The organism is Streptomyces sp. NPDC005794 (genome assembly GCF_042871445.1).
GTDB lineage: Bacteria > Actinomycetota > Actinomycetes > Streptomycetales > Streptomycetaceae > Streptomyces.
The window spans coordinates 168725-225519 of sequence record NZ_JBIAIN010000013.1; the positions used below are offsets into that span (position 1 = coordinate 168725).

Below are 56795 nucleotides of genomic sequence, written 5' to 3' on the forward strand. Positions count from 1 at the left end.
GACGGGGTGCCGGGCTTTGACGGGGCGCAGCCGGGTGGTGGTCTCGGCGGGCGTCTCGGCGTACGCGTAGTACGCGCCGGGCGGGGCGGGGGTGGCTCCGGGGCGCGGGGTGAGGTCCACCGCGCCGACCGGTCTGCGCCGGGTGGCGGCGGGCGGTGGGGGCGGGCCGGGGTGGACGGGCGGCGCGGGCGGTACGGGGCGCAGCCGGGTCGTCATCTCCACCGGCGGCACAGGCGGCGCGGGTTGCGGATACGGGGCCGGTGGCGCGGTTTCTGCGCGCGGGGCCGGTGGTACGGGGGCGCTGCCGGGTGCGGGCGGCGGGTTCGTCGGGCGGGGCGGCACTGGAGCGCGCTGCGCCTCGGTACTCATCCGTCCCCCCGGTCCACGTCCCCTGCGGCCCACGGACCACCGCTGCGCACGGGCCCGTCGGTCGATCGTGTGACCGTCACTCTACGGGGTGTACGACGCCCCGTGGGAACGGGACGGAGGCTGCGGGACGATCTGCACGGAACGTCCCCCTACCCAGTGGTACGCCCGTCTGGCAAGCTGCGGCCATGACTGTCCGCGCCGCTGACCGGACCCGTTACGACCGGGCCACCGCCCATCTCGACGCCCCGGTGGCCGTCGTCGATCTGGAGGCCTTCGACGCCAACGCCGACGACCTGGTCCGCCGGGCGGGCGGGAAGCCGATCCGGGTGGCGAGCAAATCGGTGCGCTGCCGTGCCCTGCTGGAGCGGGTGCTCGCGCGCCCGGGCTTCGCCGGGATCATGTCGTTCACCCTCGCGGAGTCGCTGTGGCTGGCCCGCGCCGGATTCGACGACGTACTGCTCGCCTATCCGTCGGCCGACCGGTCCGCGTACGCCGAACTGGCGGCCGATCCCAAGCTCGCCGCGGCCGTGACGGTCATGGTGGACGATCCCGCGCAGCTGGAGCTGATCGACGCGGCGCGGGCCGGCGGTGCGGAGGAGATCCGGGTCTGTCTGGAGCTGGACACCTCGCTGCGGCTGCTCGGCGGCCGGGTCAGGATCGGCGCGCTGCGCTCCCCGCTCCGCTCCCCCGCCCAACTGGCCGAACTGGCCCGGTCGGTGGAACGCAGGCCGGGCTTCCGGCTGGTGGGCCTGATGGCGTACGAGGGCCATGTCGCCGGTGTGGGCGACTCGGTGGCCGGCCGGCCGCTGCGGTCGCGCGCGGTCCGGCTGATGCAGACGGCCGCGCGCAGGGAGCTCGCGGCCCGGCGCGCGGAGGTCGTACGGGCGGTCCGCGCGGTGGCACCCGGCCTGGAGTTCGTGAACGGGGGCGGCACCGGCAGCGTGCAGCACACCGCCGCGGAGTCCGCGGTGACCGAGATCGCGGCGGGGTCCGGGCTCTACGTACCGAGGCTGTTCGACAACTACACCTCGTTCACGGGCCGTCCGGCCGCGCTGTTCGCCCAGCCCGTGGTGCGGCGGCCGGGCGTGGGCGTGGTCACGGTACTCGGCGGCGGCTATCCGGCGTCCGGGGCGGCGGGAGCGGACCGGCTGCCGGCGCCGTACCTGCCCGAAGGGCTGCGCTACGACCCGCAGGAGGGCCCGGGTGAGGTCCAGACACCGTTGCTCGGGGCTCCCGCGGACGATCTGCTGATCGGCGACAAGGTGTGGTTCCGGCACGCGAAGGCCGGTGAGCTGTGCGAACGTTTCGACGAATTGCGGCTGATCGAGGGCGAGCGCATCACCGCCACGGTGCCGACGTACCGCGGCGAGGGCCGTACGTTCCTCTAGGGCGCCACGGTGCTGCCCACGCCGCCGCCGGTGGAGTCGCCGATGGGGCGGATGCCCTGGGTGATGGTGTCCATGAGGGAGAGCGGCAGGTCGTCCTGGCCCGCGTCGAACGCGAAGCGCACGATGACGGGTGTCTCGCTGCCCACCGCGGAGGGGAAGACGAGCGACTGCACGTATCCGCCGGGGCCCTTGCCCGTGGTGACCTGGCGGCGCACCAGGTATCCGGTGCGCCCCGCCACGGTCACGGACTTGGACGCCAGTTCCTTGTGGGACCTGATGCCGCCGTGGATGACGCCGCCGACGGAGTTCTTCCCGTAGGCACGGTCGGCCGCCGTCCCGATGTCCTCCTCGGCCAGCGCCTTCATGGCCGTGAGATCGGTGCCGCCCGCCGCCCGGACCGTGACCGTGCCGTGGTAGCAGAAGCTCCCGGAGTCGCCGGGGCAGGTGTAGGAGCCGACCGTACGGATCGTGGAGGCGTCGTCGAGCGTGTTCTCGGGCTTCTCCCAACCGTCGGGGACCGGGAGCGTGACCCCGTTGAGCTGGTCGACCAGCACCGCGGGGTCGTCCTCCGGGCCGTCGGCGGGCGACGGGGTGGCGGCGCTCGCGCTGCCCGTGACGGTGCGCGACGGCGCGCTGCTGCCGGGCGCGGCGCTCGTGCCCGTCCCGCCGTCGTCCCCCAGCACCAGGAACCCGGTGACGGCGGCGGCCACGACCGTCAGGCCCGCAACGGTGAGCGTGACGACCCGGGTGGCGCGACTGCCGCCGCCCGGGGCCGGGTTCCCGGCCGGAGGCAGCCGCGCCGCCGACGGCTGGGCGACGGCGGCCGAGCGGGTGTACCCGGTCCAGGCCGTGCCGTCCCACCAGCGTTCGGTGCCGGGCACGTTCACGTCCGGGTACCAGCCGGGCGGCGTCGCGTTGCTCATGCCACCACTGTAGGGAGCGTCAGTCGAGCGGGGTCACGTACGCTCCCGAGATTCCGCCGTCGACGAGGAAGTCGGTGGCGTTGACGAACGAGGAGTCGTCGCTCGCCAGGAAGGCGACGGCGGCGGCGATCTCCGTCGCCTCGGCGAACCGGCCGAGCGGAATGTGTACGAGCCTGCGGGCGGCGCGCTCCGGGTCCGTGGCGAACAGCTCTTGGAGCAGCGGGGTGTTGACCGGTCCGGGGCACAGGGCGTTGACCCGGATCCCCTCGCGGGCGAACTGCACCCCGAGTTCCCGGGACAGGGCGAGGACGCCGCCCTTGGAGGCGGTGTACGAGATCTGGGAGGTCGCGGCGCCCATCCTGGCGACGAAGGACGCGGTGTTGATGATCGAGCCGCGGCCCTGGCGCCTCATGTAGGGCAGGGCGGCCTTGCAGCAGAGGTAGACGGAGGTGAGGTTGACGTCCTGGACGCGCTTCCAGGCCTCCAGTCCGGTGGTGAGGATGGAGTCGTCGTCGGGCGGCGAGATGCCCGCGTTGTTGAAGGCGATGTCGACGGAGCCGTACGTCTCGTCCGCCGCCGCGAAGAGCGCGTCGACCTGGCCGGGGTCGGTGACGTCGACGCGTACGAAGGTGCCTCCCACCTCCTGTGCCGCGGCGCTGCCCGCGGTCTCGTCGATGTCGCCGCAGACGACGTGCGCGCCTTCCGATGCCAGCCGGCGGGCGGTGGCGAGGCCGATGCCGCTGCCCGCCCCGGTGATGACGGCGGTGCGGCCGGTCAGCCGGCGGCAGATGTTCCCGGTGTCGGTGGTCATGTGTGTTCAGGCCTCCGTGCCGATGAAGACGTTCTTGGTTTCGGTGAAGGCCGCGAGGGCGTCGGGCCCCAGTTCACGGCCGAGCCCGGACTGTTTGTACCCGCCGAACGGGGTCCAGTAGCGGACGGCGGAGTGGGAGTTGACGGACAGGTTCCCTGCCCGGACCGCCTGGGAGACCCGCAGGGCGCGGCCCACGTCGCGGGTCCAGATCGAGCCGGCCAGGCCGTGGTCGGTGGCGTTGGCGAGCCGGACGGCGTCCTCCTCGTCCTCGAAGGGCAGGACGACGGCGACGGGGCCGAAGACCTCCTCGGTGGCGACGGGCGCGTCGGGAGCGACACCGGTGAGGACCGTCGGCGGGAACCAGAAGCCGGGGCCGGTGGGGGCGCTGCCCCGGATACCGTCCGCTGCGTCGGGGACGTAGCCGCGGACGCGCTCCAGCTGGGTCCGGGAGATCAGCGGGCCCATCTGGGTCCTCTCGTCCGACGGGTCCCCCACGACGACGGAGGCGACGGCCGGGACGAGGAGTTCCAGGAAGCGGTCGTACGCGGACCGCTGGACCAGGATGCGGGTGCGGGCGCAGCAGTCCTGGCCGGCGTTGTCCAGGAAGGACATGGGCGCGGAGGCCGCGGCGGCCTCGATGTCGGCGTCGGCGAAGACGATGTTGGGGCTCTTGCCGCCGAGTTCCAGGGTGAGCCGCTTCACCCGGTCCGCGCATCCGGTCATGATCTGCTTGCCGACCCGGGTCGACCCGGTGAAGACGATCTTGGCGACGCCGGGGTGTTCGACGAGGGCGTTGCCCGCCACGTCCCCCGCGCCGGGCAGCACCTGGAAGAGGTGTTCGGGGAGGCCTGCGTCGAGAGCGATCCGGGCCAGGTGGAGAGCGGTGAGCGGGGTGGTCTCGGCCGGTTTGAGGAGGACGGCGTTACCGGCGGCGAGGGCGGGGGCGGCACCCCAGGCGGCAATGGGCATGGGGAAGTTCCACGGGGCGATCACGCCGACGACGCCCAGCGGTTCCAGGAGCGTGAGGTCGATTCCGCCCGGTACGGGGATCTGGCGCCCGGTCAGGCGTTCCACTCCTCCGGCCGCGTAGTCCAGCAGATCCCGGACGTTGGCGGCCTCCCAGCGGGCGTTGCCCAGGGTGTGCCCGGCTTCGGTGACCTCCAGCAGGGCCAGGTGTTCGGCCTGTTCGTCGACGAGGACGGCGAAGCGGCGCAGCAGCCGTGCGCGGTCGGCGGGAGCCAGGGCGGCCCAGGTCCGCTGGGCGGCCGCGGCGCGGACGACAGCGGTGCCGACGCCGGCGGCGGTGGTGGCGGGGACGGTGGCGACGAGCTCTTCGGTCGCCGGGTTCAGGACACGGTGTTCGTGGATCACGGGGTGCCTCACAGGCGTTCGAAGGAGCGTCGGAGCTCCCAGTCGGTCACCGCTGCGTCGAAGGCCTCCAGTTCGACGCGCGCCATGTTGCGGTAGTGGGCGACCACGTCGTCGCCGAAGGCCTCCCGGGCCACCTCGCTGCTCTCCCAGAGGCCGGCGGCTTCGCGGAGTGTGGCGGGGACCTGGTCGTATCCGGCGGTGTAGGCGTTGCCCTCGCAGGCGTCGGGGAGTTCCAGTTCGTTCTCGATGCCGTGGAGGCCGGCCGCGACGAGGCCGGCGACCGCGAGGTACGGGTTGACGTCGCCGCCGGGCAGCCTGTTCTCGAAGCGCGTCGAGCGGCCGTGTCCGACGACGCGGAGGGCGCAGGTGCGGTTGTCGTGGCCCCAGGCGACGGCGGTCGGGGCGAAGGAGCCGGGCTGGAACCGCTTGTAGGAGTTGATGTTCGGTGCGTACAGCAGGGAGAAGTCACGCAGGGCGGCGAGCTGGCCGGCGAGGAACTGCCGCATCACGGGGGACATCGTGCCGCCCTCGCCGGCCATGACGCTGTGTCCTCCGGTGTCCTGGAGCGAGAGGTGGATGTGGCAGGAGTTGCCCTCGCGCTCGTTGAACTTGGCCATGAAGGTGAGCGAGACGCCTTCCTGGGCGGCGATCTCCTTGGAACCGGTCTTGTAGACGGCGTGCTGGTCGCAGGTGACGAGGGCCTCGTCGTAGCGGAAGACGATCTCGTGCTGGCCGGGGTTGCACTCGCCCTTCGCGGACTCGACGGTCAGCCCGGCGGCCGCCATCTCGTTGCGGATGCGGCGCAGCAGCGGCTCGATGCGGCCCGTGCCGAGGACCGAGTAGTCGATGTTGTACTGGTTCGCCGGGGTGAGGCCGCGGTAGTCGCGGTCCCACGCCTCTTCGTAGGTGTCCTTGAAGACGATGAACTCGAGTTCCGTGCCGACGTGGGCGGTCAGTCCGTGGGCGGCGAGCCGCTCCAGCTGCCGCTTGAGGATCTGGCGGGGCGCGGCGACGACCGGCGAGCCGTCGTCCCAGGCGAGATCGGCCATGACGAGGGCTGTCCCCTCGTGCCAGGGGATCCGGCGCAGGGTCGTGAGGTCGGGACGCATCGCGAAGTCGCCGTAGCCGTTGGACCAGGAGGACATGGCGAATCCGTCGACGGTGTTCATGTCGGTGTCGACGGCGAGCAGGTAGTTGCAGCCCTCGGTGCCGTGTTCCAGCACCTCGTCCAGGAAGAAGGACGCCGCGAACCGTTTGCCCTGCAGCCGGCCCTGCATGTCGGGGAAGGCGAGGACGACGGTGTCGACCTCGCCGCGTTCCACGAGCACGCGCAGCTCATCGACCGGGAGCGGGGATGTTCGGTCTGCCACGGAGTACTCCTCGATCGGTCAGCCGGAAGGCTTAAGGTATGGGAGAAAACCATTGGGGGGAAGGGAATCGGGACGTGGCGGAAGAGAACGGGGAGTCCGGGCCCTCCGGCCGGCTGCTGCCCGCGCTGCGGCCGGTCCGCGCGGGAAACGGTTTCGAGGAGGCGCTGGAGCAGATCCTCCAGGTGGTCCGGCTCGGGCTGGTGCCCGGCGGAGGGCGGCTGCCGGCCGAGCGTGAGCTGGCCGCGCTCCTCGGCATCAGCCGCGTCACCCTGCGCGAGGTGCTGAAGGTGCTCCAGGAGCAGGGGCTGATCGAGGCCAGACGCGGCCGGTACGGCGGTACGTTCGTCCTCCCCCGCACCGGCCCGGCCGACGGGGACGAGCTGCGCCGCCGGGTGACGGACGCCGACATCGAGGACGTCCTGCTCTTCCGTGAGGTCCTGGAGTCGGGGGCGGCAGGGCTCTGCGCGTCGCGCGGCCTCGACGACGAGGGGGCGGACCGGCTGCGTACGGCTCTGACGGCGACACACGAGGCACCTCTGCCCGACTACCGCCGGATCGACACCCTCTTCCATCTGACACTCGCCGAGCTGTCCGGCTCACCCTCCCTCGCGGCCCGGTACGCGGCCGTACGGGCGAGCGTCAACGACCTGCTGGACTGCATCCCCCTGCTGGTGCGGAACCTCGAACATTCGCAGCACCAGCACACGGCCCTCGTCGAAGCGGTGCTCGACGGCGACGAAGAGGGGGCGCGAGCGGTGATGCGCGAGCACTGCGCGGGAACGGCCGCGCTGCTCCGGGGCTTCCTGGCTTGATCTTGCCTTTCCGGATCACTGCTCTTGCGCGGCGGCCCGGCACGAACAAAGGTATGACGCAACACCATTGCACCGGGCCGGTCCGCAGACCGGCCGCCGGAGGGACCGCACCATGCACGAACCGCTCATCGGCGTCACGACCTACATGGAGCCGGCGGCTCGCTGGGGCGTCTGGGAGCTCCCGGCGGCGGTGCTCCCCTCCGCCTACCCCCGGCTGGTCCAGCGCTCCGGCGGACTGGCCGCACTGCTGCCGCCGGACGACCCGGCGCGCGCGGAGGCCGTCGTGTCCAGGGTGGACGGTCTCGTGATCGCGGGCGGCGCCGATGTCGACCCCGGGCTGTACGGCGCGGAGCGCGACTTCAGGACGGGACCGCCGGCACACGAGCGCGACACCTGGGAAGTGGCCCTGCTCCGCGCCGCGAGGGCGTCCGGCACCCCGGTGCTCGGTATCTGCCGTGGCATGCAGCTGCTCAACGTGGCGCTGGGCGGCACGCTGACCCAGCATCTGGACGGCCACGCGGGCCCGTTCGGCAAGGCAGGAGTCCTCGGCGAGCACACGGTGACACCGGTCGCGGGAACGCGCTACGCCTCGCTCGTGCCCGAGGAAGCGTCCGTGCCGACCTACCACCATCAGGCCGTGGACCGGCTCGCGCCGGGCCTGGTCGCCTCCGCGCACGCGGCGGACGGCACGGTGGAGGCGGTGGAACTGCCGGGCGCTCCGTGGGTGCTGGGTGTGCAGTGGCACCCGGAGATGGGGGACGACCTGCGGATCATGCGGGCGTTGGTGGAGGCGGCCCGTACCGCTGCGGCGGCGGCGCGCGCCGTCGCGAACCGGACCTGATCCCCGCGGACGCCCGTGCCGCCGTGTGCCGGTGACGGAGCCTCAGCCGCGTGCCGGGCCCGATGGATGCGCGGTCAGGGACAGCAGATCACGCGCCGGCCCGGTGGGCCGGTGGCCGGCGGGCCAGACCGCGCGCAGCTGACGGCGCAGCCGGACCCCCGCGACCGGGACCTTGACCAGTCGCCGCGCGGAGAGCTCCTCGGTCAGCGCCAGTTCGCTCAGCACGCAGGGACTGGCGCCGCTCTCCGCGGCCCCCTTCACCGCGGTGGTCGAGGAGAGTTCGAGCAGGGGGCGCGCCAGTCCGCCGTGCACGGCGAGCGCGGCGTCCAGGACCTGCCGGGTGCCCGAGCCGTGTTCACGCAGGATCAGCGGCGTCCCGGCGAGTTCCCCGGGGGTCAGCCGGTCCCGGCGCGCCCACGGGTGGGAGGGGGCGACCACGACGACGAGCCGGTCGTGAGCGATGACGGTGCCGTCGAGCCCTTCCGGTATCGAGAGTCCCTCGACGAAGCCGAGATCCGCCTCACCGGCCAGCAGGCGCAGGGCGACCGCCGCGGAGTTGCCGACGAGCAAGGACACGGCGGTGTCGGGGCGGTCGGCCCGCAGGGCGATCAGCCAGCCGGGCAGCAGATACTCCGCGATGGTCATGCTCGCGGCGACCCGCAGCCGGGAGTCGCGCCGGTCCCGCAGCGCCTGCGCTCCGGCGTCGAACGCCTCGGCCGCCTCGACGACCCTGCGCGCCCAGTCGGTGACGAGGGCGCCGGCGTCGGTCAGCCGGGATCCGCGCGGTGAGCGGTCAAGGAGCGCGACGCCGAGCTGTCGCTCCATCGAGCGGATGCGGCCGGAGGCGGCGGGCTGGCTGATGCCGACGTCCCGCGCCGCTCCGCCCAGGCTCCCGTGCCGCGCGACGGCGAGCAACAGCACCATGGCTCCCAGATCGGGAACCCTGTGGGACAGGGACGGGGGCGTGGGCACGGGACCGGACATAAGGCCAGCCTATGACCTCATAGCCCCGACCTCCCTGGTGGGCGGCGGCCCGCCCGCCGAGAATCGTGGCATGGCCATCTTTCCGCGGACCGGGACCGGGACTCCCGCCTCCCGCCCCGTCGCCCTCCGGCTCCCGTTCCTGCGGCATCTCGGCCCCAACTGGTACGCCACGGTCATGGGGACCGCCGTCGTCGCGACGGCGGGCGCCGCGCTGCCCGTGGGCGTGCCGGGTCTGCGGGCCGGCTGCGTCGTGGTGTGGGCCCTGTCGGCCGCGCTGCTGGCCGTCGTGCTGACGGCCCGGGCCGGGCACTGGCTCCTGCACCGGGACCAGGCCCGCGCCCACCTGATGGATCCCGCCGTCGCCCCGTTCCACGGCTGTCTGTCCATGGCGCTGCTCGCCGTCGGCGCCGGCACCCTGGTGGTCGGCCGGGACGTCATCGGGCATCCGGCCGCGGTCGCCGTGGACGCGGTGCTGTTCACGGCCGGCACGGTCACCGGCCTCGCCGCCGCCGTGGCGATCCCGTACCTCATGGTCGTACGCCACCGTCCCGCTCCGGGCACCGCGTCGCCGGTCTGGCTTCTGCCGCTGGTGGCCCCGATGGTCTCGGCCGCGGTCGGACCGCTGCTGGTGCCCGAGCTGCCGACCGGCCAGGGGCGCGAGGCGCTCCTCCTCGCCTGTTACGCGATGTTCGGGCTGTCCCTGCTGGCGACGCTGGTGGTCGTGCCGCTGGTCTTCGCGCGTCTGGTCCACCAGGGACCGCTGCCGCTCGCGCTGACCCCGACGATGTTCCTGGTGCTCGGCCCGCTGGGCCAGTCCACGACCGCCGTCAACCAGCTGGCCGATGTGGCGCCGGGCGCGGTCGCGGCGCCGTACGCCTCGGCCTTCGGCGCGTTCGCCGTCCTGTACGGCGTACCGGTGATGGGCTTCGCCCTGCTGTGGCTGGCCCTGTCCGCCGCGCTCGTGGTCCGCGCGATGCGGCGCGGCATGGGTTTCACGATGACGTGGTGGGGGTTCACCTTCCCCGTCGGTACGTGTGTCACCGGCGCGGCGGGGCTGGCGCGGCACACCGGGCTGGACGCGTTCACCTGGCTGGCCGTGGCCCTCTACGCGCTGCTCGTGACCGCCTGGGCCGTCGCCGGCGTACGGACGCTGAGCGGACTGTTCAGCGGCGTACTGCTCGCAGGGCCCCGGCCCCTACGGCCGGTGACGGTCCGCACCGCGTGAGACGGCACGCTCCGTCAGCGGCGTGAGTCGTAGGTCGCGTCGATGTGCTCGGCGACCGAGACCACCAGCAGCCGCGTGCCCGGTACGGTCGCCCGCCACCGGTGCCGGACCCCGCCGGAGAGGAAGAGGGTGTCACCACGGCCCAGGCGGTGGGCCTGTCCTTCGGCCTCGACCTCGACGGCGCCCTCCACGACGTACATCACCTCGTCGTTGCGGTGCTGGAACTCGCGCCCGAGGTCCTGCTCGCCGATGAACTCCAGCGCGCTGAGCTGGTGCCGTCCGCGCACCAGCCTGCGTACGCCGTCCTCGCCGTCCGCCCGTACGACGTCCACGGCGCGTGCCGAGTCCGCCGCGGCGCGCAGCCGCTCGGTCGTGGTCTCCAGTGCCTCCGCCACCCGGTCCAGGGACCGGGGGCTGGGTCTGGCCCGTTCGTTCTCGATCTGGCTGAGGAACGGTACGGACAGCCCGCTGCGCCCGGCCACCGCGGCCAGTGTGAGTCCGAGGGTCCTGCGGCGTCGGCGAACCGCCGCACCCACTCGAAGGCCTTCCTTGTCGTCCATGTCCGGCTCCCTCCCCGGATCGCCATCCTCCCGGTTGCCAGCACCCTACGCATGTCGTTCGCTCCTCGGAGGGGAAGCCGACGTACGGGGACGGACGGGGGACGCCGGGGGACTCCCTCCGACCAGCCTGAAGGGGACGGCCCCGGTTCGCTACCGGGGCCGTCCCCTTCGTCATGGCGGGAGTGCGTGGATCAGAGGGTCAGCCGGTGACCGGCGCCATCTTCGCCACCACGTCCGGGTTGGCGTCCATCCAGCGGCGGGCCGACTCCTTCTCCTTGCCGGCGCCGCCCTTCTGCATCTCCACCTCGAGCGAGGCCAGCTGCGCCTCGGTGAGCTCGAAGTCCTTCAGCCAGCCGGTCAGCTCCGGGAAGTCCTCGGCGAAGTCCTTCTTGGCGACGGTGTGGATCTGCTCGCCCTCGCCCCAGGCACCCTTCGGGTCCTCGAGCTTCTTCAGGTCGTGCTTGCCGTAGGCCCAGTGCGGCGACCACAGGGTCACCACGACCGGCTCCTTCTTCTTGATCGAGCGGTTCAGCTCGGCCAGCATCGACGAGGTGCTGGAGGAGACCACCTCGTACTCACCTTCGAGGCCGTACTCCTTGAGCACCTTCTTGTTGAGCGTGCCCATCATCCCGGCGCTCGACTCGATGCCGATGATCTTGCCGTCGAACTTCTTGCCCTGGCCCTTGAGGTCCGCCAGCGAGTCGATGCCCTTGACGTACGACGGAACCGTCAGCTCCAGCGAGGTCGGTCCGTACCAGGAACCGAGATCGACGAGGTTCTCCTCGTACCGGTCCCAGTAGTCCTTGTGCGTGGTCGGCAGCCAGGAGTCGAACTGGACGTCCAGCTGCCCCTGCGCCAGGCCGGTGTAGAGCGGGCCCGGGTCCAGCTGCTTGACCGTCGTCCTGTAGCCCCGGTCCTCCAGCACGTTCTGCCAGAGGTAGGTGCTGGCGATGGCCTCGTCCCACGGGAAGTACCCCATGTTGACGGTCTTGCCCGCGTCCTTGCCCTGCTGCTGCGAGCCTCCGGGCAGCGGGGCCAGCTGGTCGACGAGGCCCGGGTTCTTCTTCAGCCAGGCGCGGACGCCGTCCTGCTCCTCGCCCTGGCCGGCTTCCTGGATCTCGTTCTCCAGGCTGGTGAGCTGCTTCTCGGTCAGCTTGAAGTTCTTCAGCCAGTCCGCGACGGCGGGTGCCTTCTTCGCGAAGCCCTTGTGGGCGACGGTGTGCACCTCTTCGCCCTTGCCCCAGGCACCCTTCGGGTCCTCGAGCTTCTTCAGGTCGTGCTTGCCGTAGGCCCAGTGCGGCGACCACAGGGTCACCACGACCGGCTCCTTCTTCTTGATCGAGGCGTTCAGCTCGGCCAGCATCGACGAGGTGCTGGAGGAGACCACCTCGTACTCGCCCTCCAGGCCGTACTCCTTGAGCACCTTCTTGTTGAGCGTGCCCATCATCCCGGCACTGGCCTCGATGCCGATGATCTTGCCGTCGAACTTCTTGCCCTGGCCCTTGAGGTCCGCCAGCGAGTCGATGCCCTCGACGTACGACGGAACCGTCAGCTCCAGCGACGTGGGGCCGTACCAGGCGCCCAGGTCGTCCAGGTCGTCGCTGTACTTGTCCCAGTAGTCCTTGTGCGTGGTCGGCAGCCAGGAGTCCGTCTGGAAGTCGATGTCGCCGCGGGCGACACCGGAGTAGAGCGGACCGGCGTCGAGCTGGGTGATCCCGGTCTCGTAACCGCGCTGTTCCAGGATCTCCTTCCACAGGTACGTGGAGGCGATGCCCTCGTCCCAGGGGATGTACCCCATGTTGATCTTCTGGCCCTTGCCGACGTCCGCGCTGCCGGCCTGTGCGGTCTTCGAGTCGCCGGAACCGGCGATGTTGAGGCCGCCCGCGACGAGCGCGAGGACGACGACACCGGTCATGGCGACGGCTGTACCCGGCTTGTAGTGCGCGAACTTGAGCCGCCGGGCACCGGCGGCGACCTTGGCGGCGGCGCGGCGGCCGAGCGGGGAGACCCGCTCGTTGAGTGCGCCGGTCATCCGGTCCAGGTACATGGCGAGGATGACGACGGCGATCCCGCTCTCGGCGGCGAGGCCGACCTGGAGCTGGGTGATCGCCGCGTAGACCTTCTCACCGAGGCCACCGGCACCGGCCATGCCGCCGATGACGACCATCGACAGGGCCAGCATGATGACCTGGTTGATCCCGGCCATGATCGTCGGCAGCGCGAGCGGCAGCTGCACCCGGGTGAGGGTGTGCTTGGGCGTGGTGCCGAAGGCCTGGGCCGCCTCGACCAGCTCGCCGTCGACCTGACGGATGCCGAGCTCGGTCATCCGGACGCCGGGCGGCATCGCGAAGACGATGGTGGCGATCACACCGGGGGTGACACCGACACCGAAGAACATGACGCCCGGGATCAGGTAGACGAAGGCGGGCATCGTCTGCATGACGTCGAGCACCGGCCGCAGTGCGGCGCTGACCCTGTTGTTGCGCGCCGCCCAGATACCGGTGGGCACCGCGATCAGGATCGTGATGACGGCTGCCACGACAACCAGCGACAGGGTGGCCATCGCCTCGTCCCAGAGGGCGAGGGAGTCGATGAGCGCGAAGCCCGCGAAGGTGAGCACGGCGGGGAACACGCCGCGCAGCCAGAACGCGATGACGGCGAAGATCCCGGCCAGCAGCAGGGGCTCACCGCCGCCCAGTACGGCGTTCACACCGTCGTACATGCCGCCGAGCACGGTCTTGATGGCGTCGAAGATCCAGGTGAGGTTCGACTGGAGCCAGTCGACCGCGTCCTCGACCCACGCGCCGAAGGAGAGCCTAGGCACCGGCGTTCACCTTCTTGGTCTCGCGCTGGGCCGGGACCGCGGCCTCGACCTGCGGTTCCTCGCCGAGCGCGGCGAGCAGCCGGTTGCGGGGCACGACGCCGATGACGCCGCCGTCCGCGTCGGTGACGGCCACGGCGACCCCACTGGTGGAGCAAGGGGTGAAGAGCTCGGCTATGGGAGTGTCGGCTGTCACCGTCGCGGGAGCGTCGGCCTTCAGGTCCTCGTCGGAGCGCCCCGCTTCGGGCGCCTCCATGATCGAGCCCGCGGTGAGCACCCGGGAGCGGTCTACGTCCTGGATGAAGGACGCGACGTAGTCGTTGGACGGCCGGACGAGGATGTCCTCGGCGGTGCCCTGCTGGACGATCTCGCCGTCCCGCATCACGGCGATACGGTCACCGAGGCGCATGGCCTCGTTGAGGTCGTGGGTGATGAAGACGATCGTCTTCTTCAGCCGCTTCTGCAGCTCGAGGAGCTGGTCCTGCATGTCACGCCGGATCAGCGGGTCGAGCGCGCTGAAGGACTCGTCCATCAGCAGCAGGTCGGCGTCGGTGGCGAGCGCGCGGGCCAGGCCCACACGCTGCTGCATGCCGCCGGACAGCTCGTCGGGCCAGGACTTCTCCCAGCCGGCGAGTCCGGTCATCTGCAGCGCCTCGGCGGCGCGTGCCTCCCGCGCGGCACGCGCGACACCCTGCACCTCGAGACCGTAGGCGGCGTTCTCGAGCACGCTCCGGTGAGGGAACAACGCGAAGTGCTGGAAGACCATGCTGATCTTGGTGGAGCGGACGGTGCGCAGGTCACGGGCGCTGAGGGCGGTCAGGTCCTGACCGTCGAACAGCACTTGTCCGGCCGTCGGCTCCAGCAGTCCGTTGAGCATCCGCAGCAATGTGGACTTCCCCGATCCGGAGAGTCCCATGACGACGAATATCTGGCCCGGTTCCACGGTGAACGAGGCGTCGATCACCGCTGCGGTCGTTCCGTCGGCGCGCAACTCGTCACGGTGGGTACCGTTCTCGAGCTTCTGCACGGCTTGATCGGGTCGTCTGCCGAACACCTTGTACAGGTGCTCCGCTTGCAGCCTTGACACATACACCTCACGCGTTGAACCGAAACGGTCTGCCACCCCCGTCGGCAGACCGTGGAGCGGTGCGGAGTCGGTCCGCAGAGCACGCGCATTAGTTGAAAAATGGACGTGGTCCCCTCCGTTGCCGCGCCTGCCCTCGCTTACGCAAACCAAACGCATGTGTGACTCAGCTCACTTCCGCAGCCGATGGATGCGGGAACCACACGCCTGTCGGCCCGGGCGTGTCGGTGGGGTGCGGCATGATCAAGGGTGTGACGCGACGCCTGATGCTCCTCGACACCGCTTCCTTGTACTTCCGCGCCTATTTCGGCGTCCCGGACTCGGTGCGCGCACCGGACGGCACACCGGTGAACGCCGTGCGCGGCCTCCTCGACTTCATCGCCAGACTCGTGCAGGACCACCGGCCGGACGACCTGGTCGCCTGCATGGACGCGGACTGGCGCCCGCAGTGGCGGGTCGACCTGATCCCGACCTACAAGGCGCACCGGGTGGCCGTCGAGACCGCACAGGGGTTGCCCGACGAGGAGGAGGTCCCCGACACCCTCTCCCCGCAGGTCGCGGTGATCGAGGACGTACTGGACGCCCTCGGCATCGCGCGGGTCGGCGTCGCCCCGTACGAGGCGGACGACGTGATCGGCACGCTGGCCGGGCAGGCCTCCGGCCCTGTGGACATCGTGACCGGGGACCGCGATCTGTACCAGCTGGTCGACGACGCCCGCCGGGTGCGGGTGCTCTACCCGCTGAAGGGCGTGGGGACGCTCCAGGTGACGGACGAGGCCTGGCTGCGCGGGAAGTACGGCGTGGACGGCAGCGGATACGTCGATCTGGCCCTGCTGCGCGGCGATCCGAGCGATGGGCTGCCGGGAGTGCCGGGCATCGGCGAGAAGACGGCGGCGAAGCTGCTGGACGCCTACGGCGACCTGGCCGGAATCATGGCCGCGGTGGACGATCCCACCGCCCGGCTGACCCCGTCCCAGCGCAAGCGCCTGGACGAGGCCAGGGAGTACGTGGCGGTCGCCCCGAAGGTCGTCCGCGTGGCCGGCGACGTCCCTCTGCCCGCCTTCGACCCGGCGCTCCCCCGTGAACCGCGCGACCCGGCGGCCCTGGAGGCCCTCGCGACGCGCTGGGGCCTGGGCAACGCACTGCAGCGCCTGCTCCTGACGCTCCAGACGTGAAAGTGCTAGCTTAGGTAAGCCTAACTATGCAGTACGTCATACATGCCGACCTCAGGGAGACCCTCGTGGCAGAGCGGCCGCAACGCCGGACACCGAAGGCGCAGGGGGCGCAGGTTTTGCGTACCGAGCAGATCACCCCGCACATGGTGCGCGTGGTCCTCGGTGGCGACGGCCTGGCCGGCTTCACCCTCGGGGGATACACCGATCACTACGTCAAGCTGTGCTTCGCCCCGGAGGGTGCGGACTACAGCCACCCCTTCGACATGGCCAGGATCCGCGAGGAGTACCCGCGCGAGCTGTGGCCCACCACCCGCACGTACACGGTGCGCTCCTGGGACCCCCACGCGCGGGAGCTCGCGATCGATTTCGTGGTGCACGGCGACGAGGGCCTGGCAGGTCCCTGGGCGGCGCGGGCCCAGCCCGGCGACCAGGTGACGTTCCTGGGACCCGGCGGCGGTTACGTGCCGGAGGCCTCGGCCGACTGGCATCTGCTGGTGGGCGACGAGAGCGCCCTGCCCGCGATCGCCGCGACACTGGAGCGCCTGCCGGTGGGTGCGCCGGCGCACGTCTTCGTGGAGGTACCGGACGCCGCGGAGGAGCAGAAGCTCGTGACCCCGGACGGCGTCTCGGTCACCTGGCTGCACCGCGGCGACCGCCCCGTCGGCGAGTCCCTCGTCGCGGCGGTGAGCGGGCTGGAGTTCCCCGAGGGCGAGATGCAGGCCTTCGTCCACGGTGAGGCGGGCTTCGTGAAGGAGATCCGGCGCCACCTCCGCCTGGAACGCGGCATCCCCCTCCAGCAGCTGTCGATCTCCGGCTACTGGCGCCTCGGCCAGAACGACGACGCGTGGCGCGCGGTCAAGCGCGAGTGGAACGAGCAGGTGGAGCGCGAGCAGGAGAACGCCGCGTAGCTTCCCCCGCACGCGAAACCCGGTCGCCGTCGTTGACGGCGACCGGGTTTCGCGTGGCCCCCTACTCCCGGGGGCCCCTTCGCCTCCTGTTCGGCCTCGTAGGCACGGGCCGAGGCGTCCACATGGGCGAGCCGCCGCAGGGCGCCGAACATGGCCTCCCCGAGCGTGCCGACGACGACGCTCTCCAGAGGTCCTCGCGCGCCACCCGCCGCCGGACGTAGTCGAGGTCCGCGTGGGCGACGTGCTCCGCCGCGTCCGCGTAGACGTCGAGCAGCTCGACGAAACCGCCGTGCCCCGCCCTGCGCAGTGCGTCCAGCACCCCCGCCAGGGACCGTCCCGCCGGACTGTCCACGCCCACCCGCCAGCCGCGCCGCGCCAGCAGCTCCGCGACTTCCTCCTGGGCCTCGGCCGACTCGGCATCCGCCTCCCCCGGCCCTTCCCGCTCCGCGGGTGTGATGCCTTTGGCCGCCGCGCCGAGCACCTCGTGCACCGGCTGCGCAGGATCGTCGACCGCCCCCAGGACCTCCGCGATGACGGAGAGCGGCATCCCTCCGACGTCCAGCAGGGCGCGGATCAGCCGCAGCCTGCGCTCGTGCCCGTCGTCGTAGTGCGCCTGGTTCGGGCTGGTCAGCCGGCCGACAGGCAGCAGCCCTCCGCCGGGCAGCAGGCGGCCGGCGGTCTCGACACCGCCGATGTGGTCGGCGCACACGCGGTCGGCGTGCCGGACGGCGGGCCCTCGATGCCGCTGACCGGCTGGTCCACCACGGGCGGCGACCTGCTCATCCCGCACTTCATCGGCATGCACGCCCTACAGGTGCTCCCGCTGTTCGTGCTCGCCCTGATCCTCCTCGCACCTCGGGTCGCCCGGCTGCGCGACCCACGCGTGCGCCTGCGGCTGGTGCGCCGAACAAGGAGCTGGTGGCATGACCGGCGCGCTCTTCGAGATCACCTTCCTGGCCGCCGCGCCGTTCTGGCTGGTCATGATCTTCGCTCCGCACCGGCGGCACACGGCCCGCCTGGCCGCCTCCCCGCTGACCGTCCTGCCCGTGCTCACACTCTGGGCGGTGATGGCCACGCCGGTGTTCCCGGAGCTGTGGGCCGCGGTGAGGAGCCCCGACATCGATACGTTCCGCGACCTGACGGCCCTGGCGAACGGCGCCGGCGCGGTCTGGGCGCAGATCATCGCCTGGGATCTGCTGATCGGGCAGTGGATGTGTTCCTGGAGTCGGCGCGGCCCGGCCGCTCCGGGCCCGGCGCCTCGACGGAACCGCAGAATTTAGCCGCCAAGAAAACTACACATAAGGGGCATATAAGAGCACACTGGTCAGGAGCGTTGATGACCGTGGCTCCCGAGCGCGGTCGCTCCAGCAAGTGCGAAGGAGAACATTCTCATGAGCAACATCTCGCACACCGGCCGGGACATCTCCGGCCACCCCGATGCCCAGGAAATGCGGGCGCGCCACGACCGCGTGGTCGGCGGGCGCCGCACCACGGCCGGTGCGGACGCACCGGTGTTTCTGCTCGGCCTGTACTGCGCCGTCTCGCCGTGGGTGCTTCACTTCACCGCGAGCCAGCCCTCCCTGGTGACGCACAACCTGGTCATCGGAATCGCGATAGCCGTACTGGCCCTCTGCTTCACCGCCATGCCCGAACGGATGACCGGGATGAGCATGGCCATCGTCGCCCTGGGCGCATGGCTCATCGTGTCGACCTGGGTCGTGGGGCAGAGCCCGGACATGGGCGTCGTCCTCAGCAACGTGATCACCGGCGGTCTGGCGATCGTGCTGGGAGCAGCCTGCGCGGGACTCTCGATGAAGAACAAGAAGAGCACCTGACGGGAGGAAGCCAGGAGTGGCCACAGGCACCAGCTCGCCTGTGGCCACTCGTCGGCTCACCTCACCAGGTCACCCGGCAGCCGCTCATCCCACGGAGCTGTACGCCACCACGCCCCGAAGCACCGCGTCGACCGCCTTGTGGGCGTTCTTCGCGACAGAACTCCCGTCCCGGGGCGCGGCCGCCGCGATCTGGCCGAGTACGTCGATGACCTGCTTGCACCACCGCACGAAGTCTCCGGCCGGCATCTCCGCCTCGCGGAGCACCTCGTCCAGCGTCCGGCCGGAGGCCCACATGTAGACCGCCCAGGCGAAGCCGAGGTCCGGCTCGCGCTGGCCGACCCCTTCCGTCTGGCTGATCTTGAAGTCCTCCTCCAGGGCGTCGAGACGGCCCCAGATGCGGACCATCTCGCCCATCGCGGCCTTCGCCGGTCCGGAGGGCAGCTTGGGTGCGACCGCGTCGTCGGCCTGGCGCGCCTCGTAGACGAGCGCGGACACGCACGCGGCGAGCTCGGCGGGGTTGAGCCCCTCCCACACGCCGTCCCGCAGGCATTCGCTGGCCAGCAGGTCGAGCTCTCCGTAGAGCCGTGCCAGCCGTCGGCCGTTGTCGGTGACCTCGTTGCCCCGCAGGTAGTCGAGCTCGGTGAGGAGCGCGACGATGCGGTCGAAGGTACGGGCGATGGTGTTCGTCCGGCCCTCGATCCGGTGCTCCAGCTGCCGGGTGTCGCGCTGCAGCCGGTGATAGCGCTCGGCCCAGCGGGCGTGGTCCTCGCGCTCGTCGCATCCGTGGCAGGGGTGGGCGCGCAGCTCCGTGCGGAGCCGGGCGATCTCCCGGTCGTCGGCCGCGGCGGCCCGCGGCTTGCGGTGCCGCCCCGGGTCGATGTGCCCCGCCTTGCTCCGCAGGGCGGAGGCCAGGTCACGGCGGGACTGGGGTGAGCGCGGGTTGAACGACTTGGGCACCCTCATCCGCTCCAGCGCTTCGACCGGTACCGGGAAGTCGATCTGGGCCAGCCGCTTGACCTGCCGCTCGGCGGTCAGCACCAGGGGACGCGGTCCGTCGTGGTACTCCAGTCCGCGATGGCCGTTGGTCCGGCCCGCGGGCAGCCCCGGGTCGAGGACCAGCGCGAGTCCGGCGAACTTTCCGGTGGGGACGTGGATGACGTCACCGGGCTTCAGCTTCTCCAGGGACGAAGCCGCGGCAACACGCCGCTGGGCCGCTCCCTGCTTGGCCAGCTCCGTCTCGCGGTCCTTGAGGTCGCGGCGCAGCCGCGCGTACTCCTCGAAGTCCCCGAGGTGGCAGGTCATGCCCTCCTTGTAACCGGCCAGGCCCTCCTCGTTGCGCTGGACCTGCCGGGAGATCCCCACGACGGACCGGTCCGCCTGGAACTGCGCGAAGGAGGTCTCGAGCAGCTCACGCGAGCGATGCCGTCCGAACTGCTGCACGAGATTGACGGCCATGTTGTACGAGGGCCGGAAGCTGGAGCGCAGCGGATACGTACGCGTGCCCGCGAGTCCGGCGAGCGCGCCGGGGTCCATGCCCCGCTGCCACAGGACGACCGCGTGGCCCTCGACGTCGATGCCGCGGCGCCCGGCCCGCCCGGTCAGCTGGGTGTATTCGCCGGGCGTGATGTCGGCGTGCTGCTCGCCGTTCCACTTGACGAGCTTCTCGAGCACCACGGAACGCGCGGGCATGTTGATGCCGAGCGCCAGCGTCTCGGTCGCGAAGACCGCCTTGACCAGGCCACGGACGAACAGCTCCTCGACGACCTCCTTGAAGGTCGGCAGCATCCCGGCGTGGTGCGCCGCGATGCCCCGCTCCAGACCTTCGAGCCACTCGTAGTAGCCGAGGACGTGCAGGTCCTCACCGGGGATGGACGCGGTCCGCTCCTCGACGATCTCCCGCACCAGATGGCGTTTGTCCTCGTCGTTCAGCCGCAGCCCGGCCTGCAGGCACTGCTGCACGGCCGCCTGGCAGCCGGCCCGGCTGAAGATGAAAGTGATGGCGGGCAGGAGCCCCTCGGCGTCGAGCCGGTCGATGACCTCGGGCCGGGACGGGGTCCAGATACGGCTGCGCTGACGCCGCTCGCGCTCGCGGTCGGCCTCGCGCACCATCTTCCCGCGCCGGCGCTCGCGCGGGTTGTATCCGCGCTGGTTCTCCATCCGGGCGAGCCGGACGAGGTCGGGGTTGACCTCGCGCCGGCCGGTGCCCCGGCCACCGTGGTCGGTCTCCTCCTCGAAGAGGTCGTACATCCGGCGCCCGGCCATGACGTGCTGCCACAACGGCACGGGCCGGTGCTCGGAGACGATCACCTGGGTGTCGCCGCGGACGGTGTCCAGCCAGTCGCCGAACTCCTCGGCGTTGGACACCGTCGCCGACAGCGACACCAGGGTCACGGACTCCGGCAGGTGGATGATCACTTCCTCCCACACGGCGCCCCTGAAGCGGTCGGAGAGGTAGTGCACCTCGTCCATGACCACATAGCCGAGGCCGGTGAGGGACTGGGAGCCCGCGTACAGCATGTTGCGCAGGACCTCGGTCGTCATGACGACCACGGGTGCGTCCGCGTTGACACTGTTGTCACCGGTCAGCAGACCGACCTTGTCCGCGCCGTAGCGCCGGACGAGATCGGTGAACTTCTGGTTGGACAAGGCCTTGATGGGCGTGGTGTAGAAACACTTGCGGCCCTGCCTCAGGGCCAGGTGAACGGCGAATTCGCCGACGATCGTCTTGCCCGACCCGGTGGGGGCCGCGACCAGCACCCCCTTGCCGGCCTCCAGGGCCTGGCATGCCTCGATCTGGAACGGGTCCAGTCCGAATTCGTACATCTCGCGAAAGGGCCCGAGGGCCGTGGCCTGCTCGGCCGTACGGACCCGGGACGCCTGGTATCGCTCAGCTGGTGAGAGGTCCTCTGTCATCTTGATACGAGCCTACCCGCCCCGTATGACAGTCAGCCCGATCTTTATTTCACGGTGCAAGGACCCGGACAGCGCCGGGTACACAGGTGGCGTGGACGGGCAGCGCGCCGAAGGGCTCACCGTCCGCGTAGGCCGTGACACCGGCCGCGGACAGCTCGATCGAGGAGACCCGGTGCACGGTGACTGCCGGGTGCCCCAGGTGCGTCCCCCTGTACACCTTCGGGAAGACCGTGAGCAGGGTGGCCCGGCCGCAGTCACCGACCACGGTCACGTCGAAGAGCCCGTCGTCCATGACCGCGTCGGCACAGATCCGCATGCCGCCGCCGTACGTGGTCCCGTTGCCCACCGCGATCAGAGCCGCCTCGATCTCCGTCACCGGGCCGCCGTCCAGCCTGACGCGGTACGGGATCGGCCGGAAGGCGGCCAGCTCCGCGAGGATCGCCAGGTCGTACGTGAAGCGCCCGCCCACCCAGCGCATCCGGTTCCCCCGGTCGTTGACCCGCGAGTCGAAGCCCGAGGCCAGCACGGAGCCGAACCACCGCTCCCCGACCCGGCCCAGGTCGATCGCGCGCACCGTCCCGGCCTTGAGCGCCTCGGCCGCCAGCCGTCCGGCGGCGGCCGGGTCGCGGACCGGCAGTCCGAGGGCTCGGGCGAAGTCGTTCCCGGTGCCTACGGCCACGACGCCGAGCGGCGTCGAGGTGCCGGCCACGGCCTGCAGGGCGAGGGACATCATGCCGTCCCCGCCCACGGCTATCAGCGCTCCGGTCCCGGCCGCCACGGCCTCGCGGGCCCGCCGCAGGGCGTCGTCGGCGTCCTCGCCGAGAACCGTCCGTACGGAGAAGCCGGCGTCCCGCAAAGCGGAAGCGGCCGGCTGCGCGGCACGCGCGCCCCGGCCGCTTCCCGCGGTGGGATTGACGAAGAGGGTGATCTCGCTGGTCACCAGCGGGACCCTACAAGGTCAGGTGATGTCGTCGTAACCGTTGAGCCGGTGGGAACGGCCACCGTCGGCGTCACCGCCGGCCTGCTCGGGCAGCGCCGGCCGGGAGGACACCGGCTCGATCTCGCCGACGGTCTGGGGGGTGAGGTCGAGCTTCGACGCCTCGTCGTCGTCGAGCTCCGCGTCGGGGTTGGCGCGCCGCCTGCGCTTGTCGTTGAGCAGCGAGAAGCCGACCGCGATGAAGTAGAGCACCGCGAGCGGACCCGCGAGCAGCAGCATCGAGATGGGCTCACCACCCGGCGTGGCGATGGCCGCGAACCCGGTCAGCCCGACGAGCATCCCCCGCCACCAGCGCAGCATGCGGGCACCGGACAGTACGCCGGTCAGGTTGAGCAGGATGAGCAGGAGCGGCAGCTCGAAGGCCAGCCCGAAGACGATCACCATGCGGGTGATCAGATCCAGGAAGTCGTCCAGCGGCAGCAGGTTCTTCACGTTGTCGGGTGTGAAACCGAGCATGATCTCGGCGGTCTGCGGCAGGATCGCGTACGCCAGGTAGGCGCCGGCGGCGAAGAGCGGGACCCCGGCCGCGGCGAAGGCGAACGAGTAGCGCTTCTCCTGCTTGTGCAGGCCCGGGGCGACGAACGCCCACAGCTGGTACAGCCACACCGGGGTGGCTACCAGCACGCCCGCCATCAGGGACACCTTCAGTGCGATGGTGAACGGCGACAGCAGACCGTTGGTGGTCATCTCCGCGCACGGCCGTCCGTTGACCATGGTCACGGCGCCGTTCTTGCAGCCGACCGAGTCCAGGATCGGCTTCATCAGGAACTCGAAGATCTCCTTCTGGAAGAACGCCGCCACGATCACGGCGATGACGATCGCCAGGACCGACTTCAGCAGCCGGTTGCGCAGCTCACGCAGGTGATCGAGGAGGGGCATACGTCCCTCGTCGTCCTTCTCCTGCTTGCGGGCAGACTTGAGCAACCCACTTCCCTCGTCTCGTGCGGCAGCTTCCGGTGGTGCGGATCAGCTGTCAGCTCTGGGTGGTGGGCTTGGCCTCGCTGACCGGACGGGAGCTGGTGACGTCTCCCGGAGCGGCCTGGATCGTGCGAGCGGTGGCCGCGGGCGGGGTGGTGTCCGCGACGGTCTCGGTGGTGGGCGCCGCGGGCTCCGCGTCGTCCTTCTTCATGGCCTTGGCCTCGCTCTTGAGGATGCGGGCCGACTTGCCGAGCGAACGCGCCATGTCGGGAAGCTTCTTGGCACCGAAGAGCAGCAGGATGACAGCGATGATCAGAACGATCTCGAGGGGCTTCAGATTGCCGATCATGTGCGACTTCCTTCTCACTGAGGCGTCTGGAGGGTGGGTTCGCTACCCGTTCGACCGGACAGATGTCCGACCTTCGCGCTGGCAGCGATCGTAACCCGCAGGGGTAAACGCGAGGCAATGCCCGCGGGTACTCCCGCTTGCGGCCCACACCTCCCTGCCTGGGCCGCTCCAGCAGCGTACCCCCCGGACCGGTGAATCTGGAGGCCGCGCACTGCTATCGCAGGGCCTCACCCGTATCGGCGAGGGTGGTGGCCGCTCGTTCGAGATCCTCCGCCGCTCGGTTGATCTGCCGCGTGGTCGCGGCGACCTGTCCGGCGAGCCGCTGTGCCTCGACGAAGACCTTGACGGCCAGCACGCCGAGCACGGCCAGGCCGACGAATCCCAGAGCGATGGCGAGCATGGGCCAGAACATGGGCGGATCCTCGATGCTTTCTCGTTACCGCAGGGCGGTGTGCAGGCGCAGTGTCCGCACCCCGCCGTCACTGAGGAGTTCGACGATGCGCTCCCCGGCCGGCTTGCGGACCGCGGAACCGCACGCGGGGCAGGTGAAGGAGTAGAAGGTCGTACGGCGGCTGGCTCCTATCGCCAGCCGCAGCGCTCCCGCCCCGAGCTCGAACCGCTCACGGCAGTCCGGGCAGGCGGCCCGGAAGCGCACGGCGTCGGGCACGGGGACCGGAACCGGTCCGGTCCTCGTGCTCGATATCGCAGTCATATGACCTCTGTCTCCTCGCTGCACCGGTGGCCGCCTCTCAGAGCGCGCCGTCGTAGGCGGCCAGCGCCTCACGCGCCGCCAGCCGGGCGCTCTCGGCCAGGTCCGGGGGCGAGGTGATGCGTCCTTCGCCGCCCAGCCGCAGGGCGAGCCTGCGCAGGGAGGCCGGGTCGGGGGTACGGAGCGTGATCCGCAGGCCGCCGTCGGGCAGCTCCTCCGCGCTGTCGTGCGGGTAGTACTCGGCGACCCACCGGCCGCCGGGGCCGACCTCGATCACGACCTCCGGATCCTCGGCGGCGGGCTGCACCAGCCCCTCGGAGAGGTCGCGGAGCTCCAGCTCCGGCGGGGCGGAAGGCGCGTCGAGGAGCCGGATCTCGGCGACCCGGTCGAGCCGGAACGTACGCCGCGCCTCGGTGAGCCGGCACCAGCCCTCCATATAGGTGTGGCCGACGGCGAACAGCCGGATCGGGTCCACCTCGCGCTCGGTCAGCTCGTCGCGCGCGGGCGAGTAGTAGCGCAGCCAGAGCCTGCGCCGCTCGGAGATCGCCCGGTCCACGTCGGCGAAGACACCGCCCTCGGACTCGAAGGTGACCGAGAGCCGCGAGCTGGCGGCCCCCACCTCGCCGGCCGCCGTCTCCAGCTTCGCGGTCGCGCGGACCAGCGCCTGCCGGTCGCTCTCGCGCAGCCCGGGGAGAGTGGCGACGGCGCGGGCCGCGACGAGCAGAGCGGTCGCCTCGTCGGCGGCGAGCCGCAGCGGCTCCGCGACGTCGTCCGGGTTGTGCCACCAGATCCGGTCACCGTCGGTGTCGATGTCCAGCAGGTCACCACCCCGGAAGCTGGTCCCGCACATGGGCAGCACGTCGAGGTCGGAGATCAGCTCGTCCTCGGTGATCCCGAAGGCCCTGGCCACGTCCTGGACGTGTGCGCCGGGGCGCTCACGCAGATACGTGACGAGGGAGAGCATCCGCCGGGTCTGGTCGATCGCGTTCGTGGCCACGAGTGGGTCCCCCTCAGTCCTTGGCCACGGCGCGCAGCCGGTCCATCACGTCGGCCCGCAGATCGGCGGGCTCGCTCACGATCACGTCGGGACCGAACTCCACGAGCCAGGCGTCCAGCCCGTGTCCGTACGGGATCTCCAACTCGTCCCAGCCGTCGCCGAGTTCCCGTACGGATATGGCGCGGGAGCGCAGCGGGTAGCCGGATCCGGTGCGCAGCCTGATGCGAGCGGTCCTGGTGGCGGTCTCTCCCGCCCAGCTCTCCACGGTCTCGCGGACGGTGACGGCGTCGGGGACCCGGGCCGTGAAGGCACCCGCGCGGGAGCGGACCCGGCCCGAGATCCTGGACAGCCGGAAGACGCGCTCGGCCCCCCGGTCGCGGTCCCAGCCGGCCAGATACCAGTGGCCGCGCCAGCACTCGAGCGTCCAGGGCTCGACCTGGCGCTGTTCGGGGCGGGCGGAGTTGCCCTTGCGGTAGTCGAAGGTGACCGGGCGGCGGTCCCGGCAGGCGAGCATCAGCGGCTCGAAGGCGGCCTCATGGACCGGGATGCGGGGTTCCAGGGCGCTGTGCACCTCGTAGGCGTCCTCCGCCTCCGGCATGCCGGCGGCCCGCAGCTTCTGCAGGGCTCCACTCGCGGCGCCCGCGAGCCGGGCCTGCTGCCAGACCTTGGCGGCGAGACCGAGGGCCGCGGCCTCCTCGGCGTCCAGGGTGATGGGGGGCAGCCTGTTGCTGTCGCGGCGCGCGAGGTACCCGGTGTCGCCGTCCAGGTTCTCCACGGTCTCGATGATCAGGCCGAGTTCGCGCAGGTCGTCCTTGTCGCGCTCGAACATCCGGTTGAAGGATTCGTCGGAGCCCGCCTCCAGGTAGGCCTCGATGGATCCGCGGAGCTCACGCTTGCTGAGCGGGCGCCGGGTACCCAGCAGACACAGTGCCAGGTTCATCAGCCGTTCGGCCTTGGCAATCGCCATCGACGCCCTTTCTCGACGTGCTCTCCGATCGTCGACCGTACCGCCCCGGGGTGTCCGGACCAAAGCGAGGGCCCGTGCCTTGCGGCACGGGCCCCGACTGCTGTAGACGGACGGATCAGACGCCGACGAGGTCGCAGACGAAGATCAGCGTCTCGCCCGGGGCGATGGCGCCGCCGCCCGCGCCGCGGTCGCCGTAGGCGAGGTGCGCGGGGATGGTCAGCTGGCGACGGCCGCCGACCTTCATGCCCTGGACGCCCTTGTCCCAGCCGGCGATGACCTGACCGGCACCGAGCTGGAACTGCAGCGGGGTGCCGCGGTTCCACGAGGCGTCGAACTCCTCGCCGGTGGAGAAGGCCACACCGACGTAGTGCACGGAGACGGTCTGGCCCGCCTGGGCCACCGGTCCGTCGCCCTCCCAGATTTCCTTGATCTCCAGGTCGGCCGGCGGCTCGCCACCCGGGAAGTCGATCTCGGGCTTGTCGATGCTCACTGAACTGCTCCTCTTACTGATGAACTGGGCAACCGGGACAGTCTTACACCTTCGCCAGGATGTCCATGGTCCACACGAGCGTCGAGTTGGCGGGGATGGTCTGCTGGGCCTGGTCACCGAAGGCCTGGTCCGGCGGGATGACGAGCAGGACACGACTGCCGACCTTCTTGCCGGCCAAGCCGCTCTTGAGCCCCTTGAGGTTGATCTGGGCCAGCGGGAAGCCCACGGCCTTGCCCGCCTTGTAGGTGCTGTCGAACTGCTTCGCGCCCTTCCACAGGTACGCCTCGTAGTTCACGACGAGAGTGTCGTTCTCCCCCACGACCTCCCCGTCGGCCTCGATGATGTAGGTGGAGACGAGCTTCTTGGGCGGGTCACTCTTGGGGATCGTGACCTTGGGGGCCTTGCCGTCGGTGTCGGCACCGATCTTCGGCAGGTCGATGTTGTCCTGGGCGACCGTGCTGCCCTTCGCGGACTTCGGGATCGTCTTCGCACTCACCACGTCCACGACGAAGACGAGGGTGGCGTTCGGCTTGATGTCCCCCTGGCCCTGCGCGCCGTAGGCGAGATCCGGCGGGATCACCAACTGCACACGGCTGCCGACCTTCTGCCCGACGAGCCCCTGCTCCCAGCCCGGGATGACCATGCTGGTACCGAGAGCGATACCGAACTCCTGTTTACGATCGAAACTGTTGTCGAACGGCTTCGTGGAGTCCCACGCCTGCCCGAGGTAGTTGACCTTGGCCGCGTCGCCGGTCTTCAGCGTCATGCCGTCCCCCTCACTGATGACTTCGGTCTTCAGCTTCGTGGGGGGTTTACCCTCACCCTTCGCCAGGGTGGGCTTCTCGCCGAACTTCGCTCCCGCGGTGATCGCGGGAAACCCGTTCTTGGAGGCGGAGTCGGAGGCCTTGTCGTCGCCGCATGCCGCCGTGGACAGCAGCAGTAGGGGGACGACGAGAAGGCCGGCAAGTCGGCGCACTGGTTCCTCAGATCTCAGACGGCACGTGATCGGTCCCCGACACTCTAGGCCGATGGAAGGGCCCCGTACGAGGAACGTACGGGGCCCGGTCAGCCAAAGAGCTGGGACATTCCTGTCCCGGATCACATGCCCGCGATCAGCTTCTCCACCCGCTCGTCGACGGAACGGAACGGGTCCTTGCAGAGCACGGTGCGCTGTGCCTGGTCGTTGAGCTTGAGGTGGACCCAGTCGACGGTGAAATCCCGCCGCTGTTCCTGGGCCCGGCGGATGAAGTCGCCGCGCAGTCGCGCCCTGGTCGTCTGCGGGGGCACCGACTTGCCCTCGAAGATCTTCAGGTCGTTGCAGATACGGGCGGTCTGGCCCTTGCGCTCCAGGAGGTAGTAGAGCCCGCGCCGCCGGTGGATGTCGTGGTAGGCGAGGTCTATCTGAGCGACCCTCGGATTCGACATGGTCATGTTGTGCTTCGCCCGGTACCGCTCGATGAGCTTGTACTTCATGACCCAGTCGATCTCGGTGCCGATGCGGTCGAGGTCCTCGGCCTCGATGGCGTCCAGCGTGCGGCCCCACAGTTCGAGGACCTGGTCGACGGTGCCGGTGCGGATGCCACGGCGTTCGACGAAGTCGACGGCCTTCTCGTAGTACTCGCGCTGAATCTCGATGGCGGATGCCTCGCGGCCGTTGGCCAGGCGCACCTTGCGCTGTCCCGTGATGTCGTGGCTGACCTCGCGGATGGCCCGGATCGGGTTCTCCAGGGTCAGGTCGCGCATCACCGTGCCCGCCTCGATCATGCGCAGCACGAGGTCGGTGGCGCCGACCTTGAGGAGCATGGTCGTCTCGGACATGTTGGAGTCACCGACGATGACGTGGAGGCGGCGGTAGCGCTCCGCGTCGGCGTGCGGTTCGTCCCGGGTGTTGATGATCGGGCGGGAGCGCGTCGTCGCGGAACTGACGCCCTCCCAGATGTGCTCGGCCCGCTGGCTCACGCAGTAGACGGCTCCGCGCGGCGTCTGCAGCACCTTGCCGGCACCGCAGATCAGCTGACGGGTGACGAGGAACGGAATGAGGATGTCCGCGAGCCGGGAGAATTCTCCGTGCCGGGCCACGAGGTAGTTCTCATGACACCCGTAGGAGTTTCCAGCCGAGTCGGTGTTGTTCTTGAAGAGATAGACGTCGCCCGCGATTCCCTCCTCGTGCAGGCGGCGTTCGGCGTCGACGAGCAGGCCTTCGAGAATACGCTCGCCCGCCTTGTCGTGCGTGACCAGCTCGGTCACATTGTCGCATTCGGGTGTCGCGTATTCCGGATGCGATCCCACGTCGAGGTACAGGCGGGCGCCGTTCCGCAGAAAGACATTGCTGCTGCGGCCCCATGACACAACACGGCGGAAGAGGTAGCGCGCCACTTCGTCAGGTGACAGTCGGCGCTGTCCCCTGAACGTGCACGTGACGCCGTACTCGTTCTCCAGCCCGAAAATGCGGCGGTCCATGACTGAACATTACGCCTTATGGCCTGAGCTGAAACCGGGTTCGGCAGCACCGTTTCGATCATTTTCCGAACCGGCCACAACTGCGGGCGTATGCCCGGGAGCTGCGAGGACCCTCCCGGTGGCCAGCAGGACCAGCAGCGCGGCCACTCCACCGGCCCCGGCGACGGCGAAACTCCACGCCGTCCCGCCGATCTCCACGGCCGGGCCGGCCACCGCTGTTCCGGCCGCCGCACCCACCCCGAAGGTCGTCACGAGCCAGGAGAACGCCTCGGTCACCGTGCCCCGCGGCGCGTGCCGGTCCACGACGATGAACGAGCAGGCGATCGCCGGGGCCAGGAACACCCCGGCGAGCGCCGCCAGCGCGGTCATGGCGGGCACACCGGGCGTCAGCGTCAGCGGCAGGTAGCCCAGGGCCAGCAGCGCGACGATGACCCGCAGCCTGCGCTCGGGTTCGCCGGCCCACTGCCGCGCCCCGTACACCGCTCCGCCGATCAGCGCGCCGAGACCGAGCGCGGCCATCAGCCAGCCGTACACGGATTCCCGGCCGTGGTCGTCGGCGTACGCGACACCGGCCACCGTGATCGAGCCGAGCGCCACCCCGACGAAGAAGAAGGCGCCCAGCAGGGCGAGCAGCCCCGGCGAGCGCAGGGCGCCGAGCCAGTGCGCCTCACGGGGCGCCGAGCGCCATGCCCTGGAGGGCTCGGACAGGACGACGGACAGCGCCCCCAGGACCCCGACGGCGTTGATGACCAGGAGGGCCGCGGCCGGCGACCAGAGCGACACCAGGACCGTCACGAGGAGCGGCCCCACGGTGAACATGATCTCCTGGGCCACCGCGTCCATGGCGTATGCCCGGTGCACCCGGTCCTCCCGGCCGAGGACCGTCGGCCAGAGGGCGCGCAGGCCACCCTCCAGCGGGGGCGTGAACAGGCCGGCGACGACGACCGCCGCGTACGCGGCCGGGAGCGAGCCGAGGCCCGTCAGGGCGAGCGCGGCCATGCCCAGCGCGGAGACGACCGCTGCGGGAAGCTGGACGCGCGGCTGGCCGTACAGGTCCACGGCCCGGCCGAGCAGGGGCTGTCCCACCGCTGTGGCGAGGCCGTACGCGGCCGCCAGGGCGCCTGCCAGGGTGTAGCTGCCGCCCTCCGCACGGGTGAACAGGACGATCGCGATGTGGGCGGTGCCGTTCGGCAGCCGTCCCACCAGTGTCCCCGCCAGCAGCCTGACGGCGTGCCGTGCCCGGAGGATGTCCAGATATCCCGCGGCCATGTCAGCCCCTCTCCCCCGGCGGTGTCACGACCCCGGAGTTTTACGTATAACGTCGGCGTTCATACGTACCATGTGGGCAATCGGGAGTCCATCCCACCGCATCCGACCGGACCAGCACGGAGGCACGAGTGAGCACCGCGCGGCAGCCCGCCCCACCTCGGCCCACCAGCCGTGACGTGGCACGGGCGGCGGGCGTCTCGCAGGCCACCGTCTCGCTCGTACTCGGAGACAAATGGCGGGGCCGGGTCTCGGCGACGACCGCCGAGCGGGTCCGCGACCACGCCCGGGACCTCGGCTACCGGCCGAATCTCGCCGCCCGCAGTCTCCGGCTGGGCCTCACCCGCACCGCCCTGCTCGTCGTCCCCGCACTCACCAACGAGTTCTTCGCCCGGGTGTACACCGGTGCCGCGGCCGTCGCCGCCGAGCACGACTTCGGCGTGGTCCTCTACCCGTCCCCCGAGGGCACGGGTCCCGCCAGGGATCCGTTCGCCTCGGCCCGCGCGGCGCTCGACGGGGTGATCGCCTCGTCGATGGCGACGGAGGCTCTGGGGGCGCTGCGGGGCGCGGACCTGCCGCTGGTGATGCTGGACAGCGACCCGGAGGGCCACGGCGCGGCGGCGCACGTGAATCTCGACATCGCGGACGGCATGCGTCAGGTGACCGGCCATCTGCTGGGCCTCGGCCACCGCCGGATCCTGCACGTCGCGTCCGCCGTGGACACCTGGACCTTCACGGTGCGCGCCCAGGCGCTGCGGGAAGCCGTGCGGGAGGTGCCCGGCGCCGTCCTGCGTACCGTGACCGCCCCCCTGGACGTACGGGCCGGACGCGAGGCGGCCGAGAGGGTCCTGACGTCCCCCGGCCCCTTGCCCACGGCCATCGTCTGTGACGACGACATCCTGGCCGCCGGCGCCTGCAAGGCGGTGCGCAGAAGGGGGCTGCGGGTGCCCGACGACATCTCCGTGACCGGCTTCGACGACCTGGCGCTCGCCACGGCGGTGGAACCGGAACTCACCACGGTGCGCCTCCCGGCCGAGCAGGTGGGCGAACGGGGCATGAGGGCGCTGCTGGACGTCCTGGAGGGCCGCCCCGCGGAGCACGGCGATCTCCCCGTCCACCTGGTGGTGCGGGGCTCCACCGCACCGGCGGCCACCATGTGACAAAGCGCTCCGGCCGCCGCGTACGGCGGCCGGAGGGCTCGGTCCGGAGGACTTCCGGCCCGACTACTCCTTCGTGGCCTCACCCGAAGCCTCGTCCGGACCGTCGGTGCTCTTCGCGGGAGCGTCGTCACCTGTGGCGGCGGCCGGCGCGTCGCCGCCTTCGGGCTCCTCCGTGTCGGACGGAGCGTCCGTCGGGGTCGCCCCGGCACCGTCGGCGTTTAGCAGCCTGGTCAGCTGTCGGCCGATGATCCGCTTGAACTTGCGCTGCTGCGGCCGCGTGCGGTCCAGGACCGCGACCTCGAGCCGCTCGGCGGGGATCTCCCGCTCGTTGCCGTTGGCCTCGCGGGACAGTGCCTGCACGGCCAGCTTCAGCGCCTCGGCGAGCGACATCCCGTCGCGGTGGCGCTGGTCCAGGAAGTTGCTGATCTGCTCGGCGTTCCCGCCGACCGCGACCGAGCCGTGCTCGTCCACGATGGAACCGTCGTGCGGCAGCCGGTAGATCTGGTCGCCCTCGGGCCCGGCGCCGACCTCGGCGACCACCAGCTCCACCTCGTACGGCTTCTCGGCCGCGCTGGAGAAGATGGTGCCGAGCGTCTGCGCGTAGACGTTGGCCAGCCCACGGGCCGTCACGTCGTCGCGGTCGTAGGTGTATCCCCGCAGATCGGCGTAGCGGACCCCGCCGATGCGGAGGTTCTCGTACTCGTTGTACTTGCCGGCGGCGGCGAAGCCGATCCGGTCGTAGATCTCGCTGAACTTGTGCAGCGCGCGGGACGGGTTCTCGCCGACGAACACAATGCCGTCGGCGTACTGCAGCACAACCAGGCTGCGACCACGGGCGATGCCCTTCCGGGCGTATTCCGCCCGGTCGGCCATGGCCTGCTGAGGTGAGACATAGAACGGCGTCGACACCGGCTATCCGTCCCTTTCTGTCAGTGACGAGTGCATCGGAGAAGCATCGGGCCGGTCAGAGCAGCGCGGCGCGGGGGCCGTCGGGCTGCTCGAGCCGGCGCTCCAGGATCGCGCGCGCGATCTCCGCGGATTCCGTGTCGTTCAGCTTGCGGAAGCCCTCGTCGGTGATGACGGTGACGATCGGATAGATCCGGCGGGCCACGTCCGGGCCACCGGTCGCCGAGTCGTCGTCGGCCGCGTCGTACAGCGCCTGCACGACCAGGGTGAGTGTCTGCTCCTCCGTCAGGTCGTCGCGGAACAGCTTCTTCATCGACCCGCGCGCGAAGACGGAGCCGGAGCCGGTGGCCGCGTAGCCGTGTTCCTCGGAACGTCCCCCGGTGACGTCGTAGGAGAAGATCCGGCCCTTCTCACGGTCGACGTCGTACCCGGCGAACAGCGGGACGACCGCCAGGCCCTGCATGGCCATCGCCAGATTGCTGCGGATCATCGTGGAGAGCCGGTTGGCCTTGCCCTCCAGGGAGAGCGTGGCGCCCTCGACCTTCTCGAAGTGCTCCAGCTCCAGCTGGAACAGCTTGACCATCTCCACGGCGAGACCCGCCGTGCCGGCGATGCCCACCGCGGAGTACTCGTCGGCCGGGAACACCTTCTCGATGTCGCGCTGCGCGATCATGTTCCCCATGGTCGCCCGCCGGTCACCGGCCAGGACCACTCCACCGGGGAACGAGGCCGCGACGATGGTCGTGCCGTGCGGCGCCTCGATGGCGCCCTGCATCGGCGGCAGGCTGCGGTTTCCGGGAAGGATCTCGGGTGAGTGGTCGGACAGGAAGTCCATGAACGAGGACGAACCCGGCGTCAGGAAGGCAGCTGGTAGACGCCCGGTGCTACGAGTGTTGGCTTCCACGCGTTTCCCTCCAGGTATGCGATGGCCCTGCGCAAGGAGTCAGGATCATCCCCCAACTTGCCACTGGCCGAATTGCAGTTGAAGCAGTACGCCACGGACCCTACCCGCCCCGTGACGGTGATCAACATGATCGTGGGTCCGGAGAAGTGCTTCCGTGGAATGCCCCGGTGCGAGCGGGGGCATCCCACGGAAGGCGCCGGCCGACGGTGCGAGCTCGTCGGCGAGCGGTCCGGACCGGGTCTCCGGCTGTTACTCGCCGCCCTTTTGCACGAACGAACGAACGAAGTCCTCAGCGTTGGACTCGAGTACGTCGTCGATCTCGTCGAGGACGTCGTCGACGTCGTCGCTGAGCTTCTCCTGCCGTTCCTTGAGGTCCTCGGACGCCTGCGCGTCCTGCGCCTGCTCCTCGGTCGTCTCGGTGGAACGTGTCGCCTTCTGCTGTCCGCCGCCGGTGTCCTTGGTCGCCATATAGCTCACCCCGCTCGGTTCGAAGCACTTGATCAGACCCTACCTACGGGGTCCGACATTGGCCCGGTACTTTCCTCAACGTCCGGAGGTCATCTGATTGATTCCCAGCGGGAGGGCCTTTCAGCCCCCCGTAAGCGTCCGGACCAGCTCTTCCGCTGTGCGGCAGCGGTCCAGGAGCTCCTTGACGTGCGCACGTGTACCCCGCAGCGGTTCCATCGTGGGCACCCGTTGCAGCGAGTCACGATCGGGCAGATCGAAGATGACCGAGTCCCAGGAGGCGGCGGCGACGTCGTCCGCGTACTGCTCCAGGCAGCGGCCCCGGAAATAGGCCCTGGTGTCCTCGGGAGGCTTGGTGCGGGCCCGCACGACGTCGCTCTCGTCGAGCAGCCGCTTGATCTTCCCGCGGGCCGCCAGTCGGTTGTACAGGCCCTTGTCCGCCCGCACGTCGGCGTACTGGAGGTCCACCAGATGCAGCCGGGGGGCGTCCCAGTCCAGGCCGTCCCGGCGCCGGTAGCCCTCCATGAGCTCCCGCTTGGCGATCCAGTCCAGCTCGCCCGACAGGCTCATCGGATCGTTCTCCAGGCGGTTCAGGGTGTCCTCCCAGCGGGCCAGGACATCCTTGGTCTGTTCGTCGGCGTCGGCCCCGTACCGCTCCTCGACGTACTTGCGGCCCAGTTCGAAGTACTCCATCTGGAGCTGCACCGCGGTGAGTGTCCGGCCGCTACGGAGTGTGACCAGTTGCTTCAGGGTCGGGTCGTGCGAGACCTGGTGGAGCGTGCGCACCGGCTGGTCGACCGCCAGGTCGACGTTGATGAAGCCGTCCTCGATCATGGCCAGGACCAGTGAGGTGGTGCCGAGCTTGAGATAGGTCGAGATCTCGGAAAGGTTGGCGTCGCCGATGATCACGTGCAGTCTGCGGTACTTCTCGGCGTCGGAGTGCGGCTCGTCGCGGGTGTTGATGATGGGGCGCTTGAGCGTGGTCTCGAGGCCGACCTCGACCTCGAAGTAGTCGGCGCGCTGGCTGATCTGGAATCCGTGCTCATGGCCGTCCTGGCCGATGCCGACCCGTCCGGCGCCGGTGACGACCTGGCGGGAGACGAAGAACGGCGTCAGATGGCGCACGATGTCCGAGAAGGGGGTCTCCCGCTTCATCAGGTAGTTCTCGTGCGTGCCGTAGGACGCGCCCTTGTTGTCGGTGTTGTTCTTGTAGAGGTGGATCGGCTGGGCGCCGGGGATCGCGGCGGCCCGCTCGGCGGCCTCCGCCATCACACGCTCGCCGGCCTTGTCCCAGAGCACCGCGTCCAGCGGATTGGTGATCTCCGGCGAGCTGTACTCGGGGTGCGCGTGGTCGACGTACAACCGCGCACCGTTGGTGAGGATGACATTGGCCAGGCCGATGTCCTCGTCGGTGAGCTGGCTGGAGTCCGCGGTCTCACGGGCGAGGTCGAAGCCTCGCGCGTCGCGCAGCGGGTTCTCCTCCTCGAAGTCCCAGCGGGCGCGGCGCGCCCGGTGCATCGCCGCCGCGTAGGCGTTGACGATCTGGGACGAGGTGAGCATGGCATTGGCGTTGGGTTGACCGGGGACGGAGATCCCGTACTCCGTCTCGATGCCCATCACTCGCCGTACGGTCATGCGGCCCTCCTTGCCCGGCGTCGCTCCCGTCCGGGAGCGGCGCTCAAGTACCGCTGCTGGTCCGCGGTGCCCGTCCCCGCACTGCGCGACTCGGCGGTACGACAGAGCCTAGAGCGCCTCTGCGCCGGTGGGGAGATCAATTACGTCATTGTTCGGGTACGGCCGGAGCTGCCGGGAAAACGGCCGGCTGCGGATGCCCTTCCGGGTATCCGCAGCCGGTCTTCGTTTTACAGGTACTGTCCGGTATTTGCCACCGTGTCGATGGAACGACCGGTGTCTGCGCCCTGCTTTCCGGTGACGAGCGTGCGGATGAACACGATCCGCTCGCCCTTCTTTCCGGAAATCCTGGCCCAGTCGTCCGGGTTGGTGGTGTTGGGCAGGTCCTCGTTCTCCTTGAACTCGTCCACGCACGCCTGGAGGAGATGGGAGACGCGCAGGCCCTTCTGGCCCTGCTCGAGGAATGCCTTGATGGCCATTTTCTTTGCCCGGTCGACGATGTTCTGAATCATCGCTCCGGAGTTGAAGTCCTTGAAGTACAGGACTTCCTTGTCGCCGTTCGCGTAGGTGACCTCGAGGAAGCGGTTCTCCTCGGATTCCGTGTACATCCGCTCCACGACGGACTGGATCATCGCGTGGGCGGCTGCCTCCCTCGAGCCGGTGTGCTCGGCCAGATCGTCCGAGTGCAGCGGCAGCGAGGGCGTGAGGTACTTCGCGAAGATGTCCTTCGCCGCCTCCGCGTCCGGACGCTCGATCTTGATCTTCACATCGAGACGGCCGGGCCGCAGGATGGCGGGGTCGATCATGTCCTCACGGTTGGAGGCACCGATGACGATGACGTTCTCCAGGCCCTCCACACCGTCGATCTCGGCGAGCAGCTGGGGGACGATGGTGTTCTCCACGTCCGAGCTGACACCGGAACCACGGGTGCGGAAGAGGGATTCCATCTCGTCGAAGAAGACGATGACGGGGGTACCCTCGCTCGCCTTCTCCCGGGCACGCTGGAAGACGAGGCGGATGTGCCGCTCGGTCTCACCGACGTACTTGTTGAGGAGCTCGGGGCCCTTGATATTGAGGAAGTAGCTCTTCCCCGCGGGCTGTCCGGTGACCTCGGCGACCTTCTTGGCCAGCGAGTTGGCGACGGCCTTGGCAATGAGTGTCTTGCCGCAGCCCGGAGGGCCGTAGAGCAGGATGCCCTTCGGCGGACGCAGTTCGTGCTCCTTGAAGAGGTCCGGGTGGAGGTACGGGAGCTCGACCGCGTCGCGGATCAGTTCGATCTGGTCGCCCAGGCCGCCGATCTTGTTGTAGTCGATGTCCGGGACCTCTTCGAGAACGAGCTCCTCGACCTCGCTCTTGGGGACCACTTCGTAGACGTAGCCGGACCTGGGTTCGAGCAGGAGGGCGTCGCCGGGACGGATGGTGATGTCCAGCAGGGGCTCGGCCAGCCTCACCACCCGCTCCTCGTCGGTATGCCCGACCACCAGGGCGCGCTCGCCGTCCTCAAGGATCTCCTTGAGGGTGACGATGTCCCCGGCCCGCTCGAATTCCATGGCCTCGACCACGTTGAGCGCTTCGTTGAGCATGACTTCCTGGCCTCGCCGGAGGCCCTCGAGCTCGACGCTGGGGCTGACGTTCACCCGGAGCTTGCGGCCCCCGGTGAAGATGTCGCAGGTGTCGTCCTCGTTGGCCTGCAGGAAGACACCGAAGCCGGCCGGCGGCTGCGCGAGCCGGTCGACCTCCTCCTTGAGGGCCACGATCTGGTCGCGGGCCTCCCGGAGTGTGCCGGCGAGCCGCTCGTTCTGCGCGGACACACCTGACAGGCTGGTCTGCAACTCGACGATCCGCTCTTCGAGAATTCTCGTATGACGCGGAGAGTCGGCGAGCTTACGTCGCAGGACGGCGATTTCCTGCTCGAGATAGGCAACCTGGCCGGCTGGGTCTTCTGACCCCCGCCCGGGCCGGATGCCGCGGTTGATGTCGTCGTCGTGGGCTGCCACGGTCCTCACCTCCTCCAAGGGGAGCTGGACGCTTCCTGACCCTACCTGGGTGGGTGATGATTGAAACCCCTAGATCACAAAGACCCGGGGGTGTGTCCGATCTTCACCCTTGCGCTCTCCCTCACGCCAAGGGAATACCCACCCTTCGCCATCGGAAAGCAGCCGGTTGTATCGTCGAAGTGTTCAACACCCGTCAGGGCTGGCTTCAATTGGTGCAGATACGCAGGGAACGGCAGGACACATGACCGTGCAGCAGGACGCTCCGGGCGACCGTGACACGCAGGACCTCGAGGTCTGGATCGACCAGGACCTCTGTACGGGCGACGGCATCTGCGTGCAGTACGCGCCCGAGGTGTTCGAGCTGGACATCGACGGCCTGGCCTACGTGAAGAGCGACGAGGACGAGCTTCTCCAGGACAAGGGCGCCACCACACCGGTGCCCCTGCCCCTTCTCCAGGACGTGGTGGATTCGGCCAAGGAGTGCCCGGGCGACTGCATTCATGTACGTCGCGTTTCGGACAACGTGGAAGTCTTCGGGCCGGACGCGGAGTAGACGCGGCGCAACCGGGCTCAGACGCCCCGTGCGGTGCTCCCGGCGGGGCCGGCGGACCTGATGAACGCGTTGCCCTTCCACTGCCAGGTGGCGCTCTCCAGCTCGTCGGGGCAGCAGCGCGGTACGTCGGCCGAGGAGTAGCCGAGCAGGGTCGCCGAGACCCGGCCGTCGCGGACGGTGAAGTCGGTGACGGCACGTTTCTGAGCGGGGTCCAGCAGGGTCGCCACGACCCGGGGTGCGGCCCCGCTCGGCTGCGTCACGACGTAGATGCCGCTGGGCGGGGTGCCGGAGCCAGCTGCGCAGCGGACGACGGCCACGGTCTCGGGCCCGCCGTCTCCGTCGAGGTCTCCGGGGGCGCTGTCGGCCACGGTCCACCCGGCGCCGCCGCAGTCGAGCGGGAAGGCGACCTCGGCCGGGTCGGGCGCCGTCATCGTGGGGGCGCTGCCCTGCTGCGTGGTGACGCGGTGCTCGGACGCCGAGGCGGTGGCGGTGGCCGCGTCGGGCTGGAGCAGTCCCGCGAGTGCGACGACGGCTGCCATCGCCGTGGCCGTGGCGAGCCAGTGCACCGGCTTGGCATCGGTGTGCGCGAGGTCCGGGAGCGCGGAGGTCTGCACGCGGTATGTCTCCTGTGGTTCCTGGAGGCCTGGATAGGCGGTGCCGAACGGAAATCGGCGGGAGGGGGGTGGCCAGCATCGTGCCACACCTCACACCCGAGGGGAACGGCGGGGCGTACCGGGTGACGGAAAGGCGCCGCCGCCGGGCTCCCGGGTCGGTCCGGGAACTCGGCGGCGGCGCCTGCGCGTTGTACGGGGTCAGTCGCGGGTGGCGGCGGACCCGCTCCGGCTTCCGGGACCGTCGTAGTCGTCGCCGTAGGCGCCCTTGGACGGGCGGCGGCGGCGCAGCGGCGGCTCGACGCCGTCCGCGAGACGGCGGGCGGTGACGAGGAAACCGGTGTGGCCGATCATCCGGTGGTCGGGCCGGACGGCCAGGCCTTCCACGTGCCAGTTGCGGATCATCGACTCCCACGGCTGCGGTTCGGCGAAGCAGCCGATCTCCCGGATGGACTCGACGGTCCGCGAGAGCTGGGTCGTGGTCGCGACGTACGCGCAGAGGATCCCGCCGGGCACCAGGGCCTTGGACACGGCCTCGAGGCACTCCCACGGGGCGAGCATGTCGAGGACGACGCGGTCGACGTCGGTGTCCGAGAGGTTGTCCTGGAGGTCGCCGACGGTGAGCTGCCAGGCCGGGTGCGGCGAGCCGAAGTAGCGCTCGACGTTCTGCTGGGCGATCTCGGCGAAGTCCTCGCGGCGCTCGTAGGAGTGCAGCATGCCCTGCTCGCCGATGGCTCGCAGCAGGAAGGTGCTGAGCGCACCGGAGCCGACGCCGGCTTCGACGACGCGCGCACCGGGGAAGATGTCACCGAAGGCCAGGATCTGGCCCGCGTCCTTCGGGTAGACCACGGCGGCACCGCGGGGCATGGACAGGACGTAGTCGGGGAGCAGGGGGCGCAGCGCGAGGTAGGCGACGTTTCCCGTGGTACGGACAACACTGCCCTCGGGAGCACCGATCAGCTCGTCGTGCGGGAAAGAACCCTTGTGGGTGTGGAAGTTCTTTCCGGCCTCGAGCGTGAAGGTGTAGTGGCGTCCCTTGGGGTCGGTGAGCTGGACCTGGTCCCCGACTTTGAATGGGCCGCGACGGCGGGCGGCACCGGTCGGTTCGGACATGTGACCAGCCTACCGGTATTTCGGTGGCCGCTTCCCGGGCGTCAGGCCGACGGACGGGCCATGGCCTTGATGAAGGCGCGCTCGACGTCGGCGGTGGAGAGGACGCCGTAGATCTCGCCGGTGTCCTCGACCACCAGGTACTCGGTGGCCGGGGTGGCCTTCAGCCGGTCCAGGAGGGCCTCCCCCGCCAGTTCGGCGGGGACCGTCATGCCGTCGGTGAGGTCCTGGGCAAGCCCGCTGACGGCCACCCAGGGGCGGCGGTGTTCGGGAACCCCGACGATGGCCGCCTCCCGGACGACGGCCTTCGGGCTGCCCTGTCCGTCGACGACGACGAGGGCGCGGGCGCCCGCCTCGTTGGCGCGGCGGAGCGCCTCGGAGAGCGGGGTGGCGGCCTCGACCGGCACGGCGCGCCGGGTGAGCGTGCGGGCTCGCAGTTCGGGGAGGTGTTCGCGGAGCCGGGCCGTCCGCAGGCTGTTCCCCGCCCCGGTCCAGATGATCGCGGCGAGGATCGCCGCGAGGAGGGCGTCGGTGACGGTCTCGAACCCGCTGATCTCACCGGTGGCGCTCCCGAGGGCGCCGGTGTGGGTGAGCAGAGGGAGGCCGACGAAGACGGTGATGGCCAGGCCCCGGCCGACCCATGCGGCGGCGACGGTGCCGCTCATCGGCTTGCCCGTGATCTTCCATACGACGGCTCGGAGCATGCGTCCGCCGTCCAGGGGCAGGCCGGGCAGCAGGTTGAAAGCGGCGACGATGAGGTTGGAGATCATCAGTCCGGCGAGGAGTACGCCGGGGACGGTGCCCGCTTCGACGAACTGGAGCGGGATGTAGAAGACGCCGCCGAGGACGAGGGAGAGGAGGGGCCCCACGAAGGCGAGGACGAACTCGCGGCCGGGGGTCTCGGTCTCCTTCTCGATCTCGGAGACACCGCCGAAGAACTGGAGCTGGATGCGGCGCACCGGCAGCTTGTAGCGCAGGGCGGCGACGGTGTGGGCGAGCTCGTGCACGAGCACGGACGCGTAGAAGGCGATCGCGAAGAAGAGCGCGACCAGGTAGCGGGCTCCGCCGAGTTCCGGCAGGACGCGGTCGAGTTGGCCACCGAAGACCCAGGTGATCAGGGCCGCGACGACGAACCAACTGGGGGCCACGTACACGGGCACGCCGAAGGGCCGGCCCATGAGGAGGCCGCCGCCCGGGTCTGCCGGGCGGCGCGGCTTGCCCTTGTCCGGTCCGGTGCCGGGGTCCGAACCCCCTGCGCCGGGCTGCGGGCGCCCGCTGTCGCCGCTCTCGTCCACGGGGTCCCTTCGGTCGGTGGCTTCTGCCACGATCATGCTGTGTGTGCGAGCTCTGTCATCGATGGTATGCCGCGGGGTGTCAGTGGCGGGCCGTAGGGTCTGCGACATGACGTCCGAACCGCGCCCGCCTCAGCCACCCTCGTCCCTGTCGCCGTCGCGCGCGAACGATTTCATGCAGTGTCCCCTGCTGTACCGCTTCCGGGTCATCGACAAGCTGCCCGAGAAGCCCAGCGAGGCTGCTACCCGGGGCACGCTGGTGCATGCGGTGCTTGAGCGTCTGTTCGACGCCCCGGCGGCGGACCGTACGGCTCCGAAGGCCAAGGCGCTGATCCCCGGCCAGTGGGACCGGCTCCTGGAGTCGAAGCCCGAGCTGACCGAGCTGTTCGAGGGGGATCCTGAGGGAGAGCGGCTGGCGGGGTGGCTGGGTGAGGCGGAGCGGCTCGTGGAGCGGTGGTTCTCGCTGGAGGACCCGACCCGCCTGGAGCCGGCCGAGCGGGAGCTGTTCGTCGAGACGGAGCTGGATTCGGGCCTGCGGCTGCGCGGGGTGATCGACCGCGTCGATGTCGCCCCCACGGGTGAGGTCCGCATCGTGGACTACAAGACCGGCAAGGCCCCGCGGCCGGAGTACGCGGAGGGCGCGCTCTTCCAGATGAAGTTCTACGCCCTGGTGGTGTGGCGTCTGAAGAACGTGGTGCCGCGCCGGCTCCAGCTGGTCTATCTCGGCAGCGGTGACGTGCTGACGTACGACCCCGTCCCGGCCGACCTCGAGCGGGTGGAGCGGAAGCTGCTGGCGCTGTGGGAGGCGATCCGGCTGGCCACCGAGACGGGCGAGTGGCGGCCGAGGCCGACCAAGCTGTGCGGCTGGTGCGATCACCGGGCGGTCTGTCCCGAGTTCGGTGGGACTCCCCCGGTCTATCCGCTGTCCGTGCGCCCGGCCGAATCGGTGGAGGCTGTGCAGGGCAGAATGGAGCCGGTCCGGTCCGAGGCCGGTCGACCGGTGGCCCTCGAAGGCCCTTGACTCGAAGGCCCTTCCCGAAGGCCCTTAAGGAGATTACGTGGCTATCCGCGTCCTGCTCGTCGATGATCAGCCCCTGCTGCGCACCGGTTTCCGGATGATCCTGGAGGCGGAAGGCGATCTCGCGGTGGTCGGTGAGGCGGGTGACGGCCTGCAGGCCATCGATCAGGTGCGGGCCCTGCAGCCCGATGTCGTGCTCATGGACATCCGGATGCCGCGGATGGACGGGGTCGAGGCCACGCGTCAGATCACGGGCCCCGGACGGGACGGCCCGGCGAAGGTCCTGGTGCTGACGACGTTCGATCTCGACGAGTACGTGGTGGAGGCGCTGCGCGCCGGAGCCAGCGGCTTCCTGCTGAAGGACGCGCCGGCCAACGAGCTGGTGCAGGCGATCCGGGTGGTGGCCGCGGGAGAGGCGATGCTCGCGCCCAGCATCACGCGTCGACTGCTCGACAAGTACGCCGACCATCTTCCCTCGGGCGAGGAGCCCGTCCCGGACGCCCTGCACACCCTCACCGAGCGTGAGGTGGAGGTGCTGAAGTTGGTGGCACGGGGTCTGTCCAACGCGGAGATCGCCGCCGACCTGTTCGTGAGCGAGACGACGGTCAAGACACATGTGGGCCACGTACTGACGAAGCTGGGCCTGCGCGACCGTGTGCAGGCCGCCGTCTACGCGTACGAGAGCGGACTGGTGCGTCCCGGCGCCCAGTGAGACGGGGCGAGGGCGAAACCGGCGCGGGCCGGGGCCGGTCGGCCCCGGCCCGCGCCGGTTTTCGGGAGACGCCGCGTCAGGACTCGCCGCGGCTCAGCTCCCAGAGCTGGAGGTCGGCCGAGGAGGTGACGGCCCACTCCACACCGGTCAGACCGTCGAGCGAGGCGACGTACTGCTTGCCCTGCCAGACCGGCAGGAGGGGGACGTCGTTGGCGACGATGTTCTGGAGCTTCTCGAAGGCCGGGGTCGCGGCGCTGCGGTCGGCCTCGCGGCGGGACTGCGGGATGAGCGTGCCCTGTGCCTCGGTCGACGTGTACGGCGAGTTGAGGAAGTTGTTCTCGTCGAGGAACGGCGCGATGTAGGTGTCCGGGTCCGGGAAGTCGGGGAACCAGCCCATGCCGTACACGGCGTATTCGCCCTTCTTCTGGGCGGGGCGGTACTTGTCCCAGGGCGTTCCCTTGATGTCGACCTCGAACAGCTTCGTGTCGTTGAGCTGCTTGGCCAGCGCCTCGAACTCCGCCTTGGTGGCGGGGCCGTAGTGGTCCGTCGTGTAGTGCAGCGTGAACTTCACCGGTGTGCTGATGCCGGCCTTGTCCAGAAGGTCGGCCGCCGTGTCCACGTCGGGCTCACCGTACTTGTTGTAGAACGAGTTGGTGTGGCTGGTGATGCCGGACGGGATCAGCGAGTAGAGCGGCTCGGCGGTGCTGCCGTACACCTTGCTCGCGATGGACCCGCGGTCGATGACCTGGGCCATGGCCTGGCGGACGGCCTTGTTCTTCATCACGGGGTCCTCGGTGTTGAACGCGAGGTAGCTGATGGCGAGGCCGGGCATCTCGGTGAGCTTCACGCCCTCCTTCGGATCCATCAGCATCTTCTGAGACTGCTCGGGTGACATGTTGCGTGTCATCATGTCGATCTTCTTGTCGTCGAGCGCCTTGCCCATCGCCGCCGCGTCGGGGAAGAGGTCCATCTCGACCTTCTCGTTCCTGATCTTCAGATCACCCTTGTACTTCGGGTTCTTGGTGAAGACCACCTTGACGAGCTGGTCGCCCTTGACCTCGGGCTTCATCGTGTAAGGGCCGGATCCGTCGACCTGGAAGCCCTCGCGGGCCCCCTTCGCCGGGTACTTGTCCTTCTGGACGATGCCGGCGGGCGGCGTGGCGAGCTTGTAGGGGAAGGTGGCGTCCGAGGTCTTCAGGTGGAAGACGATCTCCTTCTCGCCCTTGGTCTCGACCGTGTCGATGTTGGCGAGCAGGCCGACCGGGCCGCTCTCGTCCTTGATGTCGATCACGCGCTGGATGGAGTACTTCACGTCCTCCGGGGTGACGGGGGTGCCGTCGGCGAAGGTGAGTCCGTCACGCAACGTGCAGCGGTAGCTCTCGTTCGCCGTGTCCGTGAAGGTGCAGCTCTCGGCAGCCTCGGGGACCGGCTCGCCGCCGCCCCGCGGTATGTGGGTCAGAGTCTGCACGGTCTGGCGCAGCAGGTTCCAGACACCGGCCTCGTAGCCGATCGCCGGGTCGAGCGGGGCCGGGTTGTCCTTCGAGGCGATGAACTGGTCCGTCGTCCCGACCACGATGGCATCGCCCCCGCCGTCCGACCCGCCACAGGCGGCGAGCACGGGCGCGAGCAGGCCCACTACGGCCGGCAGCACCAGCGTCTTGCGGTTCATCTGGACGTTCTCCCTCATTCCGGCATGTGAGAAAACTGAGATTAGTAGGCGCCGCAGTTCGACTTGACCGGTGGGGATCGGCCGCGTATTCATTCGGTGATCACCGATGACGGGTTGTCCATGTCACGCTCGGGAATGTTTCGCACACGAGCCCATCAACCCGGACGTATGGGGTCATGAAACGGGCGGCCAGGGCGACCCGGAGGCGCCCTACACGTCACGCCGGGTGATGAATATCACACCTTTGCGCCTCATGGTGCACATTGACATGGACCTGATTCTCCGGTGTGCGCGAGCCCTCCGTGCACCGGCTGTCACTCATCAGCGATCAGACCCCGCAGGAAGGCGAGGTCCACCTGCTCCAGGGAGGACACGACCGCTCTTCCGTGCGCGGGCGCGATCGGCGCCACCGACGGCACGGCGACGACGCGGCAGCCCGCCGCCTCGGCCGCGGCGACTCCCGTCGCGGTGTCCTCGACGACCGCGCAGCGCCAGGGATCCGCCCCGAAGCCCGCCGCCGCCACGAGGTAGGGCTCGGGGTGGGGCTTCGTACGGGTCACCTCGTCCCCCGCCACCGTGAGCGCGAAGTGGTGGCGGCCGACGGAGTCCAGAACCCGGTCGATGATGCGCCGGTGCGAGGCGGAGACCAGGGCGGTCGGCACCTCGTGCGCCGCGAGTTCGGCGAGCAGCCGGGCGGCGCCCGGCATCAGCGGCACCCCGTGTCCGATGCGCTTCTCGAACCGGTCGTTGAGCAGCACGGTGAGCTTCTCGAGGGAGATGTCGGCACCGGTGACCTCGATGAGGTAGCCGGCGCTGCGGGTCATGGGCCCGCCGACCACCACCTCGCGCCAGGCCTCGTCCAGCCGGTGACCGAGGTCGGCGAAGACCTCGACCTCCACGTCCCACCAGAATCCTTCGGTGTCGACCAGTGTGCCGTCCATGTCGAGAAGGACGGCTTGCAGTGCCGACCCTTCGGCCGTGCGGGTCAGGGACGCGGGGACCGTACTGGTCATCCGGCACACCTCCATGAGGGACGAGAAGGCCGGCCGCCTTCCCGGTGGGAACGGCGACCGGCCTGCACTGGACCGACCATTCTACGACTCGTGCCCGTACGGCGCGCGGAGTGGGGGATTACCGCGCGTTGAACGGTCGCTTACCGTGCGTTGAAGTACTTCGCCTCCGGGTGATGGATGACGATCGCGTCGGTGGACTGCTCGGGGTGCAGCTGGAACTCCTCGGAGAGCTTCACCCCGATCCGCTCGGGCTCCAGGAGCTCGGCGATCTTCGCCCGGTCCTCCAGGTCGGGGCAGGCCCCGTAGCCCAGGGAGAAGCGCGCCCCGCGGTACTTCAGCGCGAACATGTCCTCGACGTCGGACGGGTCCTCGCCGGCGAAGCCGAGCTCGCTGCGGACCCGCGCGTGCCAGTACTCGGCGAGCGCCTCGGCCAGCTGCACGGACAGCCCGTGCAGCTCCAGGTAGTCGCGGTAGGAGTTCGACTCGAAGAGCTCGGCCGTCGCCCCGCCGATCTTCGAGCCGACGGTGACGACCTGGAGGCCGATCACGTCCGTCTCGCCGGACTCCTCGGGGCGGAAGAAGTCCGCCAGGCAGAGGCGGCGGCCGCGGCGCTGGCGCGGGAAGGTGAAGCGGGTGCGCTCCGAGCCGTCCTCGTGCAGCAGGATCAGGTCGTCACCCTTGGAGACGCAGGGGAAGTAGCCGTAGACGACGGCCGCCTCCAGCAGGTTCTCGGTGTGCAGCTTGTCGAGCCAGCCGCGCAGGTGCGGCCTGCCCTCCTGCTCCACGAGCTCCTCGTAGGTCGGTCCGTCACCGGCGCGGGTCTGCTTGAGGCCCCACTGGCCCTTGAAGAGCGCGCCTTCGTCGAGCCAGGAGGCGTACTCCTTGAGCTGGATGCCCTTGACGACGCGGGTGCCCCAGAAGGGCGGCTCGGGAACCGGGTTGGTGACCGAGACGTCGGACCGTACGCCCTCCTCCGGCTCGTCGGCCTCGATCAGCGGGGTGTCCCGCTTGGGCACACGGCGCTGCTTCAGCTCGGGGAGGGTGGCGCCCGGTACGCCGCGTTTGACCGCGATGAGGGCGTCCATCAGGCGCAGGCCTTCGAACGCGTCGCGTGCGTAGCGGACTTCGCCCTCGTAGATCTCGTGGAGGTCCTGTTCGACGTAGGCGCGGGTGAGGGCGGCGCCGCCGAGGATCACCGGGTAGTCGGCCGCCAGCTTGCGCTGGTTGAGCTCTTCCAGGTTCTCCTTCATGATCACGGTGGACTTCACCAGGAGGCCCGACATGCCGATGACGTCGGCGCGGTGTTCCTCGGCGGCGTCCAGGATCGCGGAGACGGGCTGTTTGATGCCCAGGTTGACCACGTTGAAGCCGTTGTTGGACAGGATGATGTCGACGAGGTTCTTGCCGATGTCGTGGACGTCGCCGCGGACGGTGGCGAGCACGATGGTGCCCTTGCCCTCGGCGTCCGACTTCTCCATGTGCGGCTCCAGATAGGCGACCGCGGTCTTCATGACCTCCGCGGACTGGAGCACGAAGGGCAACTGCATCTGGCCGGAGCCGAAGAGCTCGCCGACGACCTTCATGCCCTCCAGGAGGGTGTCGTTGACGATGTCGAGGGCGGGGCGGGTCCGCAGGGCCTCCTCGAGGTCACTCTCCAGACCGTTCTTCTCACCGTCGATGATGCGGCGCTGGAGCCGCTCGTCCAGCGGCAGGGCGAGGAGCTCCTCGGCCCTGCCCTGCTTCATCGACTTCATGTTGACGCCCTCGAAGAGCTCCATGAGCCGCTGCAGGGGGTCGTACCCCTCCTCCCGGCGGTCATGGATCAGGTCGAGAGCAACCTTGACCTGCTCCTCCTCCAGCCGGGCGATCGGCACGATCTTCGAGGCGTGCACGATCGCGGAGTCCAGACCCGCCTTCACACACTCGTCGAGGAAGACGGAGTTCAGGACCACACGGGCGGCCGGGTTCAGACCGAAGGAGATGTTGGACAGACCCAGGGTGGTCTGCACCTCGGGGTGGCGCCGCTTCAGCTCACGGATCGCGCCGATCGTCGCGATCCCGTCCTTACGGGACTCCTCCTGGCCCGTGCAGATGGTGAAGGTCAGACAGTCGATGAGGATGTCCGCCTCATGGATCCCCCAGTTCGTGGTGAGATCCTCGATGAGCCGCTCGGCGACGGCGACCTTGTGCTCGACGGTGCGGGCCTGGCCCTCCTCGTCGATGGTCAGCGCGATCAGCGCCGCCCCGTGCTCCGAGGCCAGCGCGCTGACCTTCGCGAAACGGGACTCCGGTCCGTCGCCGTCCTCGTAGTTGACCGAGTTCAGCACCGCACGTCCGCCCAGCTTCTCCAGACCGGCACGCAGGACGGGCAACTCCGTGGAGTCGAGGACGATCGGCAAGGTGGAAGCGGTGGCGAACCGGCCCGCCAGCTCCTCCATGTCGGCGACACCGTCACGCCCCACATAGTCGACACACAGATCGAGCATGTGCGCACCCTCGCGGATCTGGTCTCGGGCCATCTCCACACAGTCGTCCCAGCGGCCCCCCAGCATCGCCTCACGGAACTTCTTCGACCCGTTGGCGTTCGTCCGCTCACCGATCGCCAGATACGAGGTGTCCTGACGGAACGGGACCGTCTGATAGAGCGAGGCCGCACCCGGCTCAGGACGCGGAGCACGAGGGGTGAGCTCGGCACCACGGACACGCTCGACGAGCTGACGCAGGTGCTCAGGTGTCGTACCGCAGCAACCACCGACGAGCGAGAGGCCGTACTCCTGGACGAAGGTCTCCTGGGCGTCGGCCAGGCCCTCCGCGTCGAGCGGGAAGTGCGCGCCGTCCTTGGTGAGCACCGGCAGCCCGGCGTTCGGCATGCAGAGCAGCGGGATGCGGGAGTGGCGCGTGAGGTAGCGCAGGTGCTCGCTCATCTCGGCGGGGCCGGTCGAGCAGTTCAGGCCGATCATGTCGACGCCGAGCGGTTCGAGCGCGGTCAGCGCGGCACCGATCTCGGAACCGAGCAGCATGGTGCCGGTCGTCTCGAAGGCCAGTGAGCACAGCACCAGGAGGTCGCTGCCCATCGCCTCCAGGGCGCGCCGGGCGCCCAGCACGGCGGCCTTGGTCTGCAGGAGGTCCTGCGTCGTCTCGATGATGAGCGCGTCGGCACCGCCGGCGATCAGGCCCTCGGCGTTCTGCTGGAAACCGTCACGCAGGACCGTGTAGGGGGCGTGTCCCAGCGTCGGCAGCTTCGTGCCGGGGCCGATGGAGCCGAGCACCCAGCGCTGCTGCCCGGTGGATTCGGTGAACCGGTCGGCGACCTCGCGGGCGATGGCCGCGCCGGCCTCGGAGAGCTCGTGGATCCTGCCGGGGATGTCGTACTCGCCCAGGGCGGAGGCGTTGGCTCCGAAGGTGTTCGTCTCGACGCAGTCCACGCCGACCGCGAAGTACTCCTCGTGCACCGAACGGACGATGTCGGGGCGGGTGACGTTCAGGATCTCGTTGCAGCCCTCGAGGTTCTCGAAGTCCTCGAGGGTGGGGTCCTGGGCCTGGAGCATGGTGCCCATGGCACCGTCGGCCACCACCACCCGGGTGGCGAGCGCCTCACGGAGCGCTGCGGCTCGGTTCCGGCTGTCAGCTGAGGGGGTCGGCAACGAGGCCATGGATGTTCTCCCTGGGATGCGACGGCTGTCGGCTTTGCGCCCCTCTGTGGAGGGGGACACGCGGCCAGCGTAGCCGGGAGGCGGCCGGGCCGGTCATCGCGTCCCACGGGGCGGACTGCATGCTGTGCGGTGAACGGCCCCCCTCACAGAGTGACGCGTAATCTTCGCGCCACCGGACAGAGGTCGGCATCGACCGATAGTGTTCAGCATTGTCGAACCGAGGTGGAGGAGTACGGCGCGATGGCGAAGAACATCCAGTCGCTCGAGCGGGCAGCGGCGATGCTGCGTCTGCTGGCAGGCGGCGAGCGCCGGCTCGGCCTGTCCGACATCTCGTCGTCGCTGGGCCTGGCCAAAGGTACCGCGCACGGCATTCTGCGCACCCTCCAGCACGAGGGCTTCGTCGAGCAGGACACCGCGTCCGGCCGGTACCAGCTCGGCGCCGAGCTGCTGCGCCTCGGCAACAGCTATCTCGACGTGCACGAACTGCGGGCGCGCGCGCTGGTGTGGACCGACGACCTGGCCCGCTCCAGCGGCGAGAGCGTCCACCTGGGCGTGCTGCACCAGCGCGGGGTCCTGATCGTCCACCACGTCTTCCGGCCCGACGACAGCCGTCAGGTACTCGAGGTCGGCGCCATGCAGCCGCTGCACTCCACCGCCCTGGGCAAGGTCCTCGCCGCCTACGACCCGGTCGCGCACAGCGAGGCCACCGAGGTGGAACGGCGGTCCTTCACGCCACGCACCGTCACGGACGCGGACGAGTTCGAGTCACTGCTCGACCTGATCCGGGCGCAGGGCTGGGCGGCAGACGTCGAGGAGACCTGGGAGGGCGTGGCGGCGGTGGCCGCACCCATCCACGACCGGCGCAGGATGCCGGTCGGCGCCGTGGCCGTGACGGGCGCCGTGGAGCGCGTCTGCGTCGGCGGTGGCCTGCGGCCCGAGCTCGTCGCGGCCGTACGGGACTGCGCCCGCGCCGTCTCCCGGGACCTGGGTGCCGGACGCTTCTGAGCACCCCCGCGGCCCGGTAACGATCGAGTCGCGCGTCACAGACCTCTTGACTCACCACCCGGCGGGGAGAAACATTGCCGCTCACCGGTCGGCATTGCCGAACACCTAACGGCAATACGCGTTAGGGTGTGACAGTGCCGAGGGCCGGTCAAGCCCTACAGGTGATGTGCCCGTCCTCGACAGGTACCCATCTGGGGCCGCGATCCACCGGAGGGACCCGGTGTTTCGCCTTCCCCTGGACGAAGGACAAAGGAGTCGCGGGTGTCCAGCTCCGACATCTTCATCGGCGAGACCATCGGTACCGCCATACTCATCCTGCTCGGCGGCGGTGTCTGTGCCGCCGTCACGCTCAAGCGCTCCAAGGCGCAGAACGCCGGCTGGCTGGCCATCACCTTCGGGTGGGGGTTCGCCGTGCTCACGGGCGCCTACATCGCCTCCGGAGTCTCCGGCGCGCACCTCAATCCGGCGGTCACGATCGGCCTCGCGATCCAGGGAGGCACCGCGTGGAGCGATGTGCCCCTGTACCTCGCCTCCGAACTGCTCGGCGCGATGATCGGTGCCGTGCTCATCTGGGCCGTCTACTACGGACAGTTCCACGCGCACCTCACGGATCCCGAGATCGTGAAGGACCAGCCGGCCGAGGAGGGCATGGTCGACCAGTCGGCCGCGCCGAAGGCCGGCCCCGTGCTCGGCGTCTTCACCACGGGTCCGGAGATCCGGCACGCGGTGCAGAACGTGGTCACGGAGGTCATCGCCACCTTCGTACTGGTCCTTGCGATCCTCACCCAGGGCCTCAACGACGAGGGCAACGGCCTCGGCGTGCTCGGTGCCCTGATCACCGCACTGGTGGTCGTCGGCATCGGCCTGTCGCTCGGCGGCCCGACCGGCTACGCGATCAACCCGGTGCGCGACCTCGGTCCGCGGATCGTGCACGCGTTGCTGCCACTCCCGAACAAGGGCGGGTCGGACTGGGGCTACGCCTGGGTACCGGTGGTAGGACCGCTCATCGGGGCCGCATTGGCCGGCGGGCTCTACAACCTCGCCTTCGCCTGAGCCACATCTGCACACGCCACAGACTTCCGGGAGCCAACCGTGACCGACGCACACACCACCGGCCCGTTCATCGCGGCCATCGACCAGGGCACCACGTCCAGTCGCTGCATCGTCTTCGACAAGGACGGCCGGATCGTCTCCGTCGACCAGAAGGAGCACGAGCAGATCTTCCCCAAGCCCGGCTGGGTCGAGCACAACGCGGCCGAGATCTGGGAGAACGTCCAGGAGGTCGTCGCGGGGGCGATCGTCAAGGCCGGCATCACGTCCGCCGACGTCAAGGCGATCGGCATCACCAACCAGCGCGAGACCACCCTGCTCTGGGACAAGAACACCGGTGAGCCCGTCCACAACGCCCTCGTCTGGCAGGACACCCGCACCGACGCCCTCTGCAAGGAGCTCGGCCGCAACGTCGGCCAGGACCGCTTCCGCCGCGAGACGGGCCTGCCGCTCGCGTCGTACTTCGCCGGACCGAAGGTCCGCTGGCTGCTCGACAACGTCGAGGGGCTGCGCGAGCGCGCCGAGCGGGGCGACATCCTCTTCGGCACCATGGACTCCTGGGTCATCTGGAACCTGACCGGCGGCACCGACGGCGGCGTCCACGTCACCGACGTCACCAACGCCTCGCGCACCCTCCTGATGAACCTCCACTCGATGCAGTGGGACGACAAGATCGTCCAGTCGCTGGAGATCCCGTCCGCCGTCCTGCCGGAGATCCGGTCCTCCGCCGAGGTGTACGGCACCGCCAAGGGCGGCGTCCTCGACGGGGTCCCGGTGGCCTCCGCGCTCGGCGACCAGCAGGCCGCGCTGTTCGGCCAGACCTGTTTCGCCCAGGGCGAGGCCAAGTCCACGTACGGCACCGGCACCTTCATGCTGATGAACACCGGCCACACCCCGGTGAACTCGTACAACGGGCTGCTGACGACCGTCGGCTACCAGATCGGCGACAACAAGCCGGTCTACGCCCTCGAAGGGTCCATCGCCGTCACCGGTTCGCTGGTGCAGTGGATGCGCGACCAGATGGGCCTGATCAAGTCCGCGGCCGAGATCGAGACGCTGGCCTCCTCGGTCGAGGACAACGGCGGCGCGTACTTCGTGCCCGCGTTCTCCGGCCTGTTCGCCCCGTACTGGCGCCCCGACGCCCGCGGTGTCATCGCGGGTCTCACCCGCTACGTGACCAAGGCGCACATCGCCCGGGCCGTGCTCGAGGCCACCGCCTGGCAGACCCGCGAGATCAGCGACGCCATGACCAAGGACTCCGGCGTCGAACTGACCGCGCTCAAGGTCGACGGCGGCATGACCTCCAACAACCTGCTGATGCAGACGCTCTCCGACTTCCTGGACGCGCCCGTGGTGCGCCCCATGGTCGCCGAGACCACCTGCCTCGGCGCCGCCTACGCCGCCGGTCTCGCCGTCGGCTTCTGGCCGGACACCGACGCACTGCGCGCCAACTGGCGCCGTGCCGCCGAGTGGACACCCCGCATGGACGCGGCCACGCGTGACCGCGAGTACAAGAGCTGGCTCAAGGCCGTCGAACGGACCATGGGCTGGATCGAGGACGAAGAGAGCTGAGGAGCAATCGACATGACCACCCTGCAGAGCGTCCCCGCCCTCGGGACGCATCCGGCCTCCGGCTCCCTCCCGAGCCGTGCCGAGACCCGGGAGCAGCTTTCCAAGGCGACGTACGACCTCCTGGTGATCGGCGGCGGCATCCTGGGCATCTCCACCGCCTGGCATGCCGCGCAGTCCGGACTGCGGGTGGCCCTGGTGGACGCCGGCGACTTCGCCGGCGCCACCTCCTCCGCCTCCTCCAAGCTGCTCCACGGCGGTCTGCGCTACCTCCAGACCGGCGCGGTGAAGCTGGTCGCGGAGAACCACTTCGAGCGGCGCGCGGTGTCCCGCCAGGTCGCCCCGCACCTGGCCAACCCGCTCACCTTCTACCTGCCCGTCTACAAGGGCGGCCCGCACGGCGCCGCCAAGCTCGGCGCGGGCGTCTTCGCCTACTCGGCGCTGTCCGCGTTCGGCGACGGCGTCGGCCATGTGATCAGCCCGGCCCGGGCGCAGCGCGACGTACCCGAGCTGCGTACGGACAACCTCAAGGCCGTCGCGGTCTACGGCGACGACCAGATGAACGACGCCCGGATGGCGCTGATGACGGTCCGCGCGGCCGTCGACGCGGGCGCCGTCGTCCTCAACCACGCCGCGGTGACCGGGCTGCGCTTCACCAAGGGCCGGGTCACCGGCGCCGAGCTCGAGGACCGTCAGGACGGTACGGAGTTCGGCGTCGACGCACGCCTCGTGCTGAACGCCACCGGCCCGTGGGTCGACCACCTGCGGAAGCTGGAGGACCCGAACGCGGCGCCGTCCATCCGTCTGTCCAAGGGCGCGCACCTCGTCCTCAAGCGCACCCGCCCGTGGAAGGCCGCGCTGGCGACGCCGATCGACAAGTACCGGATCACGTTCGCCCTGCCGTGGGAGGACATGCTGCTGCTCGGTACGACCGACGAGGAGTACGAGGGCGATCCGGCCGATGTCGCGGTCACCGAGAAGGACACGGCGCAGATCCTGGACGAGGCGGCGTTCTCCGTCCGGGACCAGCAGCTGTCCCGCGACCTGATCACGTACTCCTTCGCGGGGCTGCGGGTGCTGCCCGGCGGTCCGGGCAGCACGTCCAAGGCGAAGCGGGAGACGGTCGTCACCGAGGGCCGCGGCGGGATGCTGTCGGTCGCGGGCGGCAAGTGGACGACGTTCCGCCACATCGGCCGTACGGTGATGAACAAGCTGGCCGCGCTTCCCGGGCACCCCCTCGCCGAGGACATGGAGCCGATGGCGCGGCTGCCGAAGAAGGTGCCTCTGCCCGGTATCGCGAACCCGAACGCGGTCGCGCACCGGCTGCTGGTCGACGGCGGTACGCCGGGGCCGCGGATGGCCGCCGACACGGCCCGGCACCTCGCGACCCACTACGGCTCGCTCTCCTTCGACATCGCGCGGCTGGCGAACGACAACCAGGCGCTGGCCGAGCGCATCCACCCCGACGCCCCGGAGATCTGGGCGCAGGTGGCGTACGCGCGGGACCGCGAGTGGGCCGAGACGGCGGACGACGTGCTGCGCCGCCGGACGACGCTGACGATCCGCGGGCTGGCGACGGACGACATCCGGGCCAAGGTCGAGGACATGCTGGCCGACGGGCGCTGACGGTCCGTACGGAACGAAGGGGCGGCTCCGGAGGGAGCCGCCCCTTCGGCGTGCGCCCGTGCCGTGCCATATTGCTGCCACACGGGCGCAATGTGACGCGGGGACAGTGGAAGGATGACCGTACAAGAGGGATTCCACCTGTCGGCGGCACTCAACGGTGCCGGGTCCCATCCTGCCGCACCCGCACGGCCGTTCGCGCCCGAGGAGTACGCGTCGCTGGTGCGCGGCGCCGAGGCGGGACTGCTGGACTTCGTCACCGTGGAGGACGGGCCCGGACGGCTCGACTCCGCCCTGCTGCTCGCGCACGCGGCCACCGTCACCGACCTGATCGGGCTCGTCCCCCTGGGGCCGGCCACGGGCGATCCCGAGACGTGGGCGACGAGGATCGCGACGCTCGACCGGCTGAGCGCGGGACGGGCGGGGGTAAGGCCGCGGGCGACGACGAGCAATCCCGAGCACGCCCGGCTGGTGGCTCTGCTCGGGACGCCCGAGGGAGACCGCCGGGTGGCCGAACTGTTCGCGCGGGCCGATGAGTTCCTGGCCGCCGCGACCGCGGCCTGGGGCACCGCCGTACACCCCGTGCAGAGCAGGCCTCCGCTCGCGGTGCTCGCACACGCCACGGTCCCCTACCGGCTGGCCGCAGCCCATGCCGATGTCGTCTTCGTGACCCCCGCGGACACGGCCGGACTCGTCGCCATCCGGAAGGAGGTGGAGACCCTGCGGGAGGAAGCGGGACGGCCGGCGGGTTCGCTGCGCGTGTTCGCCGACCTGAACGTCGTGCTGGCCGCCGGCCAGGAAGCTGCCGACGAGCGCAAGGCGCGGCTCGACGAGGCCGCGGGCGCTCCCTTCACCTCGGACGCGGCGGTCTTCACCGGCACGCCGGAGGGGCTGGCCGACCTTCTCGAGGAGTGGTTCCGCGAGGGGGGCGCCGATGGGTTCCGGCTGCGGCCCGCCGTGCTCCCGGACGATCTCGACGCGATCGCCGCCGGCCTGGTGCCCGTCCTGCAGCGGCGCGGGCTCTTCCGCACCGAGTACACCGCCCGGACCCTGCGCGGCCACCTCGGCCTGGCCTGAATCCGACGCTCCACTCCCCCGGCACACCACGGAAGGAACCACCGCTGTGAAGTTCTCCGTACTCTCCCTCGTCGGCCACGCCCCGCACCCGTTGACGGGTGAGCTCCCCCCGGCCTCGGAACGGTTCCGCGAGGTGATCGAGACCGGGGTGGCGGCGGAGCGCCTCGGCTTCGACGCGTACGCGGTCGGGGAGCGGCACGCGGGGCCGTTCCTCTCGTCCAGTCCCGGAGTGGTGCTGGGCGCGCTGGCCGCCCGGACCAGCACCATACGACTGCTGACGGGGGTCACGGTCGTCGCGATCCTCGATCCGGTACGGGTGGCGGAGGACTTCGCGACACTCGACCAGATCGCCCGGGGCCGGATCGAGCTGGTCGTGGGCAAGGGCGCGGAGGCCGGTCACTTCGACCTGTTCGGGCTGGACGAGCGGCGGCAGTGGGATCTGCAGAAAGAGAAGTACGAGCTGCTGCGGCGGCTGTGGACCGAGGAAGGGGTGGACTGGGAGGGCGAGTTCCGTCCGCCGCTGAAGAACGTGACGACCGTGCCGCGTCCGTACGCCGGTGCGCCGCGCGTCTGGCACGGCTCGGCGACCAGCCTCAACTCCCCCGAACTCGCGGCGAAGCACGGTGATCCGCTCTTCACGGCCAACGCGGTCCAGCCCCGTGAGGCGTACGCCCGGCTGATCGCCCACTACCGGGAGCGGTTCGAGGCGTACGGGCACGACCCGGCGGGAGCACGGGTGGCGGCGGGGTCGGGCGGGCTGCTGATCGCCGACACCCCGCGGCAGGCGGTCGAGCGCTACAAGGAGCTGTACGAGGCAAAGGTCGCCCAGTCCTTCAAGCCGCACCTGGAAGGCAGGGCCGGCTACAACACCCCGTTCCGCACGATCGAGGACGCGATCACGAACGGGCCGCAGCTCATCGGCTCGCCTCAGCAGATCATCGACAAGGTCCTCGGCTACCACGCGGTGTACCGGCACGACCTGCAGTCGATCACCGTGGACGGTTTCGGCCTGTCGCACGGCGAACAGCTGGAGACGCTCGAGCGGTTCGCCGAGGAGATCGCCCCGGTCCTCCGGCGCGAGGCGGCCTCCACGCTCTGGGAGTGACCCGGGGCCCGGGCCCCGGGCCCTGGGCCCCGCAGGGCCCGGGGCCCGGCCCTCAGGCCCCGGACGGGGCCTCGGCGAAGGGGACCTGGGCGGGGCCGGGATCGGCCGGGCCGTCCGGGTGGGCCCAG

At 70.1% G+C, this 56795-nt stretch carries 52 protein-coding genes and 2 pseudogenes (2 of these 54 running past the window's edge); 19 read left to right on the forward strand and 35 right to left on the reverse strand.

Translation table 11 applies throughout. The features are described from left to right. Positions 1-120, reverse strand: the 5' end (the start) of a protein-coding gene (locus tag ACFYQ5_RS22100) for a hypothetical protein (protein ID WP_389199787.1). It extends 744 nt beyond the left edge of the window; 120 of the gene's 864 nt are visible here — the first part of the coding sequence; its start codon is at positions 118-120; the stop codon falls past the left edge of the window. Between the two features lie 434 nt (positions 121-554). Here ACFYQ5_RS22100 and ACFYQ5_RS22105 point away from each other — a divergent pair, with 434 nt between their 5' ends. Continuing rightward, positions 555-1757 carry an amino acid deaminase/aldolase gene (locus ACFYQ5_RS22105; RefSeq protein ID WP_389199668.1) on the forward strand — a complete coding sequence of 401 codons (1203 nt, stop codon included), beginning with the start codon at positions 555-557 and terminating at the stop codon, positions 1755-1757. Here the strand turns inward: ACFYQ5_RS22105 and ACFYQ5_RS22110 are convergent. Genes ACFYQ5_RS22110 through ACFYQ5_RS22125 form a run of 4 tightly spaced genes read right to left on the reverse strand, consistent with a single transcriptional unit; the run spans position 1754 to position 6232 of the window. Continuing rightward, positions 1754-2680, reverse strand: a complete 927-nt coding sequence (locus ACFYQ5_RS22110) for a DUF2510 domain-containing protein (RefSeq protein ID WP_389199669.1) — start codon at positions 2678-2680, stop codon at positions 1754-1756. The two genes, ACFYQ5_RS22105 and ACFYQ5_RS22110, sit on opposite strands and share 4 nt — an antisense overlap. 19 nt (positions 2681-2699) lie before the next feature. After that, a complete protein-coding gene (locus ACFYQ5_RS22115; RefSeq protein ID WP_389199671.1) occupies positions 2700-3491 on the reverse strand; it encodes a 3-oxoacyl-ACP reductase in 792 nt (263 codons plus the stop codon). Between the two features lie 6 nt (positions 3492-3497). Next, positions 3498-4862, reverse strand: a complete 1365-nt coding sequence (locus ACFYQ5_RS22120; protein ID WP_389199673.1) for an aldehyde dehydrogenase family protein — start codon at positions 4860-4862, stop codon at positions 3498-3500. 8 nt (positions 4863-4870) lie between these two features. Beyond that, the gene (locus ACFYQ5_RS22125; protein WP_389199674.1) at positions 4871-6232 is read right to left on the reverse strand and encodes a glutamine synthetase family protein; all 1362 of its coding nucleotides are present in this window, start codon (positions 6230-6232) and stop codon (positions 4871-4873) included. 38 nt (positions 6233-6270) lie between these two features. Here ACFYQ5_RS22125 and ACFYQ5_RS22130 point away from each other — a divergent pair, with 38 nt between their 5' ends. Together ACFYQ5_RS22130 and ACFYQ5_RS22135 are read left to right on the forward strand one after the other, a co-directional pair. Continuing rightward, positions 6271-7044 carry a FadR/GntR family transcriptional regulator gene (locus tag ACFYQ5_RS22130; RefSeq protein WP_389199676.1) on the forward strand — a complete coding sequence of 258 codons (774 nt, stop codon included), beginning with the start codon at positions 6271-6273 and terminating at the stop codon, positions 7042-7044. A 112-nt stretch (positions 7045-7156) separates the two neighbouring features. Beyond that, entirely contained in the window at positions 7157-7885 is a 729-nt protein-coding gene (locus ACFYQ5_RS22135; RefSeq protein ID WP_389199678.1) for a gamma-glutamyl-gamma-aminobutyrate hydrolase family protein, read from the forward strand. 42 nt (positions 7886-7927) lie between these two features. Here ACFYQ5_RS22135 and ACFYQ5_RS22140 read toward each other — a convergent pair whose 3' ends face one another. After that, complete coding sequence (locus tag ACFYQ5_RS22140) at positions 7928-8869, reverse strand: LysR family transcriptional regulator (protein WP_389199679.1); 942 nt, start codon at positions 8867-8869, stop codon at positions 7928-7930. 70 nt (positions 8870-8939) lie between these two features. On the opposite strand from ACFYQ5_RS22140, the gene ACFYQ5_RS22145 reads away from it, so the two are divergent. Continuing rightward, on the forward strand, positions 8940-10094 hold the full coding sequence (locus ACFYQ5_RS22145; RefSeq protein WP_389199681.1) for a TDT family transporter: 1155 nt from the start codon (positions 8940-8942) through the stop codon (positions 10092-10094). A 14-nt stretch (positions 10095-10108) separates the two neighbouring features. Here ACFYQ5_RS22145 and ACFYQ5_RS22150 read toward each other — a convergent pair whose 3' ends face one another. The 3 genes from ACFYQ5_RS22150 to ACFYQ5_RS22160 form a co-directional block, all read right to left on the reverse strand. Further along, positions 10109-10654, reverse strand: coding sequence for a helix-turn-helix domain-containing protein (locus ACFYQ5_RS22150; protein WP_389199683.1), 546 nt, complete (start codon positions 10652-10654; stop codon positions 10109-10111). A gap of 199 nt (positions 10655-10853) precedes the next feature. Continuing rightward, positions 10854-13478 carry an ABC transporter permease/substrate binding protein gene (locus ACFYQ5_RS22155; RefSeq protein WP_389199684.1) on the reverse strand — a complete coding sequence of 875 codons (2625 nt, stop codon included), beginning with the start codon at positions 13476-13478 and terminating at the stop codon, positions 10854-10856. Further along, a complete protein-coding gene (locus ACFYQ5_RS22160) occupies positions 13471-14562 on the reverse strand; it encodes a glycine betaine/L-proline ABC transporter ATP-binding protein (RefSeq protein ID WP_389199686.1) in 1092 nt (363 codons plus the stop codon). The genes ACFYQ5_RS22155 and ACFYQ5_RS22160 overlap by 8 nt, the downstream gene beginning before the upstream one ends. 263 nt (positions 14563-14825) lie before the next feature. Here ACFYQ5_RS22160 and ACFYQ5_RS22165 point away from each other — a divergent pair, with 263 nt between their 5' ends. Together ACFYQ5_RS22165 and ACFYQ5_RS22170 are read left to right on the forward strand one after the other, a co-directional pair. Beyond that, complete coding sequence (locus ACFYQ5_RS22165) at positions 14826-15734, forward strand: 5'-3' exonuclease H3TH domain-containing protein (protein WP_389199789.1); 909 nt, start codon at positions 14826-14828, stop codon at positions 15732-15734. A 65-nt stretch (positions 15735-15799) separates the two neighbouring features. Continuing rightward, positions 15800-16642, forward strand: coding sequence for a siderophore-interacting protein (locus ACFYQ5_RS22170; protein ID WP_389199687.1), 843 nt, complete (start codon positions 15800-15802; stop codon positions 16640-16642). A 61-nt stretch (positions 16643-16703) separates the two neighbouring features. On the opposite strand, the gene ACFYQ5_RS22175 is transcribed toward ACFYQ5_RS22170, so the two are convergent. Continuing rightward, the gene (locus ACFYQ5_RS22175; RefSeq protein WP_389199791.1) at positions 16704-17351 is read right to left on the reverse strand and encodes a MerR family transcriptional regulator; all 648 of its coding nucleotides are present in this window, start codon (positions 17349-17351) and stop codon (positions 16704-16706) included. Between ACFYQ5_RS22175 and ACFYQ5_RS22180 the strand changes: the two are divergent. From ACFYQ5_RS22180 to ACFYQ5_RS22190, 3 genes and pseudogenes are all read left to right on the forward strand, one after another. Continuing rightward, a pseudogene (locus ACFYQ5_RS22180) lies at positions 17292-17546 on the forward strand (hypothetical protein); the annotation flags it as partial. The gene ACFYQ5_RS22175 and the pseudogene ACFYQ5_RS22180 overlap by 60 nt on opposite strands. A 19-nt stretch (positions 17547-17565) precedes the next feature. After that, entirely contained in the window at positions 17566-17922 is a 357-nt protein-coding gene (locus tag ACFYQ5_RS22185) for an abscisic acid-deficient protein Aba4 family protein (protein ID WP_389199688.1), read from the forward strand. Positions 17923-18033: 111 nt separating this feature from the next. After that, a complete protein-coding gene (locus ACFYQ5_RS22190) occupies positions 18034-18477 on the forward strand; it encodes an SPW repeat protein (RefSeq protein ID WP_389199689.1) in 444 nt (147 codons plus the stop codon). Positions 18478-18561: 84 nt separating this feature from the next. On the opposite strand, the gene ACFYQ5_RS22195 is transcribed toward ACFYQ5_RS22190, so the two are convergent. The 12 genes from ACFYQ5_RS22195 to ACFYQ5_RS22250 form a co-directional block, all read right to left on the reverse strand. Next, entirely contained in the window at positions 18562-21390 is a 2829-nt protein-coding gene (locus ACFYQ5_RS22195; RefSeq protein WP_389199690.1) for a DEAD/DEAH box helicase, read from the reverse strand. A 49-nt stretch (positions 21391-21439) separates the two neighbouring features. After that, a complete protein-coding gene (locus ACFYQ5_RS22200; RefSeq protein ID WP_389199692.1) occupies positions 21440-22330 on the reverse strand; it encodes a diacylglycerol kinase in 891 nt (296 codons plus the stop codon). A gap of 18 nt (positions 22331-22348) precedes the next feature. After that, positions 22349-23311, reverse strand: coding sequence for a twin-arginine translocase subunit TatC (gene tatC / locus ACFYQ5_RS22205; protein ID WP_389199694.1), 963 nt, complete (start codon positions 23309-23311; stop codon positions 22349-22351). 49 nt (positions 23312-23360) lie between these two features. Continuing rightward, a complete protein-coding gene (gene tatA / locus ACFYQ5_RS22210; RefSeq protein ID WP_014157210.1) occupies positions 23361-23654 on the reverse strand; it encodes a Sec-independent protein translocase subunit TatA in 294 nt (97 codons plus the stop codon). Positions 23655-23868: 214 nt separating this feature from the next. After that, on the reverse strand, positions 23869-24066 hold the full coding sequence (locus tag ACFYQ5_RS22215; RefSeq protein ID WP_389199696.1) for a hypothetical protein: 198 nt from the start codon (positions 24064-24066) through the stop codon (positions 23869-23871). 24 nt (positions 24067-24090) lie between these two features. Beyond that, positions 24091-24366, reverse strand: coding sequence for a hypothetical protein (locus ACFYQ5_RS22220; RefSeq protein WP_389199697.1), 276 nt, complete (start codon positions 24364-24366; stop codon positions 24091-24093). Between the two features lie 37 nt (positions 24367-24403). Continuing rightward, a complete protein-coding gene (locus ACFYQ5_RS22225; RefSeq protein ID WP_033304533.1) occupies positions 24404-25360 on the reverse strand; it encodes a YafY family protein in 957 nt (318 codons plus the stop codon). A 13-nt stretch (positions 25361-25373) separates the two neighbouring features. Continuing rightward, positions 25374-26327 carry a helix-turn-helix transcriptional regulator gene (locus ACFYQ5_RS22230; RefSeq protein ID WP_389199699.1) on the reverse strand — a complete coding sequence of 318 codons (954 nt, stop codon included), beginning with the start codon at positions 26325-26327 and terminating at the stop codon, positions 25374-25376. A gap of 115 nt (positions 26328-26442) precedes the next feature. Beyond that, positions 26443-26817 carry an FKBP-type peptidyl-prolyl cis-trans isomerase gene (locus ACFYQ5_RS22235; RefSeq protein ID WP_014157205.1) on the reverse strand — a complete coding sequence of 125 codons (375 nt, stop codon included), beginning with the start codon at positions 26815-26817 and terminating at the stop codon, positions 26443-26445. Between the two features lie 43 nt (positions 26818-26860). Continuing rightward, positions 26861-27793, reverse strand: a complete 933-nt coding sequence (locus tag ACFYQ5_RS22240) for an FKBP-type peptidyl-prolyl cis-trans isomerase (RefSeq protein WP_389199700.1) — start codon at positions 27791-27793, stop codon at positions 26861-26863. A gap of 122 nt (positions 27794-27915) precedes the next feature. After that, the gene (gene pafA / locus ACFYQ5_RS22245; protein WP_389199702.1) at positions 27916-29277 is read right to left on the reverse strand and encodes a Pup--protein ligase; all 1362 of its coding nucleotides are present in this window, start codon (positions 29275-29277) and stop codon (positions 27916-27918) included. A 9-nt stretch (positions 29278-29286) separates the two neighbouring features. After that, positions 29287-30546, reverse strand: a complete 1260-nt coding sequence (locus tag ACFYQ5_RS22250) for an MFS transporter (RefSeq protein ID WP_389199704.1) — start codon at positions 30544-30546, stop codon at positions 29287-29289. Between the two features lie 128 nt (positions 30547-30674). On the opposite strand from ACFYQ5_RS22250, the gene ACFYQ5_RS22255 reads away from it, so the two are divergent. Further along, positions 30675-31703: a LacI family DNA-binding transcriptional regulator gene (locus tag ACFYQ5_RS22255; RefSeq protein ID WP_389199706.1), complete on the forward strand. Its 1029-nt coding sequence runs from the start codon at positions 30675-30677 to the stop codon at positions 31701-31703. A 63-nt stretch (positions 31704-31766) separates the two neighbouring features. On the opposite strand, the gene prcA is transcribed toward ACFYQ5_RS22255, so the two are convergent. The 6 genes and pseudogenes from prcA to arc all read right to left on the reverse strand — a co-directional run bounded on the left by prcA (position 31767) and on the right by arc (position 37607). After that, positions 31767-32612, reverse strand: a complete 846-nt coding sequence (gene prcA / locus ACFYQ5_RS22260) for a proteasome subunit alpha (protein WP_389199708.1) — start codon at positions 32610-32612, stop codon at positions 31767-31769. A 55-nt stretch (positions 32613-32667) separates the two neighbouring features. Further along, positions 32668-33513 (reverse strand): proteasome subunit beta, encoded by an 846-nt coding sequence (prcB, locus tag ACFYQ5_RS22265; protein ID WP_389199710.1) that lies wholly within the window; start codon positions 33511-33513, stop codon positions 32668-32670. After that, positions 33465-33642: pseudogene (locus ACFYQ5_RS22270) on the reverse strand (endonuclease domain-containing protein); the annotation flags it as partial. The pseudogene ACFYQ5_RS22270 and the gene prcB, both read right to left, overlap by 49 nt. Before the next feature lie 120 nt (positions 33643-33762). Beyond that, a complete protein-coding gene (locus tag ACFYQ5_RS22275; protein ID WP_359477102.1) occupies positions 33763-33981 on the reverse strand; it encodes a ubiquitin-like protein Pup in 219 nt (72 codons plus the stop codon). Positions 33982-34101: 120 nt separating this feature from the next. Beyond that, on the reverse strand, positions 34102-35613 hold the full coding sequence (gene dop / locus ACFYQ5_RS22280; RefSeq protein WP_389199711.1) for a depupylase/deamidase Dop: 1512 nt from the start codon (positions 35611-35613) through the stop codon (positions 34102-34104). A 227-nt stretch (positions 35614-35840) separates the two neighbouring features. Then, on the reverse strand, positions 35841-37607 hold the full coding sequence (gene arc / locus ACFYQ5_RS22285) for a proteasome ATPase (protein ID WP_389199713.1): 1767 nt from the start codon (positions 37605-37607) through the stop codon (positions 35841-35843). Between the two features lie 241 nt (positions 37608-37848). Between arc and ACFYQ5_RS22290 the strand changes: the two genes are divergently transcribed. After that, positions 37849-38160 carry a ferredoxin gene (locus tag ACFYQ5_RS22290; protein WP_205021794.1) on the forward strand — a complete coding sequence of 104 codons (312 nt, stop codon included), beginning with the start codon at positions 37849-37851 and terminating at the stop codon, positions 38158-38160. Between the two features lie 17 nt (positions 38161-38177). On the opposite strand, the gene ACFYQ5_RS22295 is transcribed toward ACFYQ5_RS22290, so the two are convergent. The 3 genes from ACFYQ5_RS22295 to ACFYQ5_RS22305 all read right to left on the reverse strand — a co-directional run bounded on the left by ACFYQ5_RS22295 (position 38178) and on the right by ACFYQ5_RS22305 (position 41176). Continuing rightward, on the reverse strand, positions 38178-38774 hold the full coding sequence (locus ACFYQ5_RS22295) for a hypothetical protein (protein WP_389199715.1): 597 nt from the start codon (positions 38772-38774) through the stop codon (positions 38178-38180). A 198-nt stretch (positions 38775-38972) separates the two neighbouring features. Continuing rightward, complete coding sequence (locus ACFYQ5_RS22300) at positions 38973-39884, reverse strand: tRNA (adenine-N1)-methyltransferase (protein WP_389199716.1); 912 nt, start codon at positions 39882-39884, stop codon at positions 38973-38975. Positions 39885-39925: 41 nt separating this feature from the next. Beyond that, complete coding sequence (locus tag ACFYQ5_RS22305; protein WP_389199793.1) at positions 39926-41176, reverse strand: site-2 protease family protein; 1251 nt, start codon at positions 41174-41176, stop codon at positions 39926-39928. A 172-nt stretch (positions 41177-41348) separates the two neighbouring features. Here ACFYQ5_RS22305 and ACFYQ5_RS22310 point away from each other — a divergent pair, with 172 nt between their 5' ends. Both ACFYQ5_RS22310 and ACFYQ5_RS22315 read left to right on the forward strand, forming a co-directional pair. Further along, positions 41349-42194, forward strand: coding sequence for a RecB family exonuclease (locus ACFYQ5_RS22310; RefSeq protein ID WP_389199795.1), 846 nt, complete (start codon positions 41349-41351; stop codon positions 42192-42194). A 37-nt stretch (positions 42195-42231) separates the two neighbouring features. After that, positions 42232-42903, forward strand: a complete 672-nt coding sequence (locus ACFYQ5_RS22315; RefSeq protein ID WP_385610509.1) for a response regulator — start codon at positions 42232-42234, stop codon at positions 42901-42903. Between the two features lie 76 nt (positions 42904-42979). On the opposite strand, the gene ACFYQ5_RS22320 is transcribed toward ACFYQ5_RS22315, so the two are convergent. From ACFYQ5_RS22320 to metH, 3 genes are all read right to left on the reverse strand, one after another. Beyond that, the gene (locus ACFYQ5_RS22320) at positions 42980-44572 is read right to left on the reverse strand and encodes an ABC transporter substrate-binding protein (RefSeq protein WP_389199796.1); all 1593 of its coding nucleotides are present in this window, start codon (positions 44570-44572) and stop codon (positions 42980-42982) included. A gap of 314 nt (positions 44573-44886) precedes the next feature. Continuing rightward, positions 44887-45585, reverse strand: coding sequence for an HAD family hydrolase (locus ACFYQ5_RS22325; RefSeq protein WP_389199718.1), 699 nt, complete (start codon positions 45583-45585; stop codon positions 44887-44889). Positions 45586-45725: 140 nt separating this feature from the next. Beyond that, positions 45726-49238, reverse strand: coding sequence for a methionine synthase (metH, locus tag ACFYQ5_RS22330; protein WP_389199720.1), 3513 nt, complete (start codon positions 49236-49238; stop codon positions 45726-45728). Between the two features lie 240 nt (positions 49239-49478). Between metH and ACFYQ5_RS22335 the strand changes: the two genes are divergently transcribed. The 6 genes from ACFYQ5_RS22335 (at position 49479) to ACFYQ5_RS22360 (ending at position 56667) form a co-directional block, all read left to right on the forward strand. After that, positions 49479-50243 (forward strand): IclR family transcriptional regulator, encoded by a 765-nt coding sequence (locus tag ACFYQ5_RS22335; RefSeq protein ID WP_389199721.1) that lies wholly within the window; start codon positions 49479-49481, stop codon positions 50241-50243. Between the two features lie 261 nt (positions 50244-50504). Beyond that, the gene (locus ACFYQ5_RS22340; protein WP_389199723.1) at positions 50505-51296 is read left to right on the forward strand and encodes an MIP/aquaporin family protein; all 792 of its coding nucleotides are present in this window, start codon (positions 50505-50507) and stop codon (positions 51294-51296) included. 39 nt (positions 51297-51335) lie between these two features. Further along, positions 51336-52865 carry a glycerol kinase GlpK gene (glpK, locus tag ACFYQ5_RS22345; protein WP_389199725.1) on the forward strand — a complete coding sequence of 510 codons (1530 nt, stop codon included), beginning with the start codon at positions 51336-51338 and terminating at the stop codon, positions 52863-52865. Between the two features lie 12 nt (positions 52866-52877). Then, complete coding sequence (locus tag ACFYQ5_RS22350; protein WP_389199727.1) at positions 52878-54488, forward strand: FAD-dependent oxidoreductase; 1611 nt, start codon at positions 52878-52880, stop codon at positions 54486-54488. 114 nt (positions 54489-54602) lie between these two features. Beyond that, complete coding sequence (locus ACFYQ5_RS22355; RefSeq protein ID WP_389199729.1) at positions 54603-55562, forward strand: LLM class flavin-dependent oxidoreductase; 960 nt, start codon at positions 54603-54605, stop codon at positions 55560-55562. A 46-nt stretch (positions 55563-55608) separates the two neighbouring features. Continuing rightward, complete coding sequence (locus tag ACFYQ5_RS22360; RefSeq protein WP_389199730.1) at positions 55609-56667, forward strand: LLM class flavin-dependent oxidoreductase; 1059 nt, start codon at positions 55609-55611, stop codon at positions 56665-56667. A gap of 52 nt (positions 56668-56719) precedes the next feature. Here ACFYQ5_RS22360 and ACFYQ5_RS22365 read toward each other — a convergent pair whose 3' ends face one another. Then, positions 56720-56795 carry the 3' end of an LLM class flavin-dependent oxidoreductase gene (locus tag ACFYQ5_RS22365; protein WP_389199732.1) on the reverse strand. 1082 nt of this gene lie beyond the right edge of the window, so only the last 76 of its 1158 coding nucleotides appear in the window; its start codon lies beyond the right edge, outside the window; its stop codon occupies positions 56720-56722.

Excerpts from the sequence above, each read along its gene's own strand:
- ACFYQ5_RS22105 (WP_389199668.1), top strand. The coding sequence starts at position 555 with ATGACTGTCCGCGCCGCTGACCGGACCCGTTACGACCGGGCCACCGCC.
- ACFYQ5_RS22110 (WP_389199669.1), bottom strand. The coding sequence starts at position 2,680 with ATGAGCAACGCGACGCCGCCCGGCTGGTACCCGGACGTGAACGTGCCC.
- ACFYQ5_RS22115 (WP_389199671.1), bottom strand. The coding sequence starts at position 3,491 with ATGACCACCGACACCGGGAACATCTGCCGCCGGCTGACCGGCCGCACC.
- ACFYQ5_RS22130 (WP_389199676.1), top strand. The coding sequence starts at position 6,271 with ATGGGAGAAAACCATTGGGGGGAAGGGAATCGGGACGTGGCGGAAGAG.
- ACFYQ5_RS22135 (WP_389199678.1), top strand. The coding sequence starts at position 7,157 with ATGCACGAACCGCTCATCGGCGTCACGACCTACATGGAGCCGGCGGCT.
- ACFYQ5_RS22140 (WP_389199679.1), bottom strand. The coding sequence starts at position 8,869 with ATGTCCGGTCCCGTGCCCACGCCCCCGTCCCTGTCCCACAGGGTTCCC.
- ACFYQ5_RS22145 (WP_389199681.1), top strand. The coding sequence starts at position 8,940 with ATGGCCATCTTTCCGCGGACCGGGACCGGGACTCCCGCCTCCCGCCCC.
- ACFYQ5_RS22150 (WP_389199683.1), bottom strand. The coding sequence starts at position 10,654 with ATGGACGACAAGGAAGGCCTTCGAGTGGGTGCGGCGGTTCGCCGACGC.
- ACFYQ5_RS22165 (WP_389199789.1), top strand. The coding sequence starts at position 14,826 with ATGCTCCTCGACACCGCTTCCTTGTACTTCCGCGCCTATTTCGGCGTC.
- ACFYQ5_RS22185 (WP_389199688.1), top strand. The coding sequence starts at position 17,566 with ATGACCGGCGCGCTCTTCGAGATCACCTTCCTGGCCGCCGCGCCGTTC.
- ACFYQ5_RS22190 (WP_389199689.1), top strand. The coding sequence starts at position 18,034 with ATGAGCAACATCTCGCACACCGGCCGGGACATCTCCGGCCACCCCGAT.
- ACFYQ5_RS22195 (WP_389199690.1), bottom strand. The coding sequence starts at position 21,390 with ATGACAGAGGACCTCTCACCAGCTGAGCGATACCAGGCGTCCCGGGTC.
- tatA (WP_014157210.1), bottom strand. The coding sequence starts at position 23,654 with ATGATCGGCAATCTGAAGCCCCTCGAGATCGTTCTGATCATCGCTGTC.
- ACFYQ5_RS22215 (WP_389199696.1), bottom strand. The coding sequence starts at position 24,066 with ATGTTCTGGCCCATGCTCGCCATCGCTCTGGGATTCGTCGGCCTGGCC.
- ACFYQ5_RS22220 (WP_389199697.1), bottom strand. The coding sequence starts at position 24,366 with ATGACTGCGATATCGAGCACGAGGACCGGACCGGTTCCGGTCCCCGTG.
- ACFYQ5_RS22230 (WP_389199699.1), bottom strand. The coding sequence starts at position 26,327 with ATGGCGATTGCCAAGGCCGAACGGCTGATGAACCTGGCACTGTGTCTG.
- pafA (WP_389199702.1), bottom strand. The coding sequence starts at position 29,277 with ATGGACCGCCGCATTTTCGGGCTGGAGAACGAGTACGGCGTCACGTGC.
- ACFYQ5_RS22250 (WP_389199704.1), bottom strand. The coding sequence starts at position 30,546 with ATGGCCGCGGGATATCTGGACATCCTCCGGGCACGGCACGCCGTCAGG.
- ACFYQ5_RS22275 (WP_359477102.1), bottom strand. The coding sequence starts at position 33,981 with ATGGCGACCAAGGACACCGGCGGCGGACAGCAGAAGGCGACACGTTCC.
- dop (WP_389199711.1), bottom strand. The coding sequence starts at position 35,613 with ATGACCGTACGGCGAGTGATGGGCATCGAGACGGAGTACGGGATCTCC.
- ACFYQ5_RS22290 (WP_205021794.1), top strand. The coding sequence starts at position 37,849 with ATGACCGTGCAGCAGGACGCTCCGGGCGACCGTGACACGCAGGACCTC.
- ACFYQ5_RS22300 (WP_389199716.1), bottom strand. The coding sequence starts at position 39,884 with ATGTCCGAACCGACCGGTGCCGCCCGCCGTCGCGGCCCATTCAAAGTC.
- ACFYQ5_RS22310 (WP_389199795.1), top strand. The coding sequence starts at position 41,349 with ATGCAGTGTCCCCTGCTGTACCGCTTCCGGGTCATCGACAAGCTGCCC.
- ACFYQ5_RS22320 (WP_389199796.1), bottom strand. The coding sequence starts at position 44,572 with ATGAACCGCAAGACGCTGGTGCTGCCGGCCGTAGTGGGCCTGCTCGCG.
- ACFYQ5_RS22325 (WP_389199718.1), bottom strand. The coding sequence starts at position 45,585 with ATGACCAGTACGGTCCCCGCGTCCCTGACCCGCACGGCCGAAGGGTCG.
- metH (WP_389199720.1), bottom strand. The coding sequence starts at position 49,238 with ATGGCCTCGTTGCCGACCCCCTCAGCTGACAGCCGGAACCGAGCCGCA.
- ACFYQ5_RS22335 (WP_389199721.1), top strand. The coding sequence starts at position 49,479 with ATGGCGAAGAACATCCAGTCGCTCGAGCGGGCAGCGGCGATGCTGCGT.
- ACFYQ5_RS22350 (WP_389199727.1), top strand. The coding sequence starts at position 52,878 with ATGACCACCCTGCAGAGCGTCCCCGCCCTCGGGACGCATCCGGCCTCC.
- ACFYQ5_RS22355 (WP_389199729.1), top strand. The coding sequence starts at position 54,603 with ATGACCGTACAAGAGGGATTCCACCTGTCGGCGGCACTCAACGGTGCC.